General features: G+C 68.1%; 57 protein-coding genes, 1 pseudogene and 1 riboswitch. Of the genes and pseudogenes, 28 read left to right on the plus strand and 30 right to left on the minus strand.

The annotated features are described in order from the left end of the window. From CXQ96_RS13690 to CXQ96_RS13705, 4 genes are all read right to left on the minus strand, one after another. Positions 1–1498: HAD-IC family P-type ATPase (locus tag CXQ96_RS13690; protein WP_258059124.1), on the minus strand; the 1498-nt coding region annotated here is incomplete at its 3' end. 57 nt (positions 1499–1555) lie between these two features. Next, a complete protein-coding gene (locus CXQ96_RS13695) occupies positions 1556–1915 on the minus strand; it encodes a heavy-metal-associated domain-containing protein (protein ID WP_104118577.1) in 360 nt (119 codons plus the stop codon). A 413-nt stretch (positions 1916–2328) separates the two neighbouring features. Continuing rightward, the gene (locus CXQ96_RS13700; protein ID WP_104118578.1) at positions 2329–3174 is read right to left on the minus strand and encodes an NAD(P)-dependent oxidoreductase; all 846 of its coding nucleotides are present in this window, start codon (positions 3172–3174) and stop codon (positions 2329–2331) included. Positions 3175–3254: 80 nt separating this feature from the next. After that, positions 3255–4355: a LacI family DNA-binding transcriptional regulator gene (locus CXQ96_RS13705; protein WP_104118579.1), complete on the minus strand. Its 1101-nt coding sequence runs from the start codon at positions 4353–4355 to the stop codon at positions 3255–3257. Positions 4356–4528: 173 nt separating this feature from the next. Between CXQ96_RS13705 and CXQ96_RS13710 the strand changes: the two genes are divergently transcribed. From CXQ96_RS13710 to CXQ96_RS13730, 5 genes and pseudogenes are all read left to right on the plus strand, one after another. Beyond that, positions 4529–5386 (plus strand): ABC transporter substrate-binding protein, encoded by an 858-nt coding sequence (locus CXQ96_RS13710; RefSeq protein ID WP_104118580.1) that lies wholly within the window; start codon positions 4529–4531, stop codon positions 5384–5386. Between the two features lie 60 nt (positions 5387–5446). Continuing rightward, complete coding sequence (locus tag CXQ96_RS13715) at positions 5447–6235, plus strand: amino acid ABC transporter permease (protein WP_104118581.1); 789 nt, start codon at positions 5447–5449, stop codon at positions 6233–6235. Further along, positions 6232–6999, plus strand: a complete 768-nt coding sequence (locus tag CXQ96_RS13720; RefSeq protein ID WP_104118582.1) for an amino acid ABC transporter ATP-binding protein — start codon at positions 6232–6234, stop codon at positions 6997–6999. The genes CXQ96_RS13715 and CXQ96_RS13720 overlap by 4 nt, the downstream gene beginning before the upstream one ends. Then, positions 6999–8105: a Gfo/Idh/MocA family oxidoreductase gene (locus CXQ96_RS13725; RefSeq protein ID WP_104118583.1), complete on the plus strand. Its 1107-nt coding sequence runs from the start codon at positions 6999–7001 to the stop codon at positions 8103–8105. Before CXQ96_RS13720 ends, CXQ96_RS13725 begins: the two co-directional genes overlap by 1 nt. Next, a pseudogene (locus CXQ96_RS13730) lies at positions 8098–9213 on the plus strand (NAD(P)/FAD-dependent oxidoreductase); the annotation flags it as partial. The gene CXQ96_RS13725 and the pseudogene CXQ96_RS13730, both read left to right, overlap by 8 nt. 161 nt (positions 9214–9374) lie before the next feature. Here the strand turns inward: CXQ96_RS13730 and CXQ96_RS13735 are convergent. Genes CXQ96_RS13735 through CXQ96_RS13745 form a run of 3 tightly spaced genes read right to left on the minus strand, consistent with a single transcriptional unit; the run spans position 9375 to position 12142 of the window. Further along, positions 9375–10202 carry an SDR family oxidoreductase gene (locus CXQ96_RS13735; protein WP_104118585.1) on the minus strand — a complete coding sequence of 276 codons (828 nt, stop codon included), beginning with the start codon at positions 10200–10202 and terminating at the stop codon, positions 9375–9377. A gap of 49 nt (positions 10203–10251) precedes the next feature. After that, positions 10252–10917: an SDR family NAD(P)-dependent oxidoreductase gene (locus CXQ96_RS13740; RefSeq protein WP_104118586.1), complete on the minus strand. Its 666-nt coding sequence runs from the start codon at positions 10915–10917 to the stop codon at positions 10252–10254. A gap of 55 nt (positions 10918–10972) precedes the next feature. Continuing rightward, complete coding sequence (locus CXQ96_RS13745; protein WP_258059125.1) at positions 10973–12142, minus strand: ROK family transcriptional regulator; 1170 nt, start codon at positions 12140–12142, stop codon at positions 10973–10975. A gap of 190 nt (positions 12143–12332) precedes the next feature. On the opposite strand from CXQ96_RS13745, the gene CXQ96_RS13750 reads away from it, so the two are divergent. Continuing rightward, entirely contained in the window at positions 12333–13991 is a 1659-nt protein-coding gene (locus CXQ96_RS13750; RefSeq protein WP_258059135.1) for a glycoside hydrolase family 13 protein, read from the plus strand. A 258-nt stretch (positions 13992–14249) separates the two neighbouring features. Then, positions 14250–14930 carry a DUF1992 domain-containing protein gene (locus CXQ96_RS13755; RefSeq protein ID WP_258059126.1) on the plus strand — a complete coding sequence of 227 codons (681 nt, stop codon included), beginning with the start codon at positions 14250–14252 and terminating at the stop codon, positions 14928–14930. On the opposite strand, the gene opgC is transcribed toward CXQ96_RS13755, so the two are convergent. From opgC to CXQ96_RS13780, 5 genes are all read right to left on the minus strand, one after another. Beyond that, the gene (gene opgC / locus CXQ96_RS13760; protein ID WP_104118590.1) at positions 14927–17509 is read right to left on the minus strand and encodes an OpgC domain-containing protein; all 2583 of its coding nucleotides are present in this window, start codon (positions 17507–17509) and stop codon (positions 14927–14929) included. The genes CXQ96_RS13755 and opgC overlap by 4 nt on opposite strands. Further along, positions 17506–19578, minus strand: coding sequence for a glycosyltransferase (locus tag CXQ96_RS13765; RefSeq protein WP_104118591.1), 2073 nt, complete (start codon positions 19576–19578; stop codon positions 17506–17508). The genes opgC and CXQ96_RS13765 overlap by 4 nt, the downstream gene beginning before the upstream one ends. Positions 19579–19904: 326 nt before the next feature. Continuing rightward, on the minus strand, positions 19905–20591 hold the full coding sequence (locus CXQ96_RS13770; protein WP_104118592.1) for an NADPH-dependent F420 reductase: 687 nt from the start codon (positions 20589–20591) through the stop codon (positions 19905–19907). Positions 20592–20625: 34 nt separating this feature from the next. After that, positions 20626–21384: a response regulator gene (locus CXQ96_RS13775; RefSeq protein ID WP_219816150.1), complete on the minus strand. Its 759-nt coding sequence runs from the start codon at positions 21382–21384 to the stop codon at positions 20626–20628. Then, positions 21381–22973: a sensor histidine kinase gene (locus CXQ96_RS13780; protein WP_258059127.1), complete on the minus strand. Its 1593-nt coding sequence runs from the start codon at positions 22971–22973 to the stop codon at positions 21381–21383. The genes CXQ96_RS13775 and CXQ96_RS13780 overlap by 4 nt, the downstream gene beginning before the upstream one ends. Positions 22974–23156: 183 nt before the next feature. On the opposite strand from CXQ96_RS13780, the gene CXQ96_RS13785 reads away from it, so the two are divergent. The 10 genes from CXQ96_RS13785 to CXQ96_RS13825 all read left to right on the plus strand — a co-directional run bounded on the left by CXQ96_RS13785 (position 23157) and on the right by CXQ96_RS13825 (position 30781). Beyond that, positions 23157–24164 carry a tripartite tricarboxylate transporter substrate binding protein gene (locus tag CXQ96_RS13785; RefSeq protein ID WP_104118594.1) on the plus strand — a complete coding sequence of 336 codons (1008 nt, stop codon included), beginning with the start codon at positions 23157–23159 and terminating at the stop codon, positions 24162–24164. 3 nt (positions 24165–24167) lie between these two features. Further along, positions 24168–24710, plus strand: coding sequence for a tripartite tricarboxylate transporter TctB family protein (locus CXQ96_RS13790; RefSeq protein WP_104118595.1), 543 nt, complete (start codon positions 24168–24170; stop codon positions 24708–24710). Further along, complete coding sequence (locus CXQ96_RS13795; protein ID WP_104118596.1) at positions 24703–26349, plus strand: tripartite tricarboxylate transporter permease; 1647 nt, start codon at positions 24703–24705, stop codon at positions 26347–26349. Before CXQ96_RS13790 ends, CXQ96_RS13795 begins: the two co-directional genes overlap by 8 nt. Beyond that, the gene (locus tag CXQ96_RS13800; RefSeq protein ID WP_104118597.1) at positions 26346–26741 is read left to right on the plus strand and encodes a universal stress protein; all 396 of its coding nucleotides are present in this window, start codon (positions 26346–26348) and stop codon (positions 26739–26741) included. Before CXQ96_RS13795 ends, CXQ96_RS13800 begins: the two co-directional genes overlap by 4 nt. After that, a complete protein-coding gene (locus CXQ96_RS18670; RefSeq protein WP_219816151.1) occupies positions 26741–26899 on the plus strand; it encodes a hypothetical protein in 159 nt (52 codons plus the stop codon). The genes CXQ96_RS13800 and CXQ96_RS18670 overlap by 1 nt, the downstream gene beginning before the upstream one ends. Before the next feature lie 94 nt (positions 26900–26993). Next, on the plus strand, positions 26994–27530 hold the full coding sequence (locus tag CXQ96_RS13805; RefSeq protein ID WP_181036474.1) for a GAF domain-containing protein: 537 nt from the start codon (positions 26994–26996) through the stop codon (positions 27528–27530). Between the two features lie 60 nt (positions 27531–27590). Beyond that, positions 27591–28022 carry a hypothetical protein gene (locus CXQ96_RS13810; protein ID WP_104118599.1) on the plus strand — a complete coding sequence of 144 codons (432 nt, stop codon included), beginning with the start codon at positions 27591–27593 and terminating at the stop codon, positions 28020–28022. A gap of 88 nt (positions 28023–28110) precedes the next feature. Continuing rightward, complete coding sequence (locus CXQ96_RS13815; protein WP_258059128.1) at positions 28111–28872, plus strand: ABC transporter permease; 762 nt, start codon at positions 28111–28113, stop codon at positions 28870–28872. Between the two features lie 59 nt (positions 28873–28931). Continuing rightward, positions 28932–29951, plus strand: a complete 1020-nt coding sequence (locus tag CXQ96_RS13820) for an LLM class flavin-dependent oxidoreductase (protein ID WP_104118600.1) — start codon at positions 28932–28934, stop codon at positions 29949–29951. A gap of 56 nt (positions 29952–30007) precedes the next feature. Continuing rightward, a complete protein-coding gene (locus tag CXQ96_RS13825) occupies positions 30008–30781 on the plus strand; it encodes a dienelactone hydrolase family protein (protein ID WP_258059129.1) in 774 nt (257 codons plus the stop codon). Between the two features lie 2 nt (positions 30782–30783). Here the strand turns inward: CXQ96_RS13825 and CXQ96_RS18950 are convergent, their stop codons facing one another. From CXQ96_RS18950 to CXQ96_RS13840, 4 genes are all read right to left on the minus strand, one after another. Next, on the minus strand, positions 30784–30909 hold the full coding sequence (locus CXQ96_RS18950; protein ID WP_258059130.1) for a hypothetical protein: 126 nt from the start codon (positions 30907–30909) through the stop codon (positions 30784–30786). Positions 30910–31069: 160 nt separating this feature from the next. Then, positions 31070–31798 carry a GAF and ANTAR domain-containing protein gene (locus tag CXQ96_RS13830; RefSeq protein ID WP_181036475.1) on the minus strand — a complete coding sequence of 243 codons (729 nt, stop codon included), beginning with the start codon at positions 31796–31798 and terminating at the stop codon, positions 31070–31072. Positions 31799–32073: 275 nt separating this feature from the next. Next, positions 32074–32241 carry an ANTAR domain-containing protein gene (locus tag CXQ96_RS13835; RefSeq protein ID WP_104118602.1) on the minus strand — a complete coding sequence of 56 codons (168 nt, stop codon included), beginning with the start codon at positions 32239–32241 and terminating at the stop codon, positions 32074–32076. 21 nt (positions 32242–32262) lie between these two features. Next, on the minus strand, positions 32263–33180 hold the full coding sequence (locus tag CXQ96_RS13840; protein ID WP_104118603.1) for a hypothetical protein: 918 nt from the start codon (positions 33178–33180) through the stop codon (positions 32263–32265). Between the two features lie 105 nt (positions 33181–33285). Here CXQ96_RS13840 and CXQ96_RS13845 point away from each other — a divergent pair, with 105 nt between their 5' ends. The 4 genes from CXQ96_RS13845 (at position 33286) to CXQ96_RS13860 (ending at position 37010) form a co-directional block, all read left to right on the plus strand. Further along, on the plus strand, positions 33286–33924 hold the full coding sequence (locus CXQ96_RS13845) for a maleylpyruvate isomerase family mycothiol-dependent enzyme (RefSeq protein ID WP_104118604.1): 639 nt from the start codon (positions 33286–33288) through the stop codon (positions 33922–33924). Positions 33925–34089: 165 nt separating this feature from the next. After that, a riboswitch (SAM riboswitch) is annotated at positions 34090–34205 on the plus strand. Between the two features lie 157 nt (positions 34206–34362). Further along, positions 34363–35250 (plus strand): MetQ/NlpA family ABC transporter substrate-binding protein, encoded by an 888-nt coding sequence (locus CXQ96_RS13850; RefSeq protein ID WP_104118605.1) that lies wholly within the window; start codon positions 34363–34365, stop codon positions 35248–35250. Between the two features lie 72 nt (positions 35251–35322). Beyond that, positions 35323–36351, plus strand: coding sequence for a methionine ABC transporter ATP-binding protein (locus CXQ96_RS13855; RefSeq protein WP_104118606.1), 1029 nt, complete (start codon positions 35323–35325; stop codon positions 36349–36351). Next, positions 36351–37010: a methionine ABC transporter permease gene (locus CXQ96_RS13860; protein WP_104118607.1), complete on the plus strand. Its 660-nt coding sequence runs from the start codon at positions 36351–36353 to the stop codon at positions 37008–37010. Before CXQ96_RS13855 ends, CXQ96_RS13860 begins: the two co-directional genes overlap by 1 nt. A gap of 195 nt (positions 37011–37205) precedes the next feature. Here the strand turns inward: CXQ96_RS13860 and CXQ96_RS13865 are convergent, their stop codons facing one another. The 5 genes from CXQ96_RS13865 to CXQ96_RS13885 form a co-directional block, all read right to left on the minus strand. Then, positions 37206–37523 carry an STAS/SEC14 domain-containing protein gene (locus CXQ96_RS13865; protein WP_104118608.1) on the minus strand — a complete coding sequence of 106 codons (318 nt, stop codon included), beginning with the start codon at positions 37521–37523 and terminating at the stop codon, positions 37206–37208. 89 nt (positions 37524–37612) lie between these two features. Then, entirely contained in the window at positions 37613–38017 is a 405-nt protein-coding gene (locus CXQ96_RS13870; RefSeq protein WP_146070901.1) for a hypothetical protein, read from the minus strand. A gap of 136 nt (positions 38018–38153) precedes the next feature. Beyond that, positions 38154–38372: a DUF3592 domain-containing protein gene (locus CXQ96_RS19110; protein ID WP_368783650.1), complete on the minus strand. Its 219-nt coding sequence runs from the start codon at positions 38370–38372 to the stop codon at positions 38154–38156. Further along, positions 38335–38580 (minus strand): hypothetical protein, encoded by a 246-nt coding sequence (locus CXQ96_RS13880; RefSeq protein ID WP_104118611.1) that lies wholly within the window; start codon positions 38578–38580, stop codon positions 38335–38337. Before CXQ96_RS13880 ends, CXQ96_RS19110 begins: the two co-directional genes overlap by 38 nt. A 2-nt stretch (positions 38581–38582) precedes the next feature. Beyond that, on the minus strand, positions 38583–38999 hold the full coding sequence (locus CXQ96_RS13885; protein ID WP_104118612.1) for a DUF3592 domain-containing protein: 417 nt from the start codon (positions 38997–38999) through the stop codon (positions 38583–38585). A 263-nt stretch (positions 39000–39262) separates the two neighbouring features. Between CXQ96_RS13885 and CXQ96_RS13890 the strand changes: the two genes are divergently transcribed. Continuing rightward, positions 39263–40072 carry a hemerythrin domain-containing protein gene (locus tag CXQ96_RS13890; RefSeq protein WP_104118613.1) on the plus strand — a complete coding sequence of 270 codons (810 nt, stop codon included), beginning with the start codon at positions 39263–39265 and terminating at the stop codon, positions 40070–40072. 143 nt (positions 40073–40215) lie between these two features. Further along, complete coding sequence (locus tag CXQ96_RS18475; RefSeq protein WP_189636310.1) at positions 40216–40380, plus strand: hypothetical protein; 165 nt, start codon at positions 40216–40218, stop codon at positions 40378–40380. Here the strand turns inward: CXQ96_RS18475 and CXQ96_RS13895 are convergent. Continuing rightward, positions 40377–40619, minus strand: coding sequence for a hypothetical protein (locus CXQ96_RS13895; protein WP_104118614.1), 243 nt, complete (start codon positions 40617–40619; stop codon positions 40377–40379). The two genes, CXQ96_RS18475 and CXQ96_RS13895, sit on opposite strands and share 4 nt — an antisense overlap. Before the next feature lie 148 nt (positions 40620–40767). Continuing rightward, on the minus strand, positions 40768–41214 hold the full coding sequence (locus tag CXQ96_RS13900; protein ID WP_104118615.1) for a hypothetical protein: 447 nt from the start codon (positions 41212–41214) through the stop codon (positions 40768–40770). Between the two features lie 74 nt (positions 41215–41288). Here CXQ96_RS13900 and CXQ96_RS13905 point away from each other — a divergent pair, with 74 nt between their 5' ends. Next, positions 41289–42101 (plus strand): SDR family oxidoreductase, encoded by an 813-nt coding sequence (locus tag CXQ96_RS13905; RefSeq protein WP_104118616.1) that lies wholly within the window; start codon positions 41289–41291, stop codon positions 42099–42101. An 18-nt stretch (positions 42102–42119) separates the two neighbouring features. Here the strand turns inward: CXQ96_RS13905 and CXQ96_RS13910 are convergent, their stop codons facing one another. The 5 genes from CXQ96_RS13910 to CXQ96_RS13930 form a co-directional block, all read right to left on the minus strand. Continuing rightward, a complete protein-coding gene (locus CXQ96_RS13910) occupies positions 42120–43040 on the minus strand; it encodes a carbohydrate ABC transporter permease (protein WP_104118665.1) in 921 nt (306 codons plus the stop codon). Between the two features lie 47 nt (positions 43041–43087). Then, positions 43088–44053 carry a carbohydrate ABC transporter permease gene (locus tag CXQ96_RS13915; RefSeq protein WP_104118617.1) on the minus strand — a complete coding sequence of 322 codons (966 nt, stop codon included), beginning with the start codon at positions 44051–44053 and terminating at the stop codon, positions 43088–43090. Continuing rightward, positions 44053–45360: a sugar ABC transporter substrate-binding protein gene (locus CXQ96_RS13920; protein ID WP_104118618.1), complete on the minus strand. Its 1308-nt coding sequence runs from the start codon at positions 45358–45360 to the stop codon at positions 44053–44055. Before CXQ96_RS13920 ends, CXQ96_RS13915 begins: the two co-directional genes overlap by 1 nt. 170 nt (positions 45361–45530) lie before the next feature. Then, the gene (locus CXQ96_RS13925; protein WP_104118666.1) at positions 45531–46505 is read right to left on the minus strand and encodes an aldo/keto reductase; all 975 of its coding nucleotides are present in this window, start codon (positions 46503–46505) and stop codon (positions 45531–45533) included. A gap of 249 nt (positions 46506–46754) precedes the next feature. After that, positions 46755–47675, minus strand: coding sequence for a ScbR family autoregulator-binding transcription factor (locus CXQ96_RS13930; protein WP_258059131.1), 921 nt, complete (start codon positions 47673–47675; stop codon positions 46755–46757). A 20-nt stretch (positions 47676–47695) separates the two neighbouring features. On the opposite strand from CXQ96_RS13930, the gene CXQ96_RS13935 reads away from it, so the two are divergent. Together CXQ96_RS13935 and CXQ96_RS13940 are read left to right on the plus strand one after the other, a co-directional pair. Continuing rightward, positions 47696–49027, plus strand: a complete 1332-nt coding sequence (locus CXQ96_RS13935; protein ID WP_104118620.1) for an AI-2E family transporter — start codon at positions 47696–47698, stop codon at positions 49025–49027. After that, complete coding sequence (locus CXQ96_RS13940) at positions 49020–50000, plus strand: D-2-hydroxyacid dehydrogenase (protein ID WP_104118621.1); 981 nt, start codon at positions 49020–49022, stop codon at positions 49998–50000. Before CXQ96_RS13935 ends, CXQ96_RS13940 begins: the two co-directional genes overlap by 8 nt. 40 nt (positions 50001–50040) lie before the next feature. On the opposite strand, the gene CXQ96_RS13945 is transcribed toward CXQ96_RS13940, so the two are convergent. Then, positions 50041–50994 (minus strand): NAD-dependent epimerase/dehydratase family protein, encoded by a 954-nt coding sequence (locus tag CXQ96_RS13945; protein WP_104118622.1) that lies wholly within the window; start codon positions 50992–50994, stop codon positions 50041–50043. Between the two features lie 129 nt (positions 50995–51123). Between CXQ96_RS13945 and CXQ96_RS13950 the strand changes: the two genes are divergently transcribed. Next, entirely contained in the window at positions 51124–51834 is a 711-nt protein-coding gene (locus tag CXQ96_RS13950; protein WP_104118623.1) for a TetR/AcrR family transcriptional regulator, read from the plus strand. 99 nt (positions 51835–51933) lie between these two features. Continuing rightward, positions 51934–53190: a glycosyltransferase 87 family protein gene (locus CXQ96_RS13955; protein WP_104118624.1), complete on the plus strand. Its 1257-nt coding sequence runs from the start codon at positions 51934–51936 to the stop codon at positions 53188–53190. Here the strand turns inward: CXQ96_RS13955 and CXQ96_RS13960 are convergent. Continuing rightward, the gene (locus CXQ96_RS13960) at positions 53177–54022 is read right to left on the minus strand and encodes an NAD-dependent epimerase/dehydratase family protein (RefSeq protein ID WP_104118625.1); all 846 of its coding nucleotides are present in this window, start codon (positions 54020–54022) and stop codon (positions 53177–53179) included. The two genes, CXQ96_RS13955 and CXQ96_RS13960, sit on opposite strands and share 14 nt — an antisense overlap. Between the last annotated feature and the right edge of the window lie 93 nt (positions 54023–54115).

Consider the following 54115-nt stretch of genomic DNA (forward strand, 5'->3'; position numbering starts at 1 on the left):
GGTTGTTCACTGTCGCTTGGACACCGCGTCCGGTCATGGACGCGAAACTCGTGCCCGTGTAATCAAGGCTGACCGCGGCGGGGTCGGACTGTGCTGCGGTGACGATGGCCCGGGCGACGGGGTGTTCGCTGTCTGCTTCCGCGGCACCGGCCAGGGCGAGGAGCTCGGCCTCGGTGACACCAGTGGTCGTGGTGGTCCCAGTGACGGCGTGCCGGCCTTGCGTGAGGGTGCCGGTCTTGTCGAACAGGACGACGTCGATGGTGCGCATGCGTTCCAGGGCGATGCGGTTCTTGATCAGCACGCCGGCCTTTGCGGCGCGTTCGGTGGAGATCGCGATGACCAGGGGGATCGCCAGGCCCAGGGCGTGCGGGCAGGCGATCACCAGGACGGTGACGGTGCGGATGACCGCATCATCCGGGCTGCCCAGGAGCATCCAGGCGATGAAGGTCAGGATGCCGGCGCCGAGCGCGAAGTAGAACAGCAGGGCAGCGGCCCGGTCCGCAAGGGCCTGCGCCCTCGAGGAGGAGGCCTGCGCTTCGGCGACCAGACGCTGGATCCCTGCCAGGGTCGTCTGGGACCCGACGGCGGTGACCTGCACCCGGACGGCGCTATCCGTGGCGACGGTTCCCGCGACGACGGTCTCCCCGATGGTGCGGGGTACGGTGCGGGATTCGCCGGTGATCATGGACTCGTCGAATTCCGCGGTCCCGTCGATGATCTTTCCGTCAGCGGGTACGCGTGCGCCGGAGCGCACGAGCACAGCATCACCCGCTGCCAGGGTGCTGACGGAGACGGTTTCGACGCCGGATTCAGTGACCTTGTCGGCCTCATCGGGAAGCAGGGCCGCCAACGCGTCCAGGGCTCCGGCGGCGGAGCCGAGGGCGCGCATCTCCATCCAGTGGCCGAGCAGCATGATGACGACCAGCAGGGCGAGCTCCCACCAGAAGTCCAGGTCGAAGCCGCCGATGCCGAGGGTCGTGACCCAGGAGGCGATGAACGCGACACTGATCGCCATTGCGATCAGCAGCATCATGCCTGGCTGCCGGGTCCTCAGCTCCGTTCCTCCGCCCTTCAGGAACGGGGTGCCGCCGTAGACGAAGATGACAGTGCCAAGGATCGGCGCGATCCAGGTGGAGCCCGGGAACTCGGGCGGCATGTACCCGAGGAGCATGGTGAACATGGGGCTGAACGCGACCACGGGAACCGCGAGGACCAGGCTGATCCAGAATCGGTCCTTGAACATCGCGGTCGAGTGCCCGGCATGCTCCCCCTGGGAATGGACCTGATGATCCTCATCCGTGCCATGGCTCGTCCCGTGACCCTGGTGACCCGCGTGCCCGCTGCGGTTCATGTGCGGTTCGGGTCCATGGCTTCCCTCGGGATGCTCCGGGGTGGAGATTGCCGAATGGGCGTGGCTTTCCGGCATGGCCTGACCGTGCGTTGATTCCGGTCCGCCTGGGTGATGATGCTGGTTGGTGGTGTTCTGGTTCTTGCTCATGATGACTCTTCCTTCGGCCCCGCTCGAGGAGAGGGACCCGTGCCTCTGCCTGTCGGCTCAGGCGGTCGCGAGCTGGTATCCGGCCTTCTCGACGGCGTCCTGAACGGACGACGCGTCAAGGCGCTGGTTGCTGGTGACGCTGACGGTTGATACGCCGCCAGGAACGAGAGCGATCTGGACATTCTCCACGCCGTCCAGGGCGCCGATGGCGCTGCTGACCCGGCCGGCGCAGGAACCACAGGTCAGGCCGGTGACCGAATAGTCGGCAGACACGGTGCCTTCGGTCGCCGGCTGCGCTGCAGTGGCCTGCTGGGGTGCGCAGCACCCACAGGAACCTCCCGCGGAAGGAGCCGCGTCGGAGTTCTGGTTCCCGCTGATGTCGGTGAGGTTGATCGGGGTCCTGACAGTGTCGGTCATGGTGGTCTCCTGCAGTCGGTGAGCAGCGAATTCTCGAGGGAGCCGCGGCGGAGAACGGGCGACCCTGGGTGAGGCCCTGGTTCCATCGCGGTGCAGATGACCTGTACGGCGTACGTCCCGGGGGAGACAACCTTCTGAGGTAGAACCCAATTTATACCCCCGGGGGGTATCAGTCAAGGTGCGGTGCGGTATAGCACGGCCAAGCCGTCCACCGGTAGGTGCGGATGGGCCCGCGGGAAGACGCCCGCGGCACAGGGGGTGCTCGGGGTTCGGTTCAGGGCTGCATGGATTCCAGCGCAGCACCCGGCGAACCCGCCATCACCGGCTGTCGAAGAGCGTCGCAAGCAATCTGAGCGTCGCCCTGGCCGAGGTGTCCGGGGCCTGCTGGTGTCCCGGCGCAGTCGACTCCGCTTCTAGCCCAGTTCGGGCTTCGTGATCACCGCGATGTCGTCGTCGCCCGAGCCCGTGCGCTGCGCGTCGGTGAGCGACTGCAGTACTGCGGTGACCGCCGGCAACGGGAGGGGAGTGGAGCGCAGCATGAGCCGTGCATCCTTCGCGAGCAGGTCCGCGGAGAACTGGGTGTCGCCGAACGTTCCTCCCGTGATGACGGCGCCCTTCATGCCGGCGATGACCCCGAGGCCGGTTCCCTTGAGCAGGTCGAGCACGCCGGCGGCGTCGAGCCCGTTCGCGGTCCCCAGGCGCAGGGCCTCGACGAGTCCCTGCAGCGTGACTCCGAGTGCGAGGTTGGCGAGCAGCTTGCCGGTGGCCGCGTCCGACGGCGTGGCGACGCGGCGTAGGCGCTCGGCGTCGCCCCACAGGGCGGCCAGCGGTTCGACGACGTCGACGTCCTCGGAAGTACCACCGAGCAGGACGCCGAGCTGGCCCGCGCGGGCAGGGGCGAGGCTGCCGATGACCGGACCGTGGACGTAGCGGACCCCGGCGGCGACGGCGTAGTCGGCGAATTCGCGCGCGTCCTCGGGGGAGACCGTCGTGACGTCGAACCAGACGGCTTCGGGTGGGAGTTCCAGTCCCGAGAGCATCACCTCGCGCACCGTGTCCGGGCCGAAGAGCACGGTCATGACGACGTCGGCATCGCGGACGGCCTCCTCGGGCGACCCGGCCTGCGAGGCACCGGCGTCCCGCAGGCGCTCGACGGCGCTCGCCGTGCGGTTCCAGGCAGTGAGCTCATGACCGGCCTTCAGCAGGTGCACGCCGAGTTCGTGGCCCATGCGTCCGACGCCGAGCAGTGCGATCTTCATGTGGAGGTCCTCCGGGTGGTGGTGGGTGATACAGCCAGTATCGTTCCTCCGGCGGACTGTCCGGGAACCGGGCGGTCGTATCAGGTCGAGGCGCCGGTGGTCACGGGATCGACGGGGGAATCGATCGTGGCGACGGATTCCCGCAGGATCAGCCGGGACGGCAGGGCCAGGTGCTCGGGTTCGCTGCGGTCCCCGCCGATGCGCCGGAGCAGCATCCCCGCTGCAGCCACGCCCTGGTCGTAGACGGGTTGGGCGACGACCGTGATCGGCGGTGTCATCAGGCCCGCCCAGGGCAACTCGTCGAACATGAGGAAGGACACATCGTCCGGGATCCGGACCCCGGCACGCTGGAGTTCCGCGAGGGCCTCGAGGGCGATCACGCTGTCGGAGGCGACGATGGCGGTGGCCGGATCCGGACCCGTGAGCAGCGCGTCCACGAGGTCGCCGATGCTGTGCCGCTTGCCCGCGCCCAGGCGGATCAGGTCGACCGGCAGGGCCACGCCTCCCTCGTCGAACGCGCGGCGCATACCCGCGATCCTCTCGGTGACGGGATTGCTGCCGAGGTCCAGGTCAACGGTGAAGTCGAGGCCGCCGACGTCGAGCGAGGAGATGTAGCCGACCCGCGTGTGCCCCTCGTCGAGGAGGTGGCGCGCAGCCTCGTAGGACACCTGCCGCATCTCGGCGACGACGGTGTCCACCGGCAGGCTCGGCACCTTCCGGTCGAGCAGGACGACCGGTCGCCCCGAGTCGACCACCCGTTTGAGGTGGGTGCTGGGGGACCGCGTGACGGGCGCGACGATCATCCCGTCCACACGCTTGTCCAGCAGGACGTTCACGGCGTCGATCTCGGTGGAGAGGTCCTCTCCGGTGTTGATCAGGATGACGTCGAATCCGCCCGCCTTGCAGGTGTCGTAGATGCCGCGCATCGCAAGACTGAAGTAGGGGTTCTCGATGTCCCCGACCACGACGCCGATCGTCTTCGAGCGTCCGGTGTTCATGCTTCTGGCCAGTTCATTGGGGTGGTACTGCAGCGTCTCCGCAGCAGCGAGGACGCGTGAGCGCACCTCGTCGCTGACGGCGCCGTAGCCCCCGAGAGCCCGTGCGGCCTGTGCCTTCGACACCTGGGCGAGTTGTGCGACGTCCGCCACGGTCGTGTAGCGGGACGTTGAAGACGATTCCATGAAGCCCTCTCGAAACAGTTGACCAACTCCGGAGCGCGGGGTACGTTCTTCACCAACCCGTGTGAGTCCGGTCTCATTCTAGGCAGGTGAGACCGGACTCAAGCAAGGCGAAGGCATTGCAGCAGCGAGCATGGGCCACCACCACTCACCCGACACCTTTGGAGTACCCGGACATGATGCGCACCATCTCCCGCCCCTTCGCCCTGGCTGCGGCCGCCCTCGCAGCAACTCTCGCCCTGACTGGCTGCGGCGGTAGCGCGGCCTCGAGCGAGGAGGACAACCCCTACGGCCTGATCGAGCCCGGCACGATCCGCGTTGCGAGCCTCGGAGACTCGAAGCCTTACACCTTCACCGACGAGTCGGGGAACTTCACGGGCTTCGACGTCGAACTGTTCACCGACGTCGCGCACCGCATCGGCGTCGATGACGTCGTCTTCACCGGCCAGGACTTCTCCGGCCTGCTCTCCGCCGTCGCCAACGAGCAGTTCGACGTCGGAGTGGCCGCGATCGGGATCACCGAGGAACGCCAGCAGACGGTCGACTTCTCCGATGGATACCTCGCCGGCTACCTGACCCTCATCACTCGCGAGGACTCCGGCATCACCGACGAGACGAGCGTTGCCGGTCACCGGCTGGGGGTCGTCCAGGGGACGCTGCAGGAGGCCTACGCGGTGAAGAACTTCACGGAGTCGGACCTCGTGCGGTTCCCCGACAACAACACCGCGATCTCCGCGGTGAACAGCGGCTCCGTCGACGCGCACTTCCTCGACTACGAAGCCGCGCAGGACTACATGGAGCAGTACGGCCTGGTGTCCGCAGCGGACATCCCGTCCTTCGATGCACCGGCAGGATTCGCCATCGGCAAGGACAAGGAAGAGTTCAAGGCCGCGCTCAACGAGGCGCTCGGCGACGCCATGGAGGACGGCACGTGGAAGGAACTCTACGAGAAGTGGTTCCCCGGTTCCCCGATGCCCCAGCAGTACCTGCCGAGCGCCGAGCAGACGGCGACCCCGGCTCCCACCAGCAAGTAGCCGCACGGCAAGGCACGGCACACCTCCCCGGTGTTGCACCCGACAAACTGAGAGCCCCTCATGGACTTCCTCGACAACCTCGTCAAGACCTTCTTCGACGTCGACTCGATGCTCACCGTCGCACCACAGCTCCTGACGGTGGGCCTCGTGAACACGCTCGTCATCTCCGCCGCCTCCACAGTCATCGGCCTCGTCCTCGGGATGGTGGTCGCCGTAATGGGCATCTCCACCTCCCGCTGGCTGCGGATCCCGGCGCGCATCTACACCGATCTCTTCCGGGGGCTCCCTGCGATCCTGACCATCCTCCTGATCGGGCAGGGCTTCGCGAAGTTCAGCCAGAGCATCTTCGGGCCGTCACCGTACCCGCTGGGGATCATCGCGCTGAGCCTCATCGCCAGCGCCTACATCGGCGAGATCTTCCGCGCCGGGATCCAGAGCGTTGACAAGGGGCAGCTGGAGGCCTGCCGCGCCCTCGGCATGAACTACGGACGGGCCATGGTGCTCGTCGTCATCCCGCAGGGCGTCCGGCGCGTGCTGCCCGCACTCGTCAACCAGTTCATCGCGATCATCAAGGACTCGTCCCTGGTCTACTTCCTGGGGCTGCTCGTCTCCGAGCGTGAGCTCTTCCGCGTCGGCCAGGATGCGGCGGTGAACACGGGTAATCTCTCCCCGCTCGTGCTGGCCGGCATCTTCTACCTCATCGTCACCGTTCCGCTCACGCACCTCGTGAACTACTTCGACCAGCGCTTCCGCACCGGTCGTCGCCGTCCCACCGCGCCGACGAGCGGACTGAAGGAAGTCACAGAACTCGACGCGGTCAGCCCGCTCACCACAGGGAGCAACACATGAGCAGCACCACCAGCACCTCCGCCGACCAGCCCACCTTCCGCGGCTCCAGCCTGCAGCTGAAGAACCTGTGCATGGCGTACGGCGACATCCCCGTCATCCGCGACGTCAGCCTCGAGATCGCTCCCGGCACCACCACCTGCATCATCGGTCCGTCGGGGTCCGGCAAGTCGACCCTGCTGCGGGGCATCAACCGGCTGCACGAGCCCAGCTCCGGCGGCGTCCTGCTCGACGGCGAGGATGCCCTGCGCGTCCGGCCGGACGTCCTGCGCCGCAGGATCGGGATGGTGTTCCAGCACTTCAACCTCTTTCCGGACCACACCGCGCTGGAGAACGTCGCCCTCGCGCTGTGGAAGGTCAAGGGCATGCCGAAGAGCGAGGCGACAGAGCGCGCCCGACGACGACTCACGGAAGTCGGCCTGGGGGAGCGCGCCGACCACCGGCCGCGCGACCTGTCCGGCGGACAGCAGCAGCGGGTGGCCATCGCGCGTGCACTGGCGATGGAACCCGAGGTCATGCTCTTCGACGAAGCGACGTCCGCCCTCGACCCGGAACTGGTCAAGGGGGTCCTCACCCTCATGGCCGGACTGTGCGAGCGGGGCATGACGATGGCGGTCGTGACGCACGAGATGGGATTCGCCCGCAGGGTCGCCGACCAGGTGGTATTCATGGACGAGGGCGAGATCGTCGAGGCGGGCCGCCCTGAGGACCTGTTCGACAATCCCCGCAGCGCCCGCCTGCAGCGTTTCCTCTCGGAGGTGCTCTGATGCCCCGGCCCTTCCGCACCGCGATCCTCGGGTTCGGGATCTCCGGCAAGGTCTTCCACGCTCCGCTCGTCGCCGCGAACGGGGACTTCAGCCTCGACGTGATCGTGACCGCTGATCCGCAGCGCGCGCAGGACGCCCGGGCGAGCTACCCGACCGCTCGCATCGTCGGAACCTCCGCCGAGCTCTTCGCGCTGATCGATTCCGGGGAGGTCGAGTTGGACGTCGTCGTGCTCGGCACTCCGCCGGGAACCCACGCCGAGCAGGCGCGGCAGGCCTTCGCACGGGGACTCCATGTCGTCGCGGACAAGCCATTCGTGCCCACCAGCTCGGAGGGTGCACTCCTGCTGCGCGAGGCGGCGGACGCCGGCGTGCTGCTCACCGTCTTCCAGAACCGCCGGTGGGACGCGGACTTCCTGACCCTCGGGAAGCTCCTGGCCTCGGGGGAGCTCGGTGACGTCCACTCATTCGAGAGTCGCTTCGAGTGGTGGCTGCCCGAGGGCTTCGGCAACTGGCGTGACACCGCGACCGTCGCGGAGGGCGGCGGCATCCTCCACGACCTCGGAGCCCACCTCATCGACCAGGCCATCCAGCTGTTCGGCCCGGTGCAGGAGGCCTACGGCGAACTGGACCGCAGGACGGACGAAGCTGCTGCGGACCAGGACAGCTTCGTCTCGCTGCTCCACGCATCGGGCGTGCGGTCACGGCTGTGGATGAGCGGATTCGCCGCGCTGCCGGGTGCCCGCTTCTCCGTCTCCGGCTCGCTCGGCGCCTACGCGAAGTGGGGGCTCGACGGACAGGAACCCGCGCTGGCAGCAGGTGCAGACCCCACCGGCGAGGAGTACGGCGTCGAGCCCGAGGAAGCCTGGGGCACCGTGTCGAACGGCAGCACCCGACGCCGCGTCCGGCCCGAGCGGGGAGCTTATCCTGCGTTCTACGAGCTCCTGGCGCGCGCCCTGCGCGGTGAGGGACCCCTGCCCGTCGACCCGCAGGACAGCATCGACATCCTGCGGACCATCGAGGAACTGCATCACCGGAGCGAGCACGCTCCGGCTTCATCAACCAACACGTCATCCAACACGAAGGAACCAACCCATGAGCACGGCTGAACCAACACGACGCGTCGCAGTTCTCGGCGGTGGCATCCTCGGGGTCTCGACGGCGGTGCACCTCCTGCGCGAGGGCGCGTCGGTCGTCCTGGTCACGGAGGCCGAGCTCGCGAGCGGAGCCTCGGGCAGGTCGCTGTCCTGGCTCAACAGCGCGGGGGAGCGCACCACGCCGTACCACCAGTTGCGCGTGTGCGGCATCGACCGGTACCGGACGCTGTTCGCGTCGGATCCGTCGCGCGACTGGCTGCGCTTCGACGGCGGACTCCACTGGGCGGAGGCCGGTTCGGATCAGGACACGATTGCGCGGCACGAGTATGAAAAAGCCCATGCCTACGACTCCGTGCTGGTGTCTCCCGGGAGCGTGAACGACCACACGCCCGGTATCAGCACGGACGCCGTCGGGGCGGCCTCGATCTTCAACCCCGGCGAGGGCTGGGTCAGCCTGCCGCACCTGATCGCCTTCCTGATGGAGGAGTTCACCGCCCGCGGCGGCGAGCTCGTGACGAACGCCGGTACCGCGCGCGTCCGGGTCGAGGAGGGACGCGCCGCCGGCATCGACACCGACAGCGCCGGCTTCTTCCCGGCGGACGACGTCGTGGTGGCCTGCGGGCCGCAGACCCCCGCCGTCGTCGCCGAACTGGGCGTAGAGATCCCCGACGCCTCGCCGGTGTCGATGCTCGTGACCACCGCTCCCGTCGACCACCCCGCGAAGACGGTCCTGAACACGCCACGGGCAGCTGTGCGGCCGAACCCGGGCAACACCTTCGCGCTCGACCACGACTGGTACGAGGAGAGCATCACGCAGGACGCGGACGGGACGTATTCGATCCCGGAGGACGTCGTGAACCAGCTCGCGGACGAGGCGGCGAAGCTGCTCGAGGGTCAGCCACAGCTCGCCGCGGCGTCCTGGAAGATCGGACGAAAGCCTATTCCGGGCGATGGGGAACCGGTCTTCGGGGAGCTCGAGACCGTCCCGGGCTGCTTCGTCGCCTTCACCCACTCGGGGGCGACTCTCGGGCTCATCGCGGGCGAGCTGCTGGCGAACGAGATCGTCACCGGCCGCAAGCACCCGATGCTCGAGACGTTCCGGCCCGGTCGCTTCGGCTGATCAGCAGGTACGCGAGCAGCACCGCGGCGGGGAGGGGTAAGCACCTCCCCGCCGGCGCCGCCCGCGCGTGCTGCGAGGGAAACGTCCGCGGGTAGGAGACCGGGGCGGCAAGTAGGCATCCGGGAACGCATCCTGATAGCGCATTGCCGGGACGGCGCCGGTCAGCCCTTGCCGCCGTGGGCCTCGAGGGCGACCGGCTGCCACTCGTTCCAGGACGCCAGGCGGGACTCGTAATCCGCCGTCGCGATGGCGAGCGGTGCTTCCCCGAAGAAAGCACGCAGCGGGGGATTCTCGGAGTCCACGATGGTGAGGATCGGCCTGCGGGTCGCCCGCGGGTCGCCGGCGGTACCCGTGCGGGTCGGTCGATTCGCTGCCTGCCTCCTGACGCCGTCGTACGCAGGGATGGCGGTGGCGTGCTTCGCGGAGCTGCCGCCCCAATCGGTCGAGAAACCCCCCGGCTCGATCAGCGTGACCTTGATACCGAACCCTGCGACCTCCTGCGAGAGCGACTGGGTGAGTCCTTCAAGCGCCCACTTCGACGCGTGATAGGCGCCGACGGACGGAAAGGCCGAGATGCCGCCGATGGAGGACACCTGGATGATATGGCCGCTACCCCGCTCGCGGAGGTACGGCAGCGCTGCCTGTGTGACCCAGACTGCGCCGAACAGGTTCGTCTCGAGCTGGTCGCGCAGTTCGGCCTCCGTCAGCTCCTCGACCATGCCGAACTGGCCGTAACCGGCGTTGTTGATCACGACGTCGAGCCTGCCGAAGCGCTCCTGCGCCTGCCGCACGGCGGCGAAGACGGCCCCGCGGTCGGTCACATCGAGCGCCAGGGGCAGCACCCTGTCGCCGTATGCCTCGACGAGCGGCGTCAGGCTGTCGGTGTTGCGTGCCGTGGCAGCGACGGCATCTCCCCGCTCGAGTGCAGCTTCCGCCCACTCGCGGCCGAACCCCCGCGATGTCCCGGTGATGAACCAGACCTTGCCCATACTGTGCTCCTTGCTTCGGGTTGTGCCGGTGCGGCCTCAGGCGGCAGAACTAGTCCGAGCTGACCTGGTGGCGGAAGGTGTCGCGCTGAACGTGGAGGTTCCACAGGATGCCGGCGAGGACATCGGGATCCTTCTCCGGGTCGCCCTCGACGATGCGACCGCCGATGATCAGCTGCGACACGTGGATGCCTTCCTCGCCGAGCACCTCGTGCAGCAACTGCGCGTAGGCGGCCTGTCCGGCGAACGCCACCGAGGTCCCCGTGACGCCCCGTCCGGGCTTGACGGCGGATCCGCCGTTGACGAAGAGGATGGTGCCGCGGTTCTCGCCGAGGAACCGCATGCCGGGTAGGACTTGATGGACGGCGGCGACAGGTCCGTAGATGGAGAACTCGACCGGCCCCCTGAGATCCGCCGGCGTCGTCTCGAGGACGGGCCGCATGAAGTCCTTCTGGGGGAGGGGGCTGTACTGCAGCACCTCGATGGGTCCGAGCGTCTCGGTGGCCGCTTCGAGGGCGGCGGCGATGGACTCCGGATCGCGGACGTCCGCAGCGAAGCCCCGCGCGTGGATGCCCGTCCTGCCGAGATCCTCCGCGAGGGCGTCGACCTTGCCCTGGCTTCGGGAGATGAGGGCGACGGAGAACCCCTCGGCTCCGAAACGCCGTGCTACAGCGGCTCCGAGGCCGCGTCCTGCTCCGATGATTGCGAGAGTAGTCATATACGGTGCAATCCGCTGCGGGCCCTGATAATTCCGTGGCCCGAGGATCCTGCTCCTAGTGCAGTGTCCCGAGGATGGTGCGCTGGATCGCGACCGCGGCAGCACCACGGGCCCACTGGGCGAAGTCGGACGGCTGGCGGCTCAACCTGACGGGGGCTGCCTCCGGATCCCGGTGATAGTCGAGGGACTCCTGCAGGGACGTGGCGGCGACGTCCGCCAGATCCATGCCCTCGCCGGACAGCACGACGAGCTCCACCATCGTGAGGTTGGCAATCGCCGCCACGAGCACGCCGAGAGCCGTGCCTGCGGCCTGCACGACGGCGCCGGCGGCGGGGTGGCCGTCGGTCGCCAGCCCGAGGATCTCGGGGTAGGAGCGCTGCTCGCCGGTTGTGGCCGCGAACTGCGAGCAGATGGACGTGATGGTCAGGACGCCCGACGAGCAGCCGCGGTGCCCCTCGACGCACCGCGGTCCGGAGGGGTCGAGGGGGTAGTGACCCACGAGTCCGAGCCCGGCATCGGGTGGTGCGATGACGACGTCGTTGATCACGAGACCGTAGCCCACGCCGGCACCGATGGTCAGGACGGCGAAGTCCTTCTCCCCACGCCCGGCACCGAACCACTGCTCGGCGATGGTGAGCGCGACGACGTCGTTCTCGACGACGACGGGCAGGCCCGTCCGCTCGTGCAGGAGGGCCGCGAGCGGAACGTCCCGCCATCCGAGGAACGGGGCCCGCAGCACGGTGGCGTCGGTTCCGACCTTGCCGCCGACGCTGACACCCATTCCGCTGAATCGGTGCATCGGGCCGAGGTCGGTCACGGCGAGCACGATGGCGTCGACGACGTCCTCCACGTCGTGGCTCGGCAGCGAGCGCTCGCTGGAGTCGACGACGTCGGCCTTCAGGTTCGTGGCGACCGCCGCGGCGGAGTCTCCGGTGAGCTTGATGCCGACGAACCTGTGTGCGTCCGGGCTGATTTCGAGCGGGCGGACGGGCCGGCCGATCGCGGTGGCCGTTGCTGCGTCCGATTCTCGGAGCACGCCCGCATCGAGGAGCGGCTTGCTCAAGCGGGTAAGGCTGGCGACGGACAGGTTGAGGCGGGAGGCAAGGTCGGCGCGCGAGATGGGCCCCCGGATCAGCACTTCGCGCGCAAGCGCACGGGCTGGACTGGAGGGCGCTAGCGAACTGACGGCATCCATCGCAAGTTCCTCCTCGGTTGGTCCGCGCATTGACACGCCTCTTATTTCTATCGTAAAAATAATCGCGGTTGCCAGTATTCCGCGGTGCTGCTGCCGCCCTGCACGTGCCCACACTTCCACAGGAGAAGGGACCATGTCCGTGACTTCCACCGTCAACCCCGAGGTTGAGTCTGCCGTCGACGCCACACCGGAATTTTCCGCCGAGGCGCTCGCGGCTCGCATGCAGGACCCCAACTGGTGGCGCCAGGCCGCCGTCTACCAGATCTACCCGCGGAGCTTCGCCGATTCCAACGGTGACGGGATCGGGGACCTGAAGGGCATCACGTCCAGGATCCCGTACCTGAAGTCCCTCGGCGTGGATGCCGTCTGGCTGAGCCCCTTCTACCCGTCCGCGCTCGCCGACGGGGGGTACGACGTCGACGACTACCGTGACGTCGATCCGAAACTCGGCACGCTCGAGGACTTCGACGAGATGGTCGCCGCGCTGCACACGGCAGGCATCAAGCTCATCGCCGACATCGTGCCCAACCACACCTCGAACCGGCACGTCTGGTTCCAGGAGGCCCTGGCCTCACCGAAGGGTTCGGCCGCCCGGGACCGCTACATCTTCCGCGACGGCAAGGGCCCCGAGGGGAACGAGCCGCCGTCGGACTGGGACTCCGTCTTCGGCGGGCCGGCCTGGGAGCGGACCGAGGACGGTCAGTGGTACATGCACATCTTCGCGAAGGAACAGCCCGACCTGAACTGGGACAACCGCGAAGTCCGGGACGACTTCCTGACGACCCTGCGCTTCTGGTCCGATCGCGGCGTCGACGGTTTCCGGGTCGACGTCGCGCACGCCCTGACCAAGGATATGAGCGAGCCCCTGCCGTCCAAGGCGGAACTCGGGCCGGAGGGCGAGAACCACAACGGCAGGCACCCGTTCTGGGACCGGGACGAGGTCCACGAGGTCTTCGCCGAATGGCGCAAGGTCTTCGACGAATACACCCCGCCGCGTACCGCCGTCGCCGAAGCCTGGGTGCACGCCGACCGGCGTGCACGGTATGCGAGCCCCGAAGGGCTCGGCCAGGCGTTCAACTTCGACCTCCTCAAGGCCGACTGGAACGCCGACCAGTTCCGGAACATCATCACCACGAACCTCGTCCAGGCGAAGAACTCCGGTGCGTCGTCGACCTGGGTCTTCTCCAACCACGACGTCGTCCGCCACGCCACGCGCTACGGACTTCCGCCGGCCGGCCCCGACAGCACGAGCAAGCCGGGGCAGGGCGGGCAGGGCGGCCAGGACGGATCGGCCTGGCTCCTGAGCGGGGGCACGGAGCCGGTGCTGGATCGCGCACTCGGTGAGCGCCGCGCCCGGGCCGTCACGCAGCTCATGCTGGCCCTCCCGGGCTCCGCGTACGTGTACCAGGGCGAGGAGCTCGGGCTGCACGAGGTCGCGGACATTCCCGACGAGGACCGCCAGGACCCCACGTTCTTCCGTAACAGGGGCGTGGACGTGGGCCGCGACGGCTGCCGCGTCCCGTTGCCCTGGACGAAGGACGGCGCGTCCTTCGGGTTCGGCTTCGGGGGTGCGCACCTGCCGCAGCCGGCGTGGTTCGGGGAGTACGCGGTCGAGGTGCAGGAAAGCGACCCGGGCTCCCACCTCAGCTTCTACCGCCGCGCGCTGGCACTGCGCCGCGAGCTGCAGGGCGAGGAGGACTTCGAGTGGGTCGAGGAGCCCTCCGCCGACGTCCTTCGCTTCACGCGCCCGGGCGGGTGGCACTGCGTCACCAACTTCGGGTCGTTGCCGGTCGACCTGCCCGAGGGAACCGTGCTGCTGAGCAGCTCGCCGCTCGAGGGCGGCAAGCTGCCGGGCGACACGACGGTCTGGCTCGTCTAGCCCGGAATCAGCGACGATCTCAAGCGGAATCAGCGACGACGGCGGGTCACCTTTGAAGAGGGCCCGCCGTCGTCGTCAACCGTCATTCGACCACTGGTTGCCGCGACGCCGCGTCCTGCAGCTGGTTCGTGCACGCGCTTGCGACGGAAAGCGCGTGTCATGACAGGACACGCCGACGAAACCAGCCGTGGCCCTCGAAGCGCGTGCACGAGCCCGCAGTCCTCGGGCCGCCAGCAAGTTCGTCGGCAGGAGAATCGGTTGCACGCCCCTCGGCGGCATCGGAATACTGGTGGAACGGGCACGAGGAAGGCGGAGGGCGGCGGCATCAGCGGATCCCAGGAGCATGAGGAGAGGCTGCGTAAGGCGGCCCAGTACCGCGCGGCCAGGGGCGGCGCAGGTGACGCCATGGCGGAGCTGGAACGCCAGAACGACGACGGAGACGCCGCGCCCGGCGAGATGGCGCCCCTTCGCGAGGGTGAGGACGAGACGAAGCGGGCCCGCCTCATCGTGGACCGGGCGATAGCCCGCGGGGACTTCGATAACCTGGCCCTCGCGGGCAAGCCCATCCCTGGGCTGGGGGAGAGCCACGACCCGGACTGGTGGGTCAAGGGACTGATCCAGCGCGAGAACATCACCGGACTCGGTCCGCGCGCCATCCTCCTGCGTAGGGAGGACGCCGAACTCGATGAACGGCTCGACCGCCAGTACACCGAGCAGCAGGTCCGGGAGGTCCTCGAGGACTTCAACTACCAGGTCATCGACGCACGGCGGCAGCTTCTCGGCGGACCGCCCGTCATCACGAAACTGCGCGACGTGGACGCCGAGGTGAAGCGCTGGCACGAGCGCCGGGATGCCGCACGTCGGGCCGCCGAGGCTGCTGAGCCGCCCCCGCCCGAACGGGTGTCCTTCTGGCGGCGAATCTGGCGGGGCACCAGTTAGTTCGGTAACACCTTGAAGAGGAATTTCTTCTTCACCATGACCCAGATGATCAGGGTCACGGCAGCATGGATCACGAGTCCCTGCATCGCGCTCGTGCGGTCGAGGCCCGGTAGGTTTCCCACCGCGAGCACGAAGAACACATGGACGATGAAGACATACAGGCTCGCGCGCCCCAGCGGAATGTACAGCCACCCCGTCAGCTTGTAGATGGGCCGCCAGAACGACGTCAGGATCACGTGTGCGGCGAGGATGAAGAACGCCAGGTTGAGGAGACGGCCCGGCTGCAGGAACACCCGCACGTACGAGGACTCGTACAGGGTCTCGTAGAAGCCGGCCGGAACGAACGGGAGCCCCAGACCCGCCGTGTAGTTCAGCCAGAGCGCGCCCAGCACGAGCGCGTAGGAGCCCGTGAGGACCCCGACCAGGATCTTCCCGCGGCTCGTACTGAGCGCATCGATGATGGCGCGGCGGTGGAAGCCGAGGACGACCCCGTGGACGAAGATCACCTGCCAGGTCAACAGGGGGAAGACGTCCTGGAACTGGGAGTTCAGCACCCGCAGGGAGAACAGCGCGTCGATCAGGTAGAGCGCCCAGCTGATGAGCAGGAGCAGCCACCACAGCTTCTTCCTGAGCATCAGCACGAGCAACGGCACCGTGAGAGTCAGCACCACGTAGAGGCCCATGATGTTGAACGCCCACGGCCCCATGTTCAGGAGCAGCAGATCCCGGACCGCGTAGGCGGGCGGTGGGTAGTCCAACAGCCGCTGGACATTCGGGTACAGGTCATACACCCGCCCCGCTGCCTCATTCCCGGCCGCACCGATCCCGCGATCGGTGAACGTGGTCAACACAGTGCCGTCGATGAACGGCACCAGGGACAGCAGGTAGACGATGATCACCACGGCAAGGGCTGTCAGGTAGAGCTTCACGGCCCTGCGCGTGGTGGCCTTCGCTGCCTCCACCGCACCCCGGCGCTGCACCGCGATGGGGTGCACCATGCCAAGCACCACCCCGGACAGCAGGACGAACAGCTCTGCGCCCGTGATGGTTCCGATGAGGCTCCGGGAGATGAAGGACCACGGTCCGGCCACCTCGATATGGGTCACCACGACGGAGGTGATGATCCAACCCCGCAGCAGGTCTATCCGCGCGTCACGTGATGCGTGCTCGTCGGGGTAGCGCCACCGGGGAACGAGACGCTTCGCTGCTCCCGCCAGCAGGACGAGGGCGAAGAGGCCGACCACACACGCGACGAGCCAGCCCATGACCGCGCTGACCGGTGTCCCGGGCTGCCAGACCTGGTTCGTCGATTCGTTGGCATCCTCCTGCGCGACGACCGAGGTGACGGGTCCGAGGATGACGCCCGGGGCATTGTCGAGGACCTCCTGCAGGGCGGCCCTGGTGGCATCGTCCGCGCTCAGGCCCCAGTCCACGACGTGTCCGTCCGCCTCGGGCTCCTGCCGGGAGAGCTCGAGCCAGGACACCATGCCGATCTCCGGGTATTTCTCGGCGATCGCGGGATCGAACACCTGGTCCAGCCAGGCACGCTTGATGTCCGCCTCGGGCGCGGTGTCGGGGTCCTCAGGATCGAACAATGCCGCGGTCTGCACGAGGAGCCGCTTGTTCTTGCCCGCGGCGTACTCCTTCGCGAAATCGATGCGCGGAGCCTCCTCTGCAACTCCGTACGTGCCGGCCAGCTGGTCCGTGAATTTGTCCGGCTCGGGAAGGACCGAGGTGGCGATGTCTCCCGAGTACTGCCTGGCACCGTCCGGGGTCGCGGTGGGCCCCTGGGTGTAGCTGCCGAAGTGATAGAGCGACAGGCCCACCCAGTCGACGGCGTCGTCCCCCGGGTAGTAGGGGCTGTATGGATCGTCTCCGGCGTCGATCAGGCCGTTCCCATTGGTGTCGAGCGAGGGGACCGCTCCGGCCTCGTGCCCCTCCATCGCGCCGTAGGCCTCGGTGAACGGGTAGCCAGCCGCGTACGACGGCGCCCACACCATGGCTGCCGTCGGGACACTCGAGTGGATGGTGGCGGCGACGGTCCTGAAGGCGGTGACGTAGCGCTCCGGCTGCTGCCCCCAGCGCAGCCACGTGCCGTTCATCTCCGGGGCGAACCGCACGAAGAAGGCGGTGCGGAACTCGTCGCTGATGCGTCCGAGCGTTTCGGCAAGGCGCTGGGCGTCGGCGTCGGTGAGTTCCTCGAGCGGTTTCGTCGGCTCGAGGGTCACTGCGGCGAGAGCGCCCAGCGGGGCGCCCTGCCGGGCCAGGTCGAAGAGGTCGCGCTCGGCCTCCTCTTCGAGGGGATAGGCGACGGGCCTGCTGTAGAACGACGGCGTGATGCCCCCGCGGTCCGCGTAGGCACGCGCGTTGTCAGCGGACCAGTTGAGCTCCGGTCCGAAGTATCGTCCCTCGGCGAGCGACGTCGGATTCTCGGCGGACGCCTCGCGGCCGTCCGTCGTGGTGGCCGGAACCGGGAAGGCATGGGCGGCCACACCTCCGGTCAGGAGCCCGAGAACTGTCACCATCAGGAGCAGGATCGCCGGCCACTGCCGGGCCCTCCTCCGGGTTGAGGCATTCACCCCCGGGTTTCCTGTCGTTTCTTCGCCACGGCGATGTCCGACTGGTAGTGCTCATAGCCGCGGTAGCGCACGGCTTCGACGATGACGCTGAAGATCACCAGGTCGAAGACGACCCACACGATGTTGACGGACGTCCCCAGGAGGTCCGCCTGCCCGACGGCCATGCGGATGATGCCGATGATCGCGGCCGCGACCAGCAGGCCCATCGCCCAGAGTTGCGGCTTCACGAGATCCCACCGCAACTGCTTGTCCTGTTGCAGGGTCTTGGGGGTTACCGCGAAATCGAGGCTCCGCCCCAGGTACACGTTCCCGAAAGCCGAGGTGATCGAACGGATCCAGACGGGGAACAGGGCGAGTGAGTACTGCTGCCCGCGCCAGGTCTTCACTCCCTTGCCGACCACTGCGAAGAGCAGTTGGTTGACCAGCAGGAACGGGATCAGGCGGACGAAGAACTCGGTGCTGATCGAATTGACCGGGAGGATCCCGAAGATCAGGTAGATGATCGGCGCCGCGATATAGACGACGGCCGCGAACCCGGAGAGGTAGCTCCACATCGTGGCCCAGTACATGAGCTTCTGGGCGACTGTCAGGCCCTTCTGCGCCCACGGGTTCTCGCGGAACATCACCTGGATGGTGCCCTGGGCCCAGCGAAGGCGCTGGGTCAGCATGGAGTTGAGGTCCTCCGGTGCCAGGCCGTCCGCGAGCTTCTCGTGGTGGTAGGCCGTCTCCCAGCCGAGCGCGTGCAGCCGCATGCAGGTAGCCATGTCTTCGGTGACGGAGATGGTGGCCATCGGCATGACGGCCTGGGCTTCGCCGCTGCGGTCGGCGTTGACCGACTCGATCAGCACACGGACGGCGTCGATGGCGGCAAGCGGGGACCAGGAACGCTGAGCGAGCTGGTCCAGCGCACTGTCGTCGACGACGGCGAGGCCGGGCGTGCTCGCGGACGCATCCTGCAGGCCGGCGTCGAGCCCCTCGATGTCGAGATCCGCCAACGATGCGAGGTCCTCGTGGAAAGCGGCGATATCCGCAGCGACCAGGCTGCGGGTGACGGTGGCGACGCGCTGCTGGAACTCGTAGGTGACCTCGGAAATGCCGTCGCCCTTCCGCAGCCTGCGCCGCACCCTGCGCAGGTCCTTGGCGACGAGGTCCAGCGCGTCACTGACGCGTTCGTTGCCCGGACCCAGGGTCTTCTTGGCCTTCGCGATGACCTTGTCCGAGGTCTTGAGCGCCTTGTGCAGGGCGAGTTCGATCTCCGTGACGTAGCGCGTGACGCCGAGCTGCATGAGGGCCTCGCGGCGGATGATGGCGTTCGAGCCGCAGAAGAACGCGGCATTCCAGCCGTCCTTGCCCTGCTGGATCGGACCGTAGAACAGCGGCGCCTGGCTGCCCAGCGGGTCCGATTCCGGCACGTTGATGAAGACCTGGGGGGTCTGCACCAGCGCCATCTTCTCGTTGGTGAAGTACCCGAGGGTCTTGTCGAGGAGGAGGGGATCGGGGATCTGATCGGCGTCGAGGATGACCAGGAACTCGCCGTCCGTGGACATCAGCGCGTTGTTCAGGTTGCCGGCCTTGGCGTGCCGCGGCATGTCCTTCCAGTCCGCGGACCGCGTGATCCAGCCGATGCCTTCGGCTTCTGCAGCGGCTCGTACCTCGGCGCGGTTGCCGTCGTCGAGGATCCAGGTCTTATGCGGGTAGCGGATGTTCTTCGCAGCCCGCGCCGTGGTCAGGACGAGGTCCAGCGGCTCGTTGTACGTGGTGATGAAGACATCCACGGTGAGACCGGCAGGAGCTTCCGGAGCCTTCCGCTTCTTGAGTTTCCACACCGTGAAGCCGAACAACAGGGAGTCGATCAGCGAGTAGGTCTCAGCGAGCACCAGGGGGATGGCGATCCACCACGCGTCCCAGTTGATGGAATACAGCCATCGCCACACGATGTAGTTCAGCCCGAGGACCGCCGTCACGAGCACGATCGCCCGGATCAGCAGGGTCCTGCCGCTCGAGGACGCTTCGGTCTCCGGAGTGCGGGCGCTGTTCACGGACGGATCATCCGGGGGCGTCGTCACCATGCTCCAGCACGCTCCATCTTCTGCTCGTGTGCCCTTGGCACTGCTTCGTGACCCTTGAGCGCCTGGATGGCCCGACGGGTGCGTTGAGGTGTCCTTCCGGGCGCCTAAGCATGGACCAAAGTTACCGGAGGGAGAGGACCGGGCGCTGGTGAGGGCCGAAGTGGTGTCGATCTTGCGCAGATTCTGAGCTTTCAGCCCGGCTCTCTGGTAAATGCGGGCTGCCGGTCCAGCACGCTCGTGAACTGCACGCGCGTCTACCCGGTGGCCGCCGCCCAGGAGCACCGGCTTCATGAGCCGGTGCTCCTGGAGACGCGTTTCCGCCCGGCTCAGCCCATCTCGGCGTAGCGCTTCGCCTGCGCCAGTGCCTCGCGCATGCCGTCGGCGTCGTGCACCGTGCCGTAGCCGGGAGTGTCGCGCTGGAAGCGCCACCCCTCCGCGAGCGGGCCGGCGTCCACGGCGTCGAAGCCGAACTCGTCGAGGAGTTCCACCACGGCCTGCTTCGCGTCGGAGTCGTCGCCCGCGATCGGCAGGGCCCGGCGATGCGGGGTCCCGGCCGGTGAGCCGTCCGTGGTGAGCTGCGCGGCGAGGATGTTGTTGAAGACCTTGACCACGGACGCGCCGGGAAGGTGGCGCTGTACCAGCTCGCTCGTCGTCGTGCTCTCGTCGTCCAGCTCGGCGATCTGGCCGTCGCGCTGCGGGTAGTAGTTGCACGTGTCGATGACCAGCTTGCCGGCGAGGGGCTCCACGGGCACGGAGCCGATGTCCTTCAGCGGGATGGTGACGACGACGACGTCGCCCTCCCTCGCGGCGTCCTCCACGGTGCCGGCACGCGCCGCATCACCGAGCTCTCCGACGAGTCCCTGCAGTGTCTCCGGGCCACGGGAGTTGCTCATGATGACCCGGTAGCCGCGGGCGACAGCGAGGCGCGCGAGCTGCGAGCCGATGTTGCCGCTGCCGATGAAACCGATGGTGCTGCGCTGTGCGCCGTTCTGCGGCGTCGTGTTCTCTGTCATGACCAGAACAACCTCCTCGAGTCGTAGTTATTCCTCATGTACCCCGCGAACCATCGGTCCAGACGTAGAACTTCTCGGGGCGCCCTGCCGACCCGTATTGCGGCACGATCCGGGCCTGGCCGCGCGACACCAGGAACTCCAGGTAGCGGCGGGCACTGACGCGCGCCATCCCGAGCCGATCGGCGACATCCGAGGCGGAGGTGCCGCGTCCGTGGCTGCGCAGGTCCAGCATGACGGCGTCGAGCGTCGGAGCCGAGAGGCCCTTGGGTGTGGCGACGGTCGGAGCCGGAGGGGAGCCGGACGGCGTACTGCCGCTGTCTGTCCCCGCCGTCGTGCGCAGGAGCTGGTCGATCCTCCCCTGGTCGAGCGACGCCGCGCCGTCGGCCGCGTGGGTATCCACGTCACGCCGGTATGCCACGTAGTGATCCAGCCGCTGGTTCAGTACGGCGGCGTTGAACGGCTTCACGAGGTAGTGCAGGACGCCGCCCGCGACGGCGGCCCGCACGGTGTCGAGTTCGCGGGCGGCCGTGATGGCGATGACGTCGAGGGGCTCACCCGGCCGGTTCCGTAGCGCGCGCAGGACCTCGATACCGGTCATGTCCGGCAGGTGGATATCCAGCAGCACCAGCCGGGGGTGCAGCTCGTCGACGAGTTCGAGCGCGCGGGCTCCCGTGTGGGCGGCGCCGACGACGTCGAAGGCTCCGTGGGCGAGCAGGAAGCCGGTGTGGATCCCGGCGACCTGGTGGTCGTCGTCGACCACGAGCGTGGGGATCAGCGGGACAGCGCGGGTCATGGCACCTGCAACGGAGGCCGGGGAGCCTCGACGAGCGAGGGAGCGAGCCACACCGTGAACTCGGCACCGCCGAGGTCGGCGTCGTCGACGACGACGTGACCGGAGCGCCGTCGCGCTATCCGGTCCACGAGCGCTAGGCCGAAGCCGCGCGTCCCGGTGTGGCCGCCGTCCTTCGTCGAGTAGCCGGAGGAGAAGATGCCGTCGACGTCCCCGGGGGCCACGCCGGGGCCGTTGTCCGAGACCTCGATCCGCAGGGCGTCGTCGTCCGAGACGAGGTGCACGGCGATGAGGCCGTCGGTCCGCCCACTGCCCGTCACGGCTTCCATCGCGTTGTCGATCAGGATGCCGAGGATCGTGACGACGTCGGTGGTGCCGTCGGGGTGGAGCGTCGAGGACTCGTCGATGGACAGGGTGATGCCCTTTTCAGCGGCGATGGTGCTCTTGGTCATGAGCAGGCTCGCGGCGTCGGGGTCCTGGATGCCGGGGGCGATCGTCCCGGACACCAGCGATCCGCCGTGCCCCGAACGGGAGATGAAGTCGACGGCCTGCTCGGTCCGTCCCAGTTCGAGCAGTCCCGAGATGGTGTGCATGCGGTTGGCGAATTCGTGCGCCTGGGCCCGCAGAGCCTGCGTCGCATCGCGCTCGCCGTCGAGGTCGGTGAGCAACTGGTACAGCTCGGTGCGGTCGCGGAGGATCATGACGCGTCCCACGCGCTTTCCGTCGACCTGCGCGTCGGAGGTGCGGGCAAGCAGCACGCGCTCGCCGGACAGGACCGTCTCGTCGGTGTCCGCGGGATCGGTGAGGAGTCGGGCGAGTGCGGGTTCCATGACGCAATCGGCCGGCCGGCCTGTGGCGTCGTCGTCGAGGTCCAGCAGCCGCTTGGCCTCATCGTTGAGCAGTGCGATCCGGTGGTGCTCATCGACGGCGACCATGCCCTCGCTGATGCCGTGGATCATGGCGTCGCGCGTTTCGAGGAGGGAGGCTATCTGCTCGGGCTCGAGGCGGTAGATGCGGCGCCACACGAGGCGCGAGATCCAGATGGCTCCCGCCGAACCGACGAGCGCCGCGACGATCAGCCAGGCCAGCAGCCGGGGGAGATCCTCGTAGAGGTCGGCGTCGAGCTCGGATTCCAGGGTGCCGACCGACGCGGTACCGATGATGCCGCCGTCACCGCCGTAGATCGGCACCTTCACGCGCCAGGACTCACCGAGGGTGCCGGTCTGGGTGCCGACGAAGGTTTCTCCTGAGAGGGGTACCGACGGATCGGTGGAGACGACCTCGCCGATGAGCTCGGTATTCGGGTGGGAGTACCGGATGCCCTGCTCGTCGGTGACGACGACGTAGGTCACGCCGGTCGACTGCCGGATGAGGTCCGCAATGGGCTGGATCGTGGCGCTCGGGTCCTCCTCGTCGAAGGCCTCGATCACGGAGGGCAGCTGCGCGACCGATTGGGCCACGCCGACCATGCGGTCCTCGTACTGCTCGCGGATCTGCAATCGCTGCATCGCGACGGCGGTGGAACCGGCGACGGCGACGATGACGAGCACGATGGCGAGCTGCAGGAGGAACAACTGCGATCGAAGCGACATCGTCCTGACCATCCTCTTAGTGTGACACGCGCCGACGCGTCACAATCGGCCGTCCACCGGCGCCCCCGTGACCACAAAGACCAATACGAGCACTACGACCGCATGCTTTACCGCCGTTCTCCGGCGTTCCTACCCTGAAGTCAGCAGTGGTGACCCGCATCACATCTCAAGGAAGAGAACATCATGACGATCGATCGCACAACGGCGCGCCGTTCGACCCTCACTACCCTCGCACTCGTCTCCGCGCTCGCCCTCTCGGCCTGCAGCTCGATGACGCAGAGCACCACCGCCTCGGACGCCGAAGGCACCATCGAGAAGCTCAACATCGTGGTACCGGCTGATCCCGGTGGCGGCTGGGACCAGACGGGCCGCGCCATGGAGACGGACCTCAAGGAGAACGAGCTGGTGGGCAACGCCTCCGTGGTCAACGTCGGTGGTGCCGGTGGCACCAACGGCCTCGCACAACTCGCCACGGAGACCGATCCCGACACCCTGATGGTGATGGGCTATGTCATGGTCGGTGCGGTCGAGACGAACAACGCAGCCAACCGCATCGAGGACACGACGCCGATCGCCCGCCTCACCGAGGAGCCCCTCGTGATCGTCGTCCCCGCGGACTCGCCCTACCAGACGGTGCAGGACCTCCTCGATGACATCGAGGCCAAGGGCCAGGGCGTCTCGATCACGGGCGGCTCGGCCGGCGGCGCCGACCACATCCTCGCGGGCAGCGTGCTCAAGGAAGCCGGCATCTCGCCCGACAACCTGAACTACATCCCGTACTCGGGCGGCGGCGAGTCCCTCGCGGCACTGCTCGGCAACAAGGTCAACGCGGGCATCTCCGGTGTCGGCGAGTACGCGGAGCAGGTCGAGGCCGGAAAGCTGCGCGCCCTCGCGGTCTCGGGCGAGGAGGCCGCGCCCCAGCTGCCCGACACCCCGACCCTCACCGAGGAAGGCATCGACCTGGTGCTCACCAACTGGCGCGGCGTCGTCGCGCCCGGGTCCATCGACGAGGCGCAGGCGGAGAAGCTGACCCAGCTCGTCACCGACCTGCACGAGACCGACACCTGGAAGGCCACCCTCGAGAAGAACAACTGGTCGGATGCCTTCCTGGCGGGCGAGGAGTTCCAGACCTTCCTCGACGAGGACATCGCCAGCGTCAAGACCACCCTCACCGACATCGGACTGCTCTAGGCCATGAGTACCTCCGTCCAGAACGCCCCCGGGAGCGGCACGTCCGCCGCTCCCGGCAAGCCGATCGGTGAGCTGGTCTTCGCGCTCATCATCGTCAGCATCGGCGTCGTCGGTTTCGTGGCGGGCGCCGGTATCCAGACGCCGCCGTCCGCCAGTGACATCGGCCCGCGTGCCTTCCCCTTCGCCGTCTCGGCACTGCTCGTCGTCGTCGGAGCGGGCCTGGTGTTCCAGGTGCTGCGCGGCCACCGGGGTGCGGCGGACGAGGGGGAGGACGTCGACCCCGACGCGAAGACCGACTGGCTGACCGTCGGGAAGCTCGCCGGGTTCGTGTTGCTGCACGCGTTCCTGATCGTCCCGCTCGGCTGGCCCGTCGCGGCAGCGATCCTCTTCTTCGGAGCAGCATGGTCCCTCGGGGCCCGCCCCTGGTGGCGCAACCTCGTGACGGCCATCGTCCTCGCCCTCGTGCTGCAGTTCGTCTTCGGCGGGCTGCTCGGCGTCTCCCTGCCCCCTGGTTTCCTCGAAGGGATCGGTGTCTTCGGTGGATAACTTCTTCATGCTGATGGAGGGCTTCGCCACGGCGATGCAGCCCATCTATCTCCTCTTCGCACTCGGCGGCGTGCTCGTCGGCACCGCAGTCGGCGTGCTGCCCGGCATCGGTCCGGCCATGACGGTCGCCCTGCTCATGCCGATCACCTACAGCCTCGAACCGACGGCGGCGATCATCGTCTTCGCGGGTATCTACTACGGCGGCATGTACGGCGGGTCGACAACGTCGATCCTGCTGAACACACCCGGAGAATCCTCCTCGATCGTCACGGCGCTCGAGGGCAACAAGATGGCCAAGGCCGGCAGGGGAGCGGCGGCGCTCGCGACGGCGGCTGTCGGCTCTTTCGTGGCAGGCACCATCGCCACGGTCCTGCTGAGTTTCGTGGCCCCGTTCGTGGCGGCCTTCGCGGTGCAGATCGGGCCGGTCGAGTACGTGGCGCTGATGGTCGTGGCCTTCCTGACGGTCGGTGCTCTGCTCGGCTCGTCCGTGCTGCGCGGCCTCGCGTCCCTCGGCCTCGGCCTGTTCATCGCACTCGTCGGCTTCGATTCGCTCACTGCCCAGCAGCGCTACACCTTCGGCAGCCCGTTCCTCGCGGACGGGATCGACGTCGTCCTCGTGGCGGTCGCACTCTTCGCCGTCGGCGAGGCCCTCTATGTGGCGTCGCGCCTCCGGCACGGGCCCATCAAGGTCATCCCGGTGACGGGCGGCTGGACCAGCTGGCTCCGCAGGGACGATCTCCGCCGGTCCTGGAAGCCCTGGCTCCGCGGCACGCTGATCGGTTTCCCGGTCGGCACCATTCCTGCCGGCGGCGCCGACGTCGCAACATTCCTCTCCTACGCCTCGGAGCGCAAGCTCGCCAAGGGCGAGAACAAGAAGCAGTTCGGCAAGGGAGCGATCGAGGGCGTCGCCGGTCCGGAGGCTGCGAACAACGCGGCTGCCGCCGGTGTGCTCGTGCCACTCCTGACGCTCGGCATCCCGACGACGGCCACCGCGGCCATGATGCTCGTGGCCTTCCAGCGTTACCAGATCCCGGTGGGGCCCCAGCTCTTCGAGTCGAACAGTGCGCTCGTCTGGGCGCTCATCGCGAGCCTCTACGTGGGTAACCTGATGCTGCTCGTCCTGAACCTGCCGCTCGTGGGCATCTGGGTCAAGATCCTGCAGATCCCGCGGCCGTATCTCTACGCGGGCATCCTGGTGTTCGCCGTGCTGGGCGCCTTCTCGGTGAACTTCACCCCGATCGACGTGATCATCCTGTTGATCGTCGGCATCCTCGGGTTCTTCATGCGGCGCTTCGGCTACCCGATCGCGCCGATGGTGGTGGGCCTGATCCTGGGCCCGATCTTCGAGAGCCAGCTCCGCAGGTCACTGGCGATCTCGCAGGGCGATCCCGTCGCCCTCGTGCAGTCGCCCGTCGCCGCGACGATCTACGTCGTCCTCATCGTGATCTTCGCGCTGTCCTTCCTGCTCAAGCGCCGCCAGCGCCAGTTCGAGGCCATGGTGGCCGCGAACGCCGACGCCCCCGACGTCGTCCGCGGGTCGGCGGCCGGGCCTGAAGCGGTCGTCGCACCGGCGGCGACCGGCACATCCACCAGCACGTCCACCAGCACGACCCCCCACCGAGAGGACAACGACCGATGAGCACCATCGTGGTGGGCTACGTGCCCAACGCCCTGGGGGATGCGGCCGTCGTGGAGGCGGTCGCGGAGGCACGACGGCGGAACGCGGCCCTCGTGGTCATCAACACCACGCGCGCGGACCGGCTCGTCAATCCGGCCTACGCCGACTCGGAGGACGTCACGAAGCTGGAGGTCATGCTCGATGCCACCGGCGTGCCGTACTCCGTGCGGCACAGCATCTCCGAAGCCACTGCGGCGGAGGAGGTCGTGGACACGGCGGAGGAACTGGATGCGGAGTTGATCGTGATCGGCCTGCGGCACCGCACGCCGGTGGGCAAGCTGATCATGGGCTCGACGGCCCAGACGATCCTGCTCTCGGCGCGCTGCAATGTCCTGGCGGTCAAGCTGCCCTGATGCAGCGCGGGAAGGCCTGCGACGGCGGACAGCTCCGGGAGGGGTGGTCCGCCGTCGTCGTCGTACCTCATGTCCTGTCCGACGAGCTCCCTCCCGGCGCCCTCCTGACCGTCCCCACGGCAAAAGTTCTCCAAACCTTGCGTCCAGCGAATCCCTAGTGACGCTTGGATTGAGGTTGAGGGTGGAGTATTGAGGTATCCGGTTGCCTTGAGCACGGAATCACGACCACACCGAACCGAGCGGAACTCCTTCTTGACCCTTCTCTCCTCCTCCGGGGAACCAGCCCGACCGGTTCTCCCGAAGACCCTGCCTGCAGCCCGCGAGTTCGAGCGGCAGCGGCTTCGATCGCTCGAGCGGTCCGGTCTCCTCGATTCGGGCGACGACGAGCGGTTCGACCGGCTCACGCGTAAGGCCTGCGCCCAGTTCAAGGTGAGTACGGCGATCATCTCCCTCCTCGACGCGGATCGGCAGTACCTCAAGTCCTTCGTCGGGGCCTTCCCCCGCAACATCCGGAGGGACGACGCGTTCTGCAACGTCACCATCGAGGGCGAGGACCTGCTCGTGGTACCCGATCTCCGGGCGGACGAACGGTTCCGCGACAATCCCCTCGTGGTCGGTGAGCCCTTCGTGCGCTTCTACGCCGGGGTACCCCTGCGCGGACCGGGCGGCTGGTTCGTGGGGAGCATGTGCATCCTCGATACGATTCCGCGCGAGCTCCACGGACGGGAACAGGAGCGCCTCCGTCGACTGGCCGACGAGGTCGAGCTCGAGATGAACACCCGCCGCTGATCCTCGTGCCGGGCCGGGACGCCGGCTTCCCGCAGCCCGGCCGCGCCCTACAGTGGGACAATGCGCCTTACCCGGAATCCGAACCGACCGCCCGGCCAGCAGTGGGGGGCCGTCGCCGTCGTGGCAGTCCTGGCGGCCGGTCTCTGGTTCGGCTGGTTCGGGTGGGATACCGAGTACCAGTACGACGCCGCCACCGGCCGGACGACCGGACCCTACGAGGTGTGGCAGGGAGCCGGAGCTCTTCTCTGCGGTGTCGTGGTGGCGGCGCTGGCATACCGGCTCCTGCGCTTCGCAGCGGCGGTCCTCGTGCTCCCGGCCTTTTTCACATTGGCCTGGATCATCACGGCGGCGGCTGCTGATTCCTCGGGGCTCTGGGTCCTCGGCGCGGTGCTCGTCGCTGCCGGTTCCGCACTCGGCGCGGGGTTGCTGCTGGGCGTCGCCGCAACGCTGAACGCGGTCCTCCGCGGGCGGCGCCCCGGTGCAGCCCGCTGAGCTGGTCGCGTCCCGTGATGGCGTGTGACATGCCCAATCGCTTTCCGGGAGCCCGGCAGGTGGCCCGGGTGACCGTCGGACCAGCCTCGTGACGTCCGTCGGAGGAACGCTCGCCGCGCTCGCACCGACTGCGGGCGCCGTCGTCCTGCTCATGGTGATCACCGTCGGGGTCCTCACCTGGTCGAGGTCGCCCCACCGGTTCGCCCCGGCGCTCGCCGTCATCCGTGGGGCAGTGCAGCTCGGACTCATCAGCCTCGTCCTGGGCGGGGTCATCACGAGTCCGATGTGGGTGGCCTGTGCGCTCCTGGTGATGTTCGCCGTCGCCGCGGTGACGGCGACCCGGCGCATCGGGTTCAGCCGTGAGCACTTCGCCCTCATGGCACTGGGCATGGCGCTGGGCGTCGTCGTGACACTCGTGATCGTCTTCGCCACGGGCGCGATCGAGGCCCAGCCCCGGTATCTGCTGGCGCTCGGTGGAATCGTCATCGGCAACACCATGTCCATCGCGACCCTGGCCGGGCGCCGCCTGCGCGAATCGACGTCGGAGCGATGGGACGAGGTGGAAGGCTGGCTGGCGCTCGGTGCCACCCCCCGGCAGGCCACGCTCGACCTCGCACGCGCTGCCGTCTATTCGGCCCTGATCCCCTCGACCGACCAGACGAAGACCACCGGTCTGGTCACGCTGCCGGGCGCCTTCGTCGGTGCCATCTTCGGCGGCATCTCACCCCTGGAGGCGGGTCGCTTCCAGATCGTCGTCCTCGCGTCGATCATGGCAGCGGGTGCGCTGACCGCCGTCGTGCTGGTACGTGGGCTGGCGCCGGCGACCCTCAGGCCGGACGCGCCGGACTGACCGGGGGACGACGCCGGGACCTCGGGAATGCGGTGCGCTCCGCCAGCGCTTCACCGGGCATGAAGAGTATCGGTTTCCTGTCATTCGGGCACTACCAGGACGTGCGGGGCTCGCGCGTGCCCACCGCACGCGAGGCACTGGTCCAGGCCGTCGAACTCGCCGTCGCAGCGGAAGAGCTCGGCGTCGACGGCGCCTACATGCGCGTGCACCACTTCGCGCCGCAGTACTCGGCGCCGTTTCCGCTGCTGGCCGCCATGGCCGCCCGGACGAAGACCATCGAATTGGGAACCGGCGTGATCGACATGCGCTACGAGAACCCGCTCTACATGGCCGAGGAAGCGGCCGTCACCGACCTCATCAGCAACCGCCGCCTGCAGCTCGGGATCAGCAGGGGATCGCCCGAGACCGCGATCAACGGCTCGCGTTCGTTCGGCTATGTCCCGGAGGAAGGCACCACGGACGCCGACCTCGCGCGGGACAAGGCCGCCCTGTTCCGACGGGCGATTGCAGGGCACGGCGTCGCCGATGCCAATCCGCGCATGACCGGCAGCACAGGCAAGCTGCCGATCGATCCGCTCTCGCCCGGACTGTCCGAGCGCATCTGGTGGGGATCCGGCACCCGTGCGACAGCGCAATGGGCGGGCGAGCAGGGGTTGAACCTGATGAGTTCGACGCTCCTGACGGAAGACACCGGTGTGCCGTTCGACGAGTTGCAGGCCGAGCAGATCGAGATCTTCCGGAAGGCGTGGGCGGACGCAGGACACGGCTGGACGCCGAGAGTCTCGGTCAGCCGCAGCATCCTGCCCATCGTCAGCGAGACGGACGAGTACTACTTCGGTCTCCGCGCGCAGCAGGAATCGACGGACCAGGTGGGCATCCTCGACGGCGCGCGGTCCCGTTTCGGTCGCAGCTACATCGGGGCGCCGGACGTCATCGCGGAACAGCTCGCTGCCGACGCCGCCGTCCAGGCTGCCGACACCCTGCTCGTGACCATCCCGAACCAGCTCGGCGTCGACTTTAACGCTGCGCTTCTGGGGAACATCGTCCATCTCGTCGGGCCGGCGGCAGGGCTGCGCTGACGGATGGGCTCACCGAGCCAACCTGTCACGAGCCAACCTGTCACCGTCTCACGAGGGTGGAGGAAAGGCCAGAGTGCACGGAATTTGTTGTCGCAGCGGGGGCCAGGAACCTAGCGTGGTGCGCGAATCGGGCTCCCCGGCGCTGCGTCGCCGAGGGCGCGAGTACTCCCACGACCACCCGTGACCTGCCCCACCATCCTGTCGCGACGCCTGTCAACCTCCCGGAGGAGCTCTTCCTTGAGATCGCGAGCATCGAGGCGCCACGCGGCAGCTTCGCGACCGCGACGACGACGATATCTCGCTTCGCCGCCGGCTCCTTCGGCGGCGGGACCATCTACTACCCGACATCGACGACGTCGGGTACCTTCGGCGCCGTGGCGATCTCCCCGGGCTATACGGCCGCGCAGTCGAGCATCTCCTGGCTCGGGCCTCGCCTGGCGTCCCGGGGATTCGTGGTCATCACCATCGACACGCTGTCCCGCTACGATCAGCCCGCGGAGCGCGGTGACCAGCTCAACGCCGCACTCACCTACCTGACCCGGTCCAGCGCCGTCCGCGACGGTATCGATCCCTCGCGGCTCGCAGTGATGGGACATTCGATGGGCGGAGGCGGCACCCTGGAGGCGGCGAAGGACAACCCCGCGCTCCGGGCCACGATCGGCATGACGCCCTACAACCTCGACAAGAGCTGGCCCGAGATCACGACGCCCAGCCTGATCATCGGTGCGCAGAACGACGACGCCGCCCCCGTCAGCCGCCACTCCATCCCCTTCTACAACGGGCTGACCAGCCTGCCGCAGAAGGCGTACCTCGAGTTGCGGGGCGCCTAGCACTACGCCCCGGACACCAGCAACACCACGATCGCGTCCTCCAGCATCTCCTGGCTGAAGCGGTTCGTGGACGACGACCTGCGGTACTCGCAGTTCCTCTGCCCCGCGCCGACGGTCAGCACGGCCATCTCGGACTACCGGACCGACTGCGGCTACTGACCCGTCCGAGGCGTGGCGGAGGACCGACGGACGGCCCTGGATCCCAGGCCTCCCCGCACCGCGGGCGGGGAGGCTGTCGGTCGCGGTCGCGGTCGGTCTTGGTCGACGGGGTGCAGCCGCAGTACCCCGCTACCGGGAATCAGCCCCACGGGAAGCAGGGCCACTCGTCAGCTCCGCCGCGATCTCGGCCACCGAACGCCGGTCGCGCTCGGCTCGCGCCACCAGTTCGCGGAAGGCCGTCCGGTCATCCACGCCGAGCTGCGCCATGATTATGCCTTTGGCCATACCGACACGGTCCCGCATCTGCAGGGCCGTCGAGAGTTCGGAGCCTATCTGCTGGGGCGTCTCCCTCGTCTGGACGTGACTCAGCAGGGTGGCCGCCGGAACGGCGAAGCGGGTGAGGGCTCGCTCCGTCGTGTCGTCGAAGGCTCCCGCCTCGGTCGAGTAGACCTTCATCGCCCCGAACGTCGTGCGTCCCTGGATGAGCGGGACGCTCTGGCAGGACCGGACCGACATCGCTGCCGCGGCCGAGGCCCATTGTGCCCAGGCCTGCCCGGGAGCGGTCGTGTCGTCCGACCGCGCGGGTTGCCCGGTGGACCAGGCGCTGAGGCAGGGTCCCTCGGACAGTTCGTACTGCAGCTCGTCGGCCCGCTTGACCAGGTTGTCCGTTGCGCCGGTGCTGGTCCTCCGACCATGGTGGATGAGGGAAACACCAGCGCCGGTGGCGCCGGGGATCAGATCGCGGGCAGCTTCGGCCAGAAGGTCCACGGCGTGCTGCACTGTTTCTTCGGTGAGGAGATGCCCCCGAACACGGCCGAAGATGACGGCGAGTTCGTTGAGGTTGGGCTCGGATTCCACAATAGGCCTCGAGAAGTCCTGACGCCGGGCAGGCCGGCGATGCACGGCGCCCACTTCTAGACGTCGTTCAAGATAGTCACTGCGGGGTGCCGGGGGCAAATCCGTCGGCGGGTCACGATCGCCGGTAGCTGCATGACCCGCCGGCCGATTCGCTGGTGTCCGACCCGGATTCGACGACGGACCCTGCATCGAGCCGGTGGGCTGCGCGCAGGACCGTCGATGTCGTGGCTCGCGATCGACTTCGCGTACCCGCCCTACCGCCCGGTGGCCGGCGCCTAGGACCGCTCGCTGGCGGACTGGACGACGCGCTCGGCGGCCAGCCGCAGCTTCATGTTCCTGCTGCTGGAGGCACGCTGCAGGATGGCCGACGCTTCATCCTGCGAGCACTTCTTCTGGAACATGATGATCCCGACGGCGGTGTTGATGGTTTGCCGCGACGCCAGTGCGGCTTCGAGGCCGAATGGTCACTCCAGTTCCTGGAGGAGAGCCTCTGCTGCTTCTTCCTCGTCCCTCGCCTCCGCGAGGGAGCGACCGGCCTCGTCCGCCTGTTCATCGAGCCCTGCCGCCTGGCCGTCGACGTCGGCGAGTTCACGCTGCAGGATCTCCAACCGTTCGTTCAGGTCCTCGATGGTTGCCGTCAGTCCGTCACGGCGAACGGAGATCCGCTCGAGCCGACGGCGGATGCCGGATGCCGCTGCCTCCGCCTCGGCTGATGCTTCACGGGCTGCGTCGAGCCGGGCCTGGGCCTGTCGGCGCCGACGTGCAAGCGTCAGCTGCTGCGCCTTTCGTGATCCGCCCGTGGTGCCGTCCGGTGTGCCTGTGTCCGCGTGCGGATCCCGGCCCTCGTCGTCGCCGTCGGCCGGCGTGGAGGGCGGGGCGAAGGGTCCCGCCACCGCCCCCTCGAGGTCTACCGGATCCCATCCGGTAGCCTCCAGCGTCCGCACAAGGCGACCCGTGAGCACCGCTGCTGCGGCGGCGGGATCGGCGAGGGCGGCTCGCAGGGTCTGCTCGACACCGGGGAGGGCGGCGGCCCCGACGTCGTGCCCCACCTCGGCGGCGGCATCGAGGGATTGCCGCGCGACGGCGGCGAGGAGACGCTGGCGTTGCTGGCCGAGCGCGTTCAGCTGGGCGCGGTCCAGGCTCGCCTGAGCCGCCTTGAGCGACGCGCCGAGCTCCAGCACCTGCTCCACCTCATCCCGGCGGCGATTGACGAGCACGTTGACGAGCCAGGCCGCCGACGCCGGCTTCGGCAGCTTGCGCAGCATACCGGCGAGCGTCTTGTCGCCGTGCTGCGTAGCCTCCTTCGCAGCGGTGTTCCGAGCAGCGGTGAACTGGTCCAGCGGCAGGGCGTAGAGCCTCGCCACCTCCTCCACGAATTCCATGTCTGCTGCATCCTCCCGATGACTCCCGTGCAGTGCTCTGGTGCTCCCACACGCCGGATGGAACACTGCTCCTGTCACCGTACGGCCACCCAAGGAGCCCCGACTATGGAAGCAGATGAGATAGCGGTGGCGGTGAGAGCCGAACGGCAGCACCTGTGCGGCTTCCTGGAGACACTCGACGACGCCGAGTGGACCGCACCGTCCCTGTGTTCTGCTTGGACCGTGCGGGAGGTGGTCGCCCACCTGACGATCCCGACCAGGGCGTCGGTGGGATTCCTCGTCGTGGCGGCCATCAAGGCTCGCGGCAGTTTCCACCGGATGATCGCGGATACCGCGCGCGACCGTGCAGCGAGGTTCACCGCCGCCGAGCTCGTCCAACAGTTGCGCGAGAGCGCGGAGTCCTCCCGGCGCATCCCGGGCAGCGCTCCCATGGACCCGTTGACCGACCTGCTCGTGCACGGACAGGACATCGCTCAGGCGCTCGGCCGCGCCTACCGCGTGCGCCTCGACGTCGCCGTTCCTGTGCTGACCTACGTCGTGGGGAACCGGATGCTGGGCGCTCCCGAGCGGCTTCTGGGACTCGAGCTGGTCGCGACCGATGCGGAGTGGTCATCGGGTGAGGGGCCCCGGGTGGAAGGGAGCGTGGAGGACCTGCTCCTCGTCGCGGCCGGCCGTCCGGTGGGGCTCGCGCGGCTGTCCGGCCCCGGCGTGGAACAGCTGGTCGGGCGGCTGGACGGACGATAGGGCACCGCGGCCGACCTTCTCGGCTGTCCCGTCCGACGCCGGAGGTGCCCGTGTATAGCAGTTCCCTCGTGTGGCCACCAGTACGAGGGACGTGCACGTCGTTTGTGACGTAGCGAGCCGGTTCATTTTGACCGGTCCCGAGCCGTGAATTAGCGTCGGGTGAAGAATCAAGAGTTCCAGCCACAGGCCCTGGCCGGTTGGACAGCAACCCTCTCCCGTAGTGGGGTGCTCCAGGTGAAGATTCGGCCGCCGAGATATTTTCCGGTTGGCAAGTACGGCGTTTCCGGAGCTGCTCAAGCGGTGATGGTTTGCGCCCGCACTACATGGAAGCAAGCCAGCGTGCCGCAGTCGGGTAGTTCCTCCGAAGTGCACAACGCCTTCCGGCGGCGGCACCAACGGCTTGCTCGTTCCGTTCCCGATGTTCGAGAAAGAAGACCAATGATTCACTCCCGCAGGCTTTTGGTTATCGCCGTCGTCCCGTTCCTTGCAGTGACCGTCGCGTGCGGTTCCTCGGCAGCCAGCTCCGAAGGAGGGGACGAGAAAGTGCGCCTCGGCGTCGTCGGGGCCAGTGACCCGGAATGGGCCATCCTCACCGATGCCGCTGCAGAGGAGGGCATCGACCTCGAGGTGGTCGACTTCGCCGAGTACACGCAGCCGAACCCCGCGTTGACCGAGGGCGACCTCGATCTCAACCAGTTCCAGCACCTCGTCTACCTGGCGCGCTACAACGTCTCCAGCGGCGAGGAACTGACCCCCGTCGGATCGACGGCGATCTACCCGCTGGGGCTGTACTCCACGAAGCACGGTTCGGTGGAGGACATTCCCGAGGGTTCGACTGTTGCTGTTCCCAATGACGAGAGCAATCTTGCGCGTGGCCTCCTCGTTCTCCAGTCCGCAGGACTGGTTGTGCTCAAGGACGGCGGCAGCGCGTTCTCCACGATCGACGACATCGACGAAGAGGCCTCGAAGGTCACCGTCACCACGCTGGACGCGTCGCTCACCCCGACCTCCCTTCCCGACGTCGCGGCGGCAATCATCAACAATGACTTCGTCCAGGACGCCGGGCTCAGCTTCGACGACGCCATCGCGAAGGACGATCCCGCGGATCCTGCTGCGGCTGCCTATGTGAACGTCTTCGCCTCCCGTGCAGGCGAGGAGAACAACGAGACCTACCTCAAGCTCGTGAGCATCTACCAGGACACCCAGGAGGTCCTCGATGCGGTGCAGGAGACCTCGGGCGGTACCGCCGAGTTCCTGAAGGTTCCCGCGGAGGAGCTGAAGACGAGTCTGGACACCGTCGAGGAAGACACGAAGGCCCAAGGCTGACGATTCGTGTCCTCTTCGTGTGGCCGGCCGGTGATCCTGGCCGGCCACACTACTACTCCAGCTAGGAAGACCATGCCACTCATCTCACTGCGGAACGTCACCAAGAGCTTTCCCCCGGGACGCCGCGGCGATCCCGTTGTCCATGCCATCGACAACGTGAGCCTGGACATCGAGGCAGGGGAGATCTTCGGGATCATCGGGTACTCCGGAGCAGGCAAGAGCACCCTGGTCCGATTGATCAATGCCCTCGAGAAAGCCACGAGCGGCGAGATCGTCGTCGACGGACACCAGGTCACGAATGTCCCTGACCGCCAGTTGCGCACACTGCGCCTGGACATCGGCATGATCTTCCAGCAGTTCAACCTCTTCAACGCGAAGACCGTCTGGAACAACGTGGCGTATCCCCTCCGCGTCGCGGGCAGGACGCGGGATGAGATCCAGGCCCGCGTCACCGAGCTGCTGGATTTCGTGGGGCTCGCGGACAAGGCCTCGAACTATCCCGAGCAGCTCTCCGGCGGGCAGAAGCAGCGCGTCGGCATCGCTCGTGCTCTGGCGACCTCGCCCAAGATCCTCCTCGCGGACGAGGCGACGTCGGCCCTTGATCCTGAGACCACCCACGAAGTGCTCCGGCTCCTGCGCCGGGTGAATGAGGAGCTGGGAATCACCATCGTGGTCATCACACACGAGATGGATGTCATCCAGACCCTCGCCACCAAGGTGGCGGTCATGGACGGAGGACGCATCGTGGAGCAGGGAGAGGTGTTCGACGTCTTCTCCAATCCCCGCGAGGCGTCGTCCCGACGGTTCGTCTCCACGGTGGTGCGCGGAATCCCGTCTCCCGACGAACTGTCCGTCCTCCGCGAGCGGCATACCGGGCGTATCGTCACCTTCTCCTTCCGTGACGGCGACTCCTCGCAGGCATCCGTCTTCCTCGAGCTGGCCGCCGCGGGCGTGGAGTTCGAACTCGTCTACGGCGGGATCAACGACATCCGCGGACGAGCCTTCGGTCACCTCACCCTCGCCCTGACCGGACAGGACGCCGTCATCACCTCGACACTGCAGACCATGGCCGGCCGGATCGCCGTGAAGGAGCTCGCCTGATGGAAGACCTCATTCCCCTGACCCCGCAACTCTGGGAAGCCACGTACGAGACGCTGTACATCGTCGGGCTGAGCCTCCTCTTCGGAGGCCTGGGCGGACTCCTTCTGGGTATCGGCCTCTACACCACCAGGTCCGGCAGCATCCTGGGCAACCGCGCGGTGTTCGGTACCTTGAACGTCATCGTCAACATCTTCCGGCCGATCCCGTTCATCATCTTCCTGGCGGCCGCCCAACCCCTCGCCCGGGCGGTCACGGGAACCGGAATCGGCAACAGCGCGATCATCTTCACGCTGTCCCTCGCGGCCACCTTCGGCATCAGCCGGATCGTCGAGCAGAACCTTCTGACCGTCCAGCCGGGCGTCATCGAAGCGGCGCGGTCCGTCGGGGCAGGACGCCTGCGGATCATCCTGACCATCCTCATCCCGGAGGCCCTGGGACCCCTGATCCTGGGCTACACCTTCATCTTCGTAGCCCTCGTCGACATGTCAGCAGTGGCCGGAAGCGTCGGTGGCGGTGGACTGGGCAACTTCGCCATCCAGTACGGCTACCGGCAGTTCAACCCGGTGGTGACCTGGGCCGCGGTGATCGTGATCGTCCTGCTCGTCCAGGCCGTCCAGCTACTGGGCAACGTCCTGGCTCGCCGAGTACTCAGGCGCTGATCGCCTCGGGCCGGCAGGGCCGTCCGCCCGTGAGCTGCCGGGGGACCGCCGGCGGGTCGGCGGCGGTCCTGTCACCGCGGGCTGTTCCGCGCCACTGCCGGGCTGGGTCGAGGACCTGCTCCGCGCCACTGGCATCGTGGCCGTGCTGAGCCGCCCGCCATGCGGTGGTCGCTCCGGCCTGGCCGGCCCCGACGGCTACTCCCCGAGGAGGTAACCCGCGAGCCAGGCGATGGCGTCCGGCTCGGACGAGAAGAGCCTGGTCGAGTGGATGGCGCGGGAGCTCTGCGCCGCCAGCACACGGTCCACGGGCGTGTCACCCAGCATTGCTGCGGCAAGGACACGATGATCGTCCGCGAAAGCATGACTCGCGGCGGCGCTGATACTGAAGATTCCGCCCAGGTCGATCAGGATCGCATAGGGCACGCTGTCGACGAACAGGAAGCTGCTCTCCAGCACGTCCTGTGCATCCTCAACCTCCACGATCGTGCCCGGCTGCCAGGTCAGGCGGATCATCCCGTCGTCGAGTCTGGTCAGCCGACCCCTGCCTCCTGCAACCTGTATCGATTCCGCCGTCACTCGAACTCACCCATCGAAGTCCCCGTTCAGTTCAGTGAGGCCGCGTTTGCCGAGCGTGCTCCTCGTGGCACGGTTCGTTCCCTCACCAGCCACCAGACGCCGTCGGGCGTGTACCCCCGCTGGTGGCCGATGCTCGCCTGGTACGCCTCGGACGCCCGTGTGACGAGGTTCCGGTGCACCCATTCCCGGACGGAGTCCCGTGCAACGAGCTCCGACGGCTGCCGCTCGAATGCGTCCTGGGAGAGGCGGACCGCGATTCCGAACGGGCCCCGGAAGTCGCCCCGGCGTCCTTCGAAGTGCGCGGTCAGCATGCCGGAGCGGGCTTCCACCGATACCAGGCTCAGATTCCTGACCTCCGGGCAGTGCGCGAAGGCCTCTTCCGCCGCCTCGACGTACTCCTCGTGGCGGGGCCTCGTAAGGACAACGGTCACAACCCAACTCCTCCTGCAGGCATGCTTCTCTACCGAGGGCTCCACCCCCTTGGACACCCTCTTCGACACCCTCTTCGGAGCCGCAGCCCGAACGGATGGGAACGGGTTGGTCAACAGGCAGCAGTGCTCGTTGTGCCTACTGCAGGAAAGATCGGAACATGGCCAGTCCCACCACGCCGAAGAGCACGCAGAGGAGTCCGGTCGACAGCCGCTGGCGGGCGGCGGGGACGCCGGGTACTGCTGACTGGTCGGGGTTCGCCGTGTTGTAGAGCACCTTGAACGGTGCGCCGATGATGTGCTGGCAGGGCCCGAAGACATCACCCCGGCCGGAACGCCGCGCACCGGCGCGGTCCAGGAACTCGTACGACGGCGCGAATCGATGCCGGCCGCGGGAAAACCCCGTCCGGCCCGTGCAGGACCCCGGTGACTGTTCCGGAGGCCTCGGCCCAGCCCTTCCACGCCCGGCGTCGACGGAGCGACACGAGCAAGGACCCTCCCACCAGCAGAACACCCAGTACGAGGACGAGAGCGGGAACGATCAGGAAGACACCCGTGATCTCCATGGTTATTCCGGGAAGAGGCCGATGAAGAAATAGAAGGCCAGCGCGATTGCCACCAGGAAGGGAATGGCGCAGCCCAGCGTCTGGCGGGTCTGGGACGACTGGTGGAATGACCGGGAGGGACTCGTCGGGTTATAGGCCACCTCGATGGTGCTTCCGGGAACGAGTACCTCGGCGCTGGGGATCTCGGACTGGCCCGCAAAGAAGAATCCGTGTGCGTCCACGAACTGGTATGAGAGGTAATAGCGGCGCTTCGGGGTCAATCCGCCAGCACCGCTGCTCCATTCCTTGACATGCCCGGTAACGGTGGCAGCTGTGCGCGGCCAAGCGGCGACAGCGCGCTCCTGCCGTCGCGTCGTTCGTATCGCGTGGATGATCGACACCGCGGCGACCACGACGAAGACCGCCCATCCGAGGTACATCGCGGTCCTCGCGGAAGCGTCCTGGGGGATATAGTTCGGGCCACCCGAGGAAGTATGCCAGCGGGAATGGCATGGTAGGCGCCGACTGGCCGGTCACACAAGCGTGTGGAGGGGCCCGAAAGGAGAGGCCGGCCGGCCGATTATAGGCACCCGTACCGCGGGGCGACAGGCCGAAGTGTCCCTGTGTCCGTGACCCGGCGGCGGGTACAGATGGAGAAGGTGCGGAACGGCCCCGCCCGAACCTCACAGCCCAGGGAGAGTCCTTGTACACCTCGGTCGCAGACCAGACCACCGACCAGCTCGGCGGACCGCTCAGTGTCCTCGTGCGGCAGAAGCGTGACCATGTGAAGCTCAACGGGCTGCTCGAGGAACTGCGCGGGACGTCCGGCGAAGCACAGGCTTCCGTGCTGCTCGACGTCTACCGCCTGGTGTTCCCTCACGCCTTCGCGGAGGAGTCCGTCCTCTGGCCCGTCATGCGCCGGGTACTACCCGACGGCGATGAACTCACCCTCGAGGTGGAACGCGAGCACCAGGAGGTCAACGAGCTCGTAACGACACTCGAGGGACTCGAGGACGGCTCGCCGGAACGGGCAGACGTCCTGGCGCGGCTCGTCGAGGTTCTCGACGATGACGTCCGCGACGAGGAGGACGCGCTGTTTCCGCGGCTTCAGGCTCGGGTCTCGCGGAGGGAGTTGCAGGTGTTGGGCGTGCTCTGGGAAGCAGTCCGGAGCATCGCCCCGACACGTGCCCATCCCGTCGTGGCCCGGCGGCCGCCCGGCAACGTGGTCGCCGCTCTGCCGCTGTCGGTGCTCGACCGGGCACGCGATCTCGTGGACCATGCCGTCCTGCGTGCTCCGGAGCGGTTGGCGCCCCTGCTGCACGGGACGAGTTCGGTGCTGGCACGAGCCTCGCACAGCGTGGAAGTGCTTCCCATCATGCGATCCGGTGAGGATCCCTCCACACGATTCATCGGGGGCAGGCCGCCGTTCCCCTGGGGGACCGTCGTCGTAGCCGCCGCCGCTGCCGGCCTGGCTGCCGCCGCGATCCGGTCGACCGCCGGGCGTCGGTCCTAGCGCTTCGCATACCGTCCGTCCACCTCCACGCCGCAGAGCGGATGCGACGTGGCGCAGTCGGACCGAACCGGTGTGTACTGGGGCGATAGCGCTACCCGCACGCCTGGAGTCGACGGCGGCCGCGGACCTGATGCGAGGAGAGGATGACACCGATGGACACCCGATGCCCCACGTGCGGCTCCGACCTGCTGGAACTGGGCGAGGACCAGTGGCCCGCCGAGGGGCCCGTTCCCGCCGGAACGATCGCCGTCTTCCAGTGCGAGCAGAACCACCGCGTCACCGTCGGGACCTCGCAGGTCCAGGCCTAAGCCGTTCCCCGAGCTCCAGCATCCGCGTCCTCGATGATGCGAGTGAGTTCGTCCCGCAGCGCCTCGGCCTCCCGGACGGTGAGTTCGAGGCGTTCGCCCTGTTCGACCCAGCCGACGCTGACCAGCGGCCGTCCCTGACTGTCCTCGGAGCTGGACAGTCCGACGGCGAGCGCCCGCCCGCCGGTCTGCGTGACGTCACCGACGATCAGCTCGCCGCCGTCATCCTGTGCAATTGCCATGACTTCACTCCTTCGTCGGGCTGACCGGTTCCTCCCATGCTAGGCGCGTGCGGGACGGCGGTGTCCAGCACCGGTCCGTCGCGCACGTCGGGCTTGCGACGTGGCCGTCCGGCCGGGGTGCTGGCGCGTCACCTGTCGGTGCGTCGATTCAGCCGGCATCCGCAGGACGTATCGCGAGATTCCGGTGCAGCAGCTCGAAGCCCTCGTGCCTCAGCGCATCCCGATCGATGTCGTCCGGCAGCAGTACCGCGGTGACCCTGCTGTCGCGGATCGTCGCCCCCGCCGTTCCGCGCTCGAGCGGTGCGCACTCCAACCCGACGCCGATACCCTCCTCGACGAGCAGGCAGACGGCGTCGCTTCCGCTGCCCGGCACCGGCGTCGCCGCGAAGTACTCGACACCGTCACGCTGCGCGAGGAACCGGGTGCTGCCGAGGTCCACTCCGTCGAGGTCCGTCCGGATGGTCAGGATGTCCTGGTCGGACTGTTCCTGCCGCAGGAGGCCAAGTACCGGACCGGTCGAGCAGCCGGTGGCACCGAACGCAAGGAGGGTCACGACAGCTACCGCGAGGCCGGAACGGACGGGCAGCGTGGGCATGCGCCTCCTCGATAGGTTGCTGGACGGCAGGTGGTGCTTCCAGCCTAGCGGCGGGTGCCACCTAGGCTGGGGCCATGGATTCCTCGAAGGCACTGTCCGGACGTACGTTCGTCGTCACAGGGGTGAGCCGCCGCAAGGGCATCGGCTACGCAGTAGCGTCCCGCCTCGCAAGCATGGGTGCCAGCCTCTACCTGCACCACTACGCTCCGCATGACGCCGAGCAGCCCTGGGGCGCGGACAGTATCGAGGACGTCACCGGCGGCATCCGTGCTCGATTGCAGGACGGTGCAACCCTCGCCGACGGAGGGATCGACCTCGGCCGGCACGACGGCGGGGAGCGGCTGATCATGCAGGCACGTGACGCCCTGGGCCACCTCGACGGACTCGTCTGCAACCACGCGAGGAGCGGGGGAGACGGCCGGCTCGCGGATATGTCCTGGTCGGACCTCGATGCGCACTGGCAGGTCAACACACGCTCCACCATCCTGGCGACGAAGCACTTCGCGGAACAGCACGATGGGCGCGAGGGCGGCCGCGTCATCTGGATGACCTCGGGCCAGGTCAGCGGGCCGATGACCGGCGAGATCGCCTACGCTGCGTCGAAGGCCGCGCTCGCCGGACTGACCGCGTCCGTGGCCGACGACCTCGTGGACCGGGGCATCCTGCTCAACACCGTGAACCCCGGACCGGTCAATACGGGCTACCTCGACGACGACACCGCCGACCGCCCGCTCGACACACTCCGAGAGGTTCTCGACCATTTCCCGTCCGGTCGCTTCGGGGAACCCGACGATCCTGCGCGCCTCATCGCCTGGCTGCTCAGCGATGAGGGTCGCTGGATGGTCGGCCAGGTCCTCAGCACCGAGGGTGGCTTCCGGAGGTGGTGAAGCCCTCCCGCTGATCCATCACCGGATGCCGCTGCGGGCAAGGCCCTGCACGAAGTACTTCTGGAAGGCCAGGAACATGATGATGATCGGCGTGATCGAGACCAGCGCCAGAGCCATGATGGCGCCGTAGTCAGCGCCGTACTGGCCCCGCAGGTACAGCAGGCCGATGGGGAGCGTGAACAGCTGGCTGTCCTTGAGCGCGATCAGCGGCCATGCGAAATCGTTCCACTGGTACATGACCGTCAGCAGCACGAGGACCGCGATGAGCGGTCTGCACAGCGGCAGGACGATCTGCAGGAAGATCCGGAGCGTACCGGCGCCGTCGACCTTCGCGGCCTCGATGAGTTCGTCCGGTATGGCGATTATGAACTGCCGCGCGAGGAAGATCCCGAAGGCCGAAGCCGCCGATGGGAGGATGACGGCCCAGAAGGTGCCGTAGATGCCGAGTTCCGTGACGAGGCGGAACTGCGCCACCATCAGCACCTGCACGGGGATCATCATGGTGCTCAGCACCAGGAGGAAGATGGCGCCTTTCCCACGGAAGTCCAGCTCGGCGAACGCATAGCCCGCGAGCAGGTTCACGCTGACCGTCAGGACCGTGACGATCGCGGTGATCACCACCGAGTTCCCGAACCAGGTCGCCGTGGGGAAGCTGCCGAACACCGTCCTGAAGTTGTCGAGCGTCCACGAGGACGGCCAGATGCGCAGCTCGCGGCTGAAGACGTCAGCGTTCGGGGAGAAGGCGAGGGTGACCATCCAGTAGAGCGGGAACATCATCACCAGTCCGACGACGACCGCGGCGACGAGGCGGGCGACGGCCGATGCCCGCTGGGCCGGTGGCACCCGCCTGGTGCGCGGAACAAAAGCGGCGGGGCCGACGCCGACCGCGGCCGGCCGGGCCGGAGCGCTATCGCCCTGCGCGTGAAGTGGTTGATCCATCGGCATCCCTGTCCTGGTCGTCCGGGGGCGGGCGGTCGTCCTGCGTGTCATCCCGCGGTGTCGCGTGAACGGTTACTGCGCCACTGGATCGCCGTGAAGGCGAGGGTGAGCAGGAAGATCACGATGCCGATCGCCGCAGCATAGCTCTGGTCGCGCGTCACGAATCCGTTCTCGTAGGCGTAGGTAACGAGCACCGACGTCGAGCGTCCCGGGCCTCCACCCGTCATCACGAAGATGGTGTCGAAGACCTGGAAGGAATAGATGACGTCCATGATCAGCAGGAAGAAGGTGGACGGACCGACGAGCGGGACGGTGAGGTACCGGAACTGCTGCCAGGATCCGGCGCCCTCGAGCCGGGCGGCCTCGTAGAGTTCGGGAGAGATGCCCTGCAGGCCCGCCAGGTAGATGACCATGTTGAATCCCACGCGGATCCAGAGGGTCACCAGGATGATCGATGCGAAGGCCGCAGAGCCCTGCGACTGCCACGGGACGGTAGCCAGGCCGCCCTCGCGCAGCAGCTTGTTGATGATGCCCGTCGCCTCGTCGAACAGCAGCACGCCCATGAGTGCGGTAGCGACGCCCGAGATCACCATCGGCAGGTAGATGAGGGTGCGGAACAGTTTCCGCGCGGGCAGCACGGAGTTCATGAGCACAGCGAGGCCCAGCCCGAGGGCCAGGCTCAGGGGGACGGTGATGAGGGTGAACACGGCGGTGTTCCACGCGGACTGCCAGAACGTGGAGTCGGCGACGAGGCGCTGGTAGTTCTCGAGTCCCACCCAGCCGCTCGCCCCGAAGCCGCCCGATTCCTGGAAGCTGATGAGGAACGCCCAGCCCAGGGGCAGGAACAGGAAGATACCCAGCAGGATCAGGTTGGGTCCGAGGAAGCCGTAGGAGGTCAGGGTGGCCCGCCTCTGCCGGGAAGTCCTCCCGGGCTGCACGGCGTAGGTCGCTGCCGGGGAGGACGGCGGCCCTGTGTCGGTCGACTCCTCCCGGGCGGAGGTGCCGGCGGACATCAGCCGAGTGCCTCATCGACAGCGGCCGCGATGTTCGCGAGGGTCTCCTCGACGGGCTGCCCCTGGGTGAAGGCGGCTTCCAGTTCGTCGCGCATCTTGGGGTTGATCGCAGCCATGGCGGGGGACGTGAGCTGCTGGACGTCGCCGGGCTCCAGGGTGGTGGCCTGCTCGACGAAGATCCCCGCGATGTCCGGACGCGTCTGGTAGTCCAGCTCCGTTCCGACCAGGCTGTTCAGGGTGGGCAGTTCCATGGCACGCGCGCAGAAGTCCGACATCTGGTCGGGCTGCGTCATGAACTTCAGGAACTCCGCCGCGAGGTCGGGATTGCGGGCATTCTTCGTGGCCACGAGGGCATTGCCGCCCAGATCGCAGGCACCGCGCTCGTCCCGTGGCAGGTAGGTGGCTCCCCATTCGAAGTCCTTGACCGCCTCGTCGAGGCTCGGCAGGACGAAATTGCCCACGAACGCCATCGCCGTCGAACCGGCGGCGAACGCGTTGTCGGCATAGGTGGAGGACTTCACCGAGCTGCTGGGAGGGACCAGCCCGTCGGTGAAGAAGCCCTGGGTGAAGGCCAGGGCCTTTGTTCCGGCGTCGGATTCGATGGCAGGCCCGGTGAGGTCCTCGTCGAAGAGGCGGCCGCCCGCCTGGAAGAGCCAGCTCAACCACCGCGTGGACCCGCCGAGCTGCCAGTTGTAGACGAAGGGGTAGAGATCCTGGGGGAGGGAGCCGCGGAGCTGCTCGGCGACCTGGCGGAACTCGTCCCAGGACCAGGCGGATTCGAGGCTGTCCGGGATACTCGTGATGCCCGCCTGCTCGAAGAGATCGGTGCGGTAGACGAGGGCGGAGGTATCCGTCTGGTGGGGCACGCCGTACGGCTTGCCGTCGTACTGCACGGCCTGCCACATCGCGGGGAGGAACTCTTCGCTGGCCGCGGTGTCGAAGTAGCTACTGAGGTCGAGGAGCTGGTCCTGGCTGCTGTAGGCGCCGATGGTGCCGTAGTCCACGCGGAACAGGTCCGGTGCGGTGCCGGCCTGCAGCTGGGCGTCGATGTTCTGGAAGATCTGTTCGTAGGGCACGAGGTTCAGTTGCACGTCCACGCCCGCATTGGCGGCCTTGAAGGCGTCGATGCCGCGGCGGAAACCCTCCTCCTCGGCCGGACTGCCCCAGGTGGTGAAGGTGAGGGTGTCGGCCCCGCCCTCGTCGCCGTCGTTGGTCCCACCTCCCGAGAAACCGGCACAGCCGTTGAGTGCGGCTGCTGCTGCCAGGAATCCTGCTCCGCCGAGAATCTGCCGTCTGGAGATGGTCATCGTGGTGCCTTCCGAGTCAGGGTGATGACAACCTACAGCACCCCTGCACTCGCGCTCACCCCCTTGTGTCCGAGCGTCTCCTGGAGTATTGGCCGCTGCCACTGCCACTGCCCATGGCGCCTGTCGGCCTAGTGACGACCGGCGTGGGTGCCGACGTCGGATCCGCGACGTCAGAATCCGACGAGGGGATGAGGTACGTAGTGCTCCTCGAGGGCATGGACCTCGTCCTGCGTCAGCTCGAGTTCGAGTGACGCGAGCGCGTCGTCCAGGTGGCGCGGCTTGCCCACGCCCACGATGGGCGCGGACACGACGGGATTGCGCGACACCCAGGCGAGCGCGACCTGTGCGCGGGTCACGCCGCGTGACTGCGCCACGGCCCCGACGGCGTCCGAGACGCGGCGGTCGGAATCGAGCGTGCCGTAGAGGCTCTTGCCGAACTGGTCCGTCTCCGAGCGCGACGTCGTCTCGTCCCAGGGCCTGGCCAGCTTGCCGCGCGCGAGCGGGCTCCAGGGCAGCACGCCGATGCCCTGGTCGGCGCAGAGACCATACATCTCGCGCTCCTCCTCGCGGTTGATTAGGTTGTAGTGATCCTGCATCGAGACGAAGCGCGTCCAGCCGTTGAGGCGCTGCAGGTACAACGCCTTCGAGAACTGCCAGGCGTACATCGAGGACGCGCCGGTGTAGCGCACCTTGCCTGCCCTGACCACGTCGTGCAGGGCCTCGAGGGTCTCCTCGAGCGGGGTCTCCGGGTCGAACCGGTGGATCTGGTACAGGTCCACGTAATCGGTGCCGAGCCGGCGGAGGCTGTTGTCGAGCTCGGCCAGGATCGCCTTCCGGGACAGCCCGGCCCCGTTGGGGCCCTCGTGCATGCGGCCGTGGACCTTCGTGGCGATGACCGTCTCCTCACGGCGCGTGAAGTCGGCCAGCGCGCGGCCGACGATCTCCTCGCTGGATCCGTCCGAGTAGACGTTCGCTGTGTCGAAGAAGTTGATGCCGGCCTCGACGGCCGCCTTGATCAGCGGCCGGCTCTCGTCCTCCGGCAGGGTCCACGAGTGGTTCCCGCGATCCGGAGTGCCGTAACTCATGCAGCCGAGGGCGAGCGGCGAGATGTCGAGGCCTGTCGATCCGAGTTTCACGTAGCGCATGATCACCTTTGCTGTGTCGGAGGGCTTTCCCTCACCCTAGTCCGACGGGCGCTGTGAGATGGGGGAAACCGGCCGCCTCGTCCATCGGTGCCGGCACAGGGCGGGCGACCCGCGGACGCCGTTCGCGTCCGCGGGTGGCCCGCAGGCGGGATCCCTCGGGATCGGGCAGGGAGCTTCCCCCACGGAGCTCCTGCCACGCCGAAAAGAAGAGTATCCCCTCGCGCGCACAAAACAAACCGGACAACCGGTTTACGGGGTTTGCTCCTCGCTCAACAGCGCGACGAGGCGCGGGATGTCGTGATGTCTGTCCGCTGCCATCACTCCGGGCAGCAGCAGCTGCCACAGATCCCGCAGCCGGTCGAAGACGTCCTGCCGGCCGGTCAGGATGTTGGAGACCATCTGCACGCCGGTATAGGCACCGACGATGAGGAGGGCGAAAGCCTCCGCATCGAGGTCCGCGCGCAGATCGCCGTCCTGCTGGCCCTCCCGCGCGAGCTCGCCGAAGCGCATCGCCCAGTCCAGGTACGGCTGGCGGACATCGTGGCCGAAGGCGGAAGCCTCGAAGGTCAACCGGATGCCGGCGCGCATCACGGGGTGCTCCATGAGCTGCACGGCGAAACCACGGCAGGTGAGGATCATCGTCTCGAGAGCGGGCCGGTTGAGTGCCTGCACCCGCGCACCGTCGGCGGAGGCGATCGCGTGCTGCTCCTCGATGACAGCGACAGCGAGGTCTTCCTTGGCGGCGAAATGGAAGTAGAGCGCGCCCTTGGTCACCCCGGCGCCGGTGGCCACGGCGGCCAGCGAGGCGCCCCCGTAGCCCTGCTCCTCGAACACCCGGGCAGCAGCGCGGATGATGGCGGACCGCGTGGACCGGGCACGCTCCTGCTGTGCCATCAGGTGCTCCGGGCGGGCGGCGCGTACCCGCCGGATCCCGGCGTCGTTCCCGACACCCTCGGTTCCGGGCGACTGCGTGAGGATCCCGGGTAAGGGTCCGGCGCGGAGTATCTGCGCGCTGGTAAAGCTCGACTCATGCTCCCATTGTCCGCCAGCCTGTCCGCCAGCCTGTCCGCCAGCTTGTCCGCCCGTTTGTCCGCCCGCGCTGGTTCCCCGGCGCCATCCGGCGACGGGGTAGGGGGCGGGCAGGCACACGGAGCGCGCATGCGCGATCATGACTAGGGCAGGATGAAGAGGTGACACGCGCCCATACCGGAAAGCCCGACGACTCCACTCCTGCACCAGGACGAACGCCCCGACGAGCCAGAATTCGCGCAGCGTCCGGCGTCGTCGACCCGGGTGCAGCGCCCGAGCCGCACGGATCCTCGGTGGCGCGCCGTTTCCGGCCCCACGCCTTCGCGGACGGGTTGAGGGTCAGTGCGGTCTGGACCGCCCGCGGCATCATCGTCTTGGCAGGCCTCGTGATCCTCTGGTACGTCACGAGGGCCCTGTGGTCGATCGTGCTGCCCACGCTGTTCGCCCTGCTTCTCGCATCCGTCCTCTGGCCGGTCAACCGGTTCCTGCGCCGGGGCCTGCCAAGGGTCCTCGCCGCCATCGTCACGCTGTTCGGATTCATCGGCGCCGTCGTCGGCATCGGAGCACTCACGGTGCCGGCCATCGCGACCGGCATCACCGAGTTGTCCGGCCTGGCGCGGGACAACGTCGCGGGCCTCGCGGAATTCGCGGCCGGCCCACCGTTCAACCTGGACGGTGCGAACCTCGACGAGATCGTGGACACCGCCCTGACGCAACTGCAGTCGAACGTGGGGAACGTCGTCACGGGCATCACGACGGGCTTGAGCGAGCTGACCTCCGGAACCGTCGTCGTGCTCCTGGCGCTCGTGTTCACCTTCTTCTGCCTGAAGGACGGCGACCGCTTCCTGCCGTGGGCGGCCCGCTGGACCAATTCAGCCGCATACTCGCATGCCTCGACGATCGCCGGCGGGACCTGGAAGACGCTGTCCTCGTACATCTTCGCGCAGGCCACCGTCGCGCTCGTGGACGCCGTGTTCATCGGGCTCGGACTCGTCCTCCTCGATATCCCGCTGGCCATCCCGCTGGCCGTCCTCGTGTTCTTCTCCGCCTTCATTCCCGTGGTGGGCGCCATCGTCTCAGGCCTCGTGGCGACACTCGTGGCGTTCCTCGCGTACGGCTGGGTCACGGCCTTGATCGTGCTGGGGCTCGTGGTCCTCGTGCAGCAGCTCGAGAGCAACTTCATCCAGCCGCTGCTCGTGGGACGCACGCTGGAGATCCACCCGGCGGTCGTGCTGGCGTCCGTCACCGCCGGCGGGACCCTGTTCGGCATCATCGGGGCGTTCTTCGCCGTTCCCACGACCGCGGTGGCCATCGTGGTGCTGCGATACCTCAGGGACCAGTCGATCGAGAACCTCCCCGAGAGCGGCGTCGCCTCCGGTGATCCTGAGGCGAAGCCCGTCAGTCCCGATGATCGGGACCGGCCGCATGAGCGGGCGGACGCCGTGCCGGACGCGGGCGCGGTAGGACACCGCGCGGAGTCCCAGGATGACTAGGCGTCCGGTGGTCGCTGTGCTGGAAGGGGCACGCCCCGTGCGGGGACTCGGGCGCGTCGCGGAGCTCGCCGACATCCGGGTCACGCAGGCGGATGGACTCGCCGGGGCGCTCGACGGCGCCGACGTGCTGTACCTGTGGGACTACTTCTCCGGGGCGCTGCCTGCGGCCTGGCATGCCGCAGGCTCCCTGCGCTGGCTGCACGTAGCAGCCGCCGGAGTGGACAAGCTGCTCTTCCCGGAACTGGTGTCCTCCGACGTCACGGTGACGAACGCGCACGGGATCTTCGACCAGCCGATGGCCGAGTACGTCCTGGGGGCGGTGCTGCACGCGGCCAAGGGATTCGGGCCGTTGCGGGACCAGCAGCGCGAGGCGCAGTGGTCGTGGCGCGAGGGACGCAATATCGCGGGGACCCGCGCGATGGTCGTGGGTACGGGCAGCATCGGTCGTCATACGGCACGCCTCCTCAGGGCGGTCGGGGTGAGGGTCGAAGGGGTAGGGCGGACCGCCGCGGAGAACGACGAGGACTTCGGCCGTATCCACGCGTCGGAGAACCTGGCGCGGGTGGTGGAGGACGTCGACTGGCTGGTCCTGGTCGCGCCCCTGACCCCTGCGACCGAGAACCTCGTGAGCGCGGAGGTCATCGGCGCCATGAAGCCCTCCGCGGTCCTCATCAATGTCGGCCGCGGCCGGCTCGTGGACGAGGACGCCCTCGTGCGCCGCTTGCGGGCAGGAACACTCGGCGGCGCCGTCCTGGACACCTTCGCCGTCGAGCCGTTGCCGAAGGTGAATCCACTGTGGTCGCTGCCCTCGGTGCTCGTCACCCCGCACATGGCGAGCAACGCGGATTCCTGGCTGGACGATCTCGCGGCGCAGTTCGAGCGGAACTTCCTGCTGTGGGTCGAGGGGCGAGCGCTACCCGGCGTCGTGGACAAGGGGCTCGGGTACGTGCCGTCGGGGCACGGCCGGGCGTGACCGCCGCGGGCCGGCGCGGCAGGCGAGCGGGCAGCAGGGCCTATGCCGAGCCGCTCGGCACCGCAGCGTCGAGTTCGCTGCGCCACCACAGGAGCGTATCCGCGATCGCCGCATCCAGGGCCGTGGGCTCCAGGCCCAGCACCTGCGTGGAAGCGGTCGAATCCATCACGAACGGCAGGTCGAACTGGTAGGTCATCTCCGCCAGTTCGCGCATCGATGGGAGGACGGCGCCGAGGGCGCGGAGCGTCCAGCCCGGTGTCCCCCGGAGCTTGGGCGCCCGAACCCCTGCTGCCGCAGCGAACGCGGCCACCAGCTCGCGCTGTGTGAGGGCCGGGAGCGTAGGAGCATGCAGGATCCTGTCCCGGGTTCGCGGCAGGTCAGCGGCCGCGATCATCGCAGCGGCGAGATCGGGGATGTAGGTGAACGAGTGCGGCATGTCCGCGCTGCCGATGAGCTGGATCGGCTTGCCCTGCAGGATGGCGGGAACCATGCGCTCGCCGGCATGCGCGGTGCGCACCCGCGGACCGAAGAAGTCGGAGGCGACGACGGAGACGGTGTCCGTCGCGGAGGCGGCGCGGGCGGCCAGGAGGGCCGTGCGGACACCGCGCTTTCCGCTGTCGGCGGCCCGCTCGCTGTCCTCGGTCATGACCGTGTCCGGCCGGCTGTAGGAGTACAGGCTCTCGGGGAAGACGACGACGGCGCCCTGACGGCCTGCGGCCTCGAGCACCACTGCCTCGGCAGCGGGCAGCTCCCGCTTCCATGCTGCTTCGCTATAGGCGCTCGCATGGATGCAGTGGAAGACGGTTGCCGCCCCTGTGACGGCTGCCTCGAGGGCTGAGGCATCCGAGGCGTCCACGCGCCGTCGTTCGATCAGGGGGTGATCGGGACCACTGCCGGACCTCGTGAGGATGCGGACCGAGTCCCCCCGCGCTGCGAGCTGTTCGGCGGTGGTCCAGCCGACGGGTCCTGCTCCGGTGACTGCATAGGTGCTCATGGTGTGCCTTTCGGGAGTCGGAAGCGAGAGCAGTGCTCTCATCACCAGAGTGGACCCGCCGGACGACAAAGTCAAGAGCACTGCTCTCATTTGTTGACACTGCTCTCACTCCGATGGGAGGCTGAGGTCATGGCAGGAACACCCCGCGAACGTGCTCGCCGACGGACTCTCGACGACATCACCCGGATCGGCCGCGGCCAGCTCGGTGAGGTGGGGGCAGCCGCTCTCTCCCTCCGCGCCGTCGCCCGGGAGCTCGGCGTGGTGTCCTCCGCCGTCTACCGCTACGTCGCCGACAGGGACGAACTGCTGACGCTGCTGGTCGTCGACGCGTACACGGAGCTCGGGGACGAGGTGGACGACGCCGTGGCGACAGCGGGACCGTCGGGTGCCGACCGCTTCAGCGCACTCGCGCGGGCGGTCCGTGCCTGGGCAGTGCGCGAGCCGTCGCGCTACGCACTCCTGTACGGCAGTCCGGTTCCCGGGTACGCGGCTCCGGCCGAGAGGACGACGGCCCAGGGCACGCGCGTGGTCACGCTCCTGGCGCACATCATGGACGACGCCTGGCGATCGGGTGAGGTCAGCGCCGGTCACCGTCCTGCCCCGGCCGCTCTCGCACCGGACTACCAGGCCATCCGCGACCAACTGTCCCTGGCCCTGCCGGAATCCGTCATCGCGGCAACGGTCCAGGCATGGTCCGCACTGTTCGGTGCGGTGTCGTTCGAGGTCTTCGGGCAGTTCGGCCCGAACACCTTCGCGGACCTCGACGTCCTCTTCGAGGACACGCTCGGGCGGATTGCAGCGCAGCTCGGACTCGGCCCCAGCGACGACGGAGCGGACTGAGCCGGACGCAGCAGCACCGGAACCGGTGGGGGATTGGCGCGGGCCATCGCGCGGGTGAGAGACTTGCGGCTGCCGTCACCCGCCTACCAGGAGCCTTCCGTGCGCATCCGCCTGCCCCGTCCGGAGACCCTCGACAGTGCGCGTCCGGTCTGGTTGTTCTTCGCCCTCATTCACGCCGGCTTCCTCGCTCGGCTGCTGCCCTTCATCATCGGCGGCGGAGTGCTCAGCGACATCCGTTTCTACCGCGAGTGGGCCTACCTCGCCCTGGACGGCGGCGTCTGGCAGGGCATCGACACCGCATGGGTGTACCCCGTTGGGGCTCTTGCGCCGATGGTCGTCGCCGCGGTCCTCGGTCCGTCCCTGTACCAGCTCGCCTGGTTCGCACTCTTCGCCGGACTCAACGCCGTCGGCACGGCCGTCCTCCTCCGGCGAGGGACCCCGTCGTCGTTCACTGCCGCCTACTGGTGGCTCGCCGCCAGCGCGCTGCTCGGTCCGGTCGCCGTCGGCAGGATCGACGGACTGACGGCGCCGCTTGTCCTGGCGGCACTGCTCATCGTCGCTGCCCGCCCATTCGTCGCGTCCCTCGTGCTCAGTGCCGCGACCTGGATGAAGGTGTGGCCCGCCGCCGTCGTGCTCGCATCGCTCGTCGTCGTGCGCTCCGGCAGGCTCCGGATCCTCGGCGCCGGTCTCGCGGTCACCGCTGCATGTGCCGCCGTGGTCGCGGCCTTCGGTGACGTCCGCAACCTCACCGGGTTCCTAAGCGCCCAGGGCGCCCGCGGCATGCAGCTCGAGGCTCCGCTCAGCACGCCGGGAGTGTGGCAGGCGATCACCGGAACCTCGGGTGCCTACTTCTTCGAGGACGAGGTGATCAACACCATGGAGGTCCGCGGTGCGCTCAGTGGCGTGGTCGGGAACCTGATGACACCGCTGCTCGCCCTGACCGTCGTCCTGGTCGCCGCCTTCCTGGCCATCGCCCTCCATCGCGGCGCTGAGGCCCATGCCCTGCTTGCGACCGGGTCACTGGCCCTCGTCTGTACCCTCGTGGTCTTCAACAAGGTCGGCTCGCCGCAGTTCATGCTGTGGATCGCGGCGGTGATCGCCGGCGGACTCGTGCTCGACCGTGCGCGTGATTGGCGCTACCCCGCGCTCGCGATGCTCGCGACGGCGGGCCTGACCACCCTGGTGTACCCGGTCTTCTATGACGCGCTGCGCTACGAGCTCAACCCCGCTGTCGCCGTCCTGCTGACCCTCCGCAACCTGCTCGTCATCAGCATCTTCCTCTGGTCACTCGTGCGGCTGGCTCGCCTGACGGCGAACGCCCGCGTGCCGGCGGCGGTTCCCCCTACGGGTGCCTGACTCCCTGCCCGGCGAGAACCGCCCGGTAGCCCTCGCGGTAGGTCGGGTACGCGAAGGAGAACCCCGTGGATCGCAGCAGGCTGCTGTCCACGCGGCGCGCGCCGCCGCGGGTCGACGCCGTCCCACCGCGCGGCGGTTCGGGCAGGTCGAGCTCGCGCGCGAGGAACTGCAGCACCTCGCCGAGGTCCACGGGTAGCCGGTCGCTGCCGAGATAGATCGGCGCCGGGTCGTCGACGTCCATGACCAGGTGGACGATCGCGCCCGCGGCGTCGTCGCGATGGATGCGGTTCGTCCACTGCGGTTCGGTGGGAAGGACGGCTGTCCCGCCGGTGACCTGATCGATCAGTCGAGTGCGTCCCGGGCCGTAGATCCCCGAGAGCCGGAGGACGATCGCGCGGTCGGAGCGGCCGAGGAGCAGCTGCTCGGCCTCGCGGATGAGCCGCGCCGTCGGGGCGGCGCTCTCCGCCGGTGACTGCTCGGTGACCCAGCCCCCGTCGAAATCCCCGTACACCGCCGTGGAGGACACGAAGAGAAGACGGCGGGGGCGGACCCCGTCGCGTTCCAGGGCGTCCAGGACGTTGCGCGTGGCATCGACGTACGCGCTCCGGTATGCCGCTTCGCTGCGATCCGCGGCGGCGGTAGCGACAACGACGACGTCAGTGTCCCTGGGGATCGGCGGCAGCGCCCGGGTCAGGTCGGCGGACACTCCTTCGATGGCGTCCGGCAACCGGTCCGCCGATCGGCGCCACCCGACGACGCGCTCGCCGCGTGCGGCGAGTCGAAGGCCCACCTCGGTTCCGAGATCGCCGCAGCCCGCTATGAGCACCGTCATCGTCCATCCGTCCTTCCCCCGGCCGCCTGTTCCGGCGGCCCACCCGTCGCAAGTCTAGGTGCGCGGCGTCCCCGGGCCGGCGGCCGTAGACTG

It is taken from the genome of Arthrobacter sp. B1805, from assembly GCF_002929745.1.
In the GTDB taxonomy this organism is placed as follows: Bacteria; Actinomycetota; Actinomycetes; order Actinomycetales; family Micrococcaceae; genus Arthrobacter_D.

What these genes read in the sequence shown, in the direction of transcription:
- CXQ96_RS13920 (WP_104118618.1), bottom strand. Translation starts at nt 45,360, where the DNA reads ATGACCATCTCCAGACGGCAGATTCTCGGCGGAGCAGGATTCCTGGCA.
- CXQ96_RS13840 (WP_104118603.1), bottom strand. Translation starts at nt 33,180, where the DNA reads ATGGAATTCGTGGAGGAGGTGGCGAGGCTCTACGCCCTGCCGCTGGAC.
- CXQ96_RS13735 (WP_104118585.1), bottom strand. Translation starts at nt 10,202, where the DNA reads ATGGGCAAGGTCTGGTTCATCACCGGGACATCGCGGGGGTTCGGCCGC.
- CXQ96_RS13745 (WP_258059125.1), bottom strand. Translation starts at nt 12,142, where the DNA reads ATGCGCGGACCAACCGAGGAGGAACTTGCGATGGATGCCGTCAGTTCG.
- CXQ96_RS13820 (WP_104118600.1), top strand. Translation starts at nt 28,932, where the DNA reads ATGAAGAGTATCGGTTTCCTGTCATTCGGGCACTACCAGGACGTGCGG.
- CXQ96_RS13785 (WP_104118594.1), top strand. Translation starts at nt 23,157, where the DNA reads ATGACGATCGATCGCACAACGGCGCGCCGTTCGACCCTCACTACCCTC.
- CXQ96_RS13790 (WP_104118595.1), top strand. Translation starts at nt 24,168, where the DNA reads ATGAGTACCTCCGTCCAGAACGCCCCCGGGAGCGGCACGTCCGCCGCT.
- CXQ96_RS13885 (WP_104118612.1), bottom strand. Translation starts at nt 38,999, where the DNA reads ATGTACCTCGGATGGGCGGTCTTCGTCGTGGTCGCCGCGGTGTCGATC.
- CXQ96_RS13710 (WP_104118580.1), top strand. Translation starts at nt 4,529, where the DNA reads ATGATGCGCACCATCTCCCGCCCCTTCGCCCTGGCTGCGGCCGCCCTC.
- CXQ96_RS13750 (WP_258059135.1), top strand. Translation starts at nt 12,333, where the DNA reads ATGCAGGACCCCAACTGGTGGCGCCAGGCCGCCGTCTACCAGATCTAC.
- CXQ96_RS13775 (WP_219816150.1), bottom strand. Translation starts at nt 21,384, where the DNA reads ATGACCCGCGCTGTCCCGCTGATCCCCACGCTCGTGGTCGACGACGAC.
- CXQ96_RS13915 (WP_104118617.1), bottom strand. Translation starts at nt 44,053, where the DNA reads ATGTCCGCCGGCACCTCCGCCCGGGAGGAGTCGACCGACACAGGGCCG.
- CXQ96_RS13695 (WP_104118577.1), bottom strand. Translation starts at nt 1,915, where the DNA reads ATGACCGACACTGTCAGGACCCCGATCAACCTCACCGACATCAGCGGG.
- CXQ96_RS13945 (WP_104118622.1), bottom strand. Translation starts at nt 50,994, where the DNA reads ATGAGCACCTATGCAGTCACCGGAGCAGGACCCGTCGGCTGGACCACC.
- CXQ96_RS13770 (WP_104118592.1), bottom strand. Translation starts at nt 20,591, where the DNA reads ATGACAGAGAACACGACGCCGCAGAACGGCGCACAGCGCAGCACCATC.
- CXQ96_RS13930 (WP_258059131.1), bottom strand. Translation starts at nt 47,675, where the DNA reads ATGATCGCGCATGCGCGCTCCGTGTGCCTGCCCGCCCCCTACCCCGTC.
- CXQ96_RS13725 (WP_104118583.1), top strand. Translation starts at nt 6,999, where the DNA reads ATGCCCCGGCCCTTCCGCACCGCGATCCTCGGGTTCGGGATCTCCGGC.
- CXQ96_RS18950 (WP_258059130.1), bottom strand. Translation starts at nt 30,909, where the DNA reads ATGGCCGTGCTGACCGTCGGCGCGGGGCAGAGGAACTGCGAGTACCGC.
- CXQ96_RS13900 (WP_104118615.1), bottom strand. Translation starts at nt 41,214, where the DNA reads ATGCCCACGCTGCCCGTCCGTTCCGGCCTCGCGGTAGCTGTCGTGACC.
- CXQ96_RS13720 (WP_104118582.1), top strand. Translation starts at nt 6,232, where the DNA reads ATGAGCAGCACCACCAGCACCTCCGCCGACCAGCCCACCTTCCGCGGC.
- CXQ96_RS13880 (WP_104118611.1), bottom strand. Translation starts at nt 38,580, where the DNA reads ATGGAGATCACGGGTGTCTTCCTGATCGTTCCCGCTCTCGTCCTCGTA.
- CXQ96_RS13850 (WP_104118605.1), top strand. Translation starts at nt 34,363, where the DNA reads ATGATTCACTCCCGCAGGCTTTTGGTTATCGCCGTCGTCCCGTTCCTT.
- CXQ96_RS13905 (WP_104118616.1), top strand. Translation starts at nt 41,289, where the DNA reads ATGGATTCCTCGAAGGCACTGTCCGGACGTACGTTCGTCGTCACAGGG.
- CXQ96_RS13810 (WP_104118599.1), top strand. Translation starts at nt 27,591, where the DNA reads ATGCGCCTTACCCGGAATCCGAACCGACCGCCCGGCCAGCAGTGGGGG.
- CXQ96_RS13895 (WP_104118614.1), bottom strand. Translation starts at nt 40,619, where the DNA reads ATGGCAATTGCACAGGATGACGGCGGCGAGCTGATCGTCGGTGACGTC.
- CXQ96_RS13860 (WP_104118607.1), top strand. Translation starts at nt 36,351, where the DNA reads ATGGAAGACCTCATTCCCCTGACCCCGCAACTCTGGGAAGCCACGTAC.
- CXQ96_RS13705 (WP_104118579.1), bottom strand. Translation starts at nt 4,355, where the DNA reads ATGGAATCGTCTTCAACGTCCCGCTACACGACCGTGGCGGACGTCGCA.
- CXQ96_RS13845 (WP_104118604.1), top strand. Translation starts at nt 33,286, where the DNA reads ATGGAAGCAGATGAGATAGCGGTGGCGGTGAGAGCCGAACGGCAGCAC.
- CXQ96_RS13940 (WP_104118621.1), top strand. Translation starts at nt 49,020, where the DNA reads ATGACTAGGCGTCCGGTGGTCGCTGTGCTGGAAGGGGCACGCCCCGTG.
- CXQ96_RS13740 (WP_104118586.1), bottom strand. Translation starts at nt 10,917, where the DNA reads ATGACTACTCTCGCAATCATCGGAGCAGGACGCGGCCTCGGAGCCGCT.
- CXQ96_RS13800 (WP_104118597.1), top strand. Translation starts at nt 26,346, where the DNA reads ATGAGCACCATCGTGGTGGGCTACGTGCCCAACGCCCTGGGGGATGCG.
- CXQ96_RS13950 (WP_104118623.1), top strand. Translation starts at nt 51,124, where the DNA reads ATGGCAGGAACACCCCGCGAACGTGCTCGCCGACGGACTCTCGACGAC.
- CXQ96_RS13780 (WP_258059127.1), bottom strand. Translation starts at nt 22,973, where the DNA reads ATGTCGCTTCGATCGCAGTTGTTCCTCCTGCAGCTCGCCATCGTGCTC.
- CXQ96_RS13715 (WP_104118581.1), top strand. Translation starts at nt 5,447, where the DNA reads ATGGACTTCCTCGACAACCTCGTCAAGACCTTCTTCGACGTCGACTCG.
- CXQ96_RS13765 (WP_104118591.1), bottom strand. Translation starts at nt 19,578, where the DNA reads ATGGTGACGACGCCCCCGGATGATCCGTCCGTGAACAGCGCCCGCACT.
- CXQ96_RS13855 (WP_104118606.1), top strand. Translation starts at nt 35,323, where the DNA reads ATGCCACTCATCTCACTGCGGAACGTCACCAAGAGCTTTCCCCCGGGA.
- CXQ96_RS13700 (WP_104118578.1), bottom strand. Translation starts at nt 3,174, where the DNA reads ATGAAGATCGCACTGCTCGGCGTCGGACGCATGGGCCACGAACTCGGC.
- CXQ96_RS13865 (WP_104118608.1), bottom strand. Translation starts at nt 37,523, where the DNA reads ATGATCCGCCTGACCTGGCAGCCGGGCACGATCGTGGAGGTTGAGGAT.
- CXQ96_RS13925 (WP_104118666.1), bottom strand. Translation starts at nt 46,505, where the DNA reads ATGCGCTACGTGAAACTCGGATCGACAGGCCTCGACATCTCGCCGCTC.
- CXQ96_RS18475 (WP_189636310.1), top strand. Translation starts at nt 40,216, where the DNA reads ATGACACCGATGGACACCCGATGCCCCACGTGCGGCTCCGACCTGCTG.
- CXQ96_RS13910 (WP_104118665.1), bottom strand. Translation starts at nt 43,040, where the DNA reads ATGGATCAACCACTTCACGCGCAGGGCGATAGCGCTCCGGCCCGGCCG.
- CXQ96_RS18670 (WP_219816151.1), top strand. Translation starts at nt 26,741, where the DNA reads ATGCAGCGCGGGAAGGCCTGCGACGGCGGACAGCTCCGGGAGGGGTGG.
- CXQ96_RS13960 (WP_104118625.1), bottom strand. Translation starts at nt 54,022, where the DNA reads ATGACGGTGCTCATAGCGGGCTGCGGCGATCTCGGAACCGAGGTGGGC.